Annotated in this window: 52 protein-coding genes and 2 pseudogenes (2 of these 54 only partly in view); 25 read left to right on the top strand and 29 right to left on the bottom strand. The window is 58.5% G+C overall.

Going from position 1 to position 57,364, the window contains the following annotated elements; translation table 11 throughout:
• From KGB24_RS26725 to KGB24_RS26705, 5 genes are all read left to right on the top strand, one after another.
• Positions 1-326 carry the 3' end of a copper resistance system multicopper oxidase gene (locus KGB24_RS26725; protein ID WP_223414615.1) on the top strand. It extends 1,366 nt beyond the left edge of the window, so the window shows 326 of its 1,692 coding nt (coding positions 1,367-1,692); its start codon lies off the left edge, out of view; it ends in the stop codon at positions 324-326.
• Positions 327-336: 10 nt separating this feature from the next.
• Entirely contained in the window at positions 337-1,224 is an 888-nt protein-coding gene (locus KGB24_RS26720; protein WP_223414616.1) for a copper resistance protein B, read from the top strand.
• A 54-nt stretch (positions 1,225-1,278) separates the two neighbouring features.
• A complete protein-coding gene (gene copC, locus KGB24_RS26715; RefSeq protein ID WP_223414617.1) occupies positions 1,279-1,650 on the top strand; it encodes a copper homeostasis periplasmic binding protein CopC in 372 nt (123 codons plus the stop codon).
• A gap of 3 nt (positions 1,651-1,653) precedes the next feature.
• Complete coding sequence (gene copD / locus KGB24_RS26710; protein ID WP_223414618.1) at positions 1,654-2,589, top strand: copper homeostasis membrane protein CopD; 936 nt, start codon at positions 1,654-1,656, stop codon at positions 2,587-2,589.
• Positions 2,590-2,681: 92 nt separating this feature from the next.
• Positions 2,682-3,467, top strand: a complete 786-nt coding sequence (locus tag KGB24_RS26705) for a transporter substrate-binding domain-containing protein (RefSeq protein WP_008028358.1) — start codon at positions 2,682-2,684, stop codon at positions 3,465-3,467.
• Between the two features lie 68 nt (positions 3,468-3,535).
• On the opposite strand, the gene KGB24_RS26700 is transcribed toward KGB24_RS26705, so the two are convergent.
• Entirely contained in the window at positions 3,536-3,754 is a 219-nt protein-coding gene (locus tag KGB24_RS26700) for a hypothetical protein (RefSeq protein WP_008028360.1), read from the bottom strand.
• Positions 3,755-4,051: 297 nt separating this feature from the next.
• Between KGB24_RS26700 and KGB24_RS26695 the strand changes: the two genes are divergently transcribed.
• From KGB24_RS26695 to KGB24_RS26685, 3 genes are all read left to right on the top strand, one after another.
• On the top strand, positions 4,052-4,591 hold the full coding sequence (locus tag KGB24_RS26695) for a hypothetical protein (RefSeq protein WP_223414620.1): 540 nt from the start codon (positions 4,052-4,054) through the stop codon (positions 4,589-4,591).
• Positions 4,592-4,860: 269 nt separating this feature from the next.
• On the top strand, positions 4,861-6,732 hold the full coding sequence (locus KGB24_RS26690; protein ID WP_223414621.1) for an acyltransferase family protein: 1,872 nt from the start codon (positions 4,861-4,863) through the stop codon (positions 6,730-6,732).
• A 9-nt stretch (positions 6,733-6,741) separates the two neighbouring features.
• Positions 6,742-7,548, top strand: coding sequence for a metallophosphoesterase (locus KGB24_RS26685; protein ID WP_223414622.1), 807 nt, complete (start codon positions 6,742-6,744; stop codon positions 7,546-7,548).
• A 33-nt stretch (positions 7,549-7,581) separates the two neighbouring features.
• Here the strand turns inward: KGB24_RS26685 and KGB24_RS26680 are convergent.
• The 5 genes and pseudogenes from KGB24_RS26680 to KGB24_RS26660 all read right to left on the bottom strand — a co-directional run.
• Positions 7,582-7,722, bottom strand: a pseudogene (locus KGB24_RS26680) (IS3 family transposase); the annotation flags it as partial.
• Positions 7,715-8,266, bottom strand: coding sequence for an adenylyl-sulfate kinase (gene cysC / locus KGB24_RS26675; protein WP_411736633.1), 552 nt, complete (start codon positions 8,264-8,266; stop codon positions 7,715-7,717). The pseudogene KGB24_RS26680 and the gene cysC, both read right to left, overlap by 8 nt.
• 170 nt (positions 8,267-8,436) lie before the next feature.
• On the bottom strand, positions 8,437-9,414 hold the full coding sequence (locus KGB24_RS26670) for a hypothetical protein (RefSeq protein WP_008028371.1): 978 nt from the start codon (positions 9,412-9,414) through the stop codon (positions 8,437-8,439).
• A gap of 255 nt (positions 9,415-9,669) precedes the next feature.
• Complete coding sequence (locus KGB24_RS26665) at positions 9,670-10,752, bottom strand: acyltransferase family protein (protein WP_223414623.1); 1,083 nt, start codon at positions 10,750-10,752, stop codon at positions 9,670-9,672.
• Between the two features lie 353 nt (positions 10,753-11,105).
• Positions 11,106-11,270: pseudogene (locus tag KGB24_RS26660) on the bottom strand (site-specific integrase); the annotation flags it as partial.
• 66 nt (positions 11,271-11,336) lie between these two features.
• Here KGB24_RS26660 and dusA point away from each other — a divergent pair.
• Positions 11,337-12,356, top strand: coding sequence for a tRNA dihydrouridine(20/20a) synthase DusA (dusA, locus tag KGB24_RS26655; RefSeq protein WP_223414624.1), 1,020 nt, complete (start codon positions 11,337-11,339; stop codon positions 12,354-12,356).
• Between the two features lie 178 nt (positions 12,357-12,534).
• A complete protein-coding gene (gene tal, locus KGB24_RS26650) occupies positions 12,535-13,461 on the top strand; it encodes a transaldolase (RefSeq protein WP_008028427.1) in 927 nt (308 codons plus the stop codon).
• Positions 13,462-13,667: 206 nt separating this feature from the next.
• On the opposite strand, the gene rssC is transcribed toward tal, so the two are convergent.
• A complete protein-coding gene (gene rssC, locus KGB24_RS26645; protein ID WP_007935262.1) occupies positions 13,668-14,150 on the bottom strand; it encodes an anti-sigma factor antagonist RssC in 483 nt (160 codons plus the stop codon).
• A complete protein-coding gene (gene rssB / locus KGB24_RS26640; protein ID WP_032828718.1) occupies positions 14,150-15,331 on the bottom strand; it encodes a two-component system response regulator RssB in 1,182 nt (393 codons plus the stop codon). Before rssB ends, rssC begins: the two co-directional genes overlap by 1 nt.
• A 276-nt stretch (positions 15,332-15,607) precedes the next feature.
• Between rssB and KGB24_RS26635 the strand changes: the two genes are divergently transcribed.
• Positions 15,608-15,907: a PilZ domain-containing protein gene (locus tag KGB24_RS26635; protein WP_008037695.1), complete on the top strand. Its 300-nt coding sequence runs from the start codon at positions 15,608-15,610 to the stop codon at positions 15,905-15,907.
• Between the two features lie 62 nt (positions 15,908-15,969).
• Here KGB24_RS26635 and KGB24_RS26630 read toward each other — a convergent pair whose 3' ends face one another.
• Positions 15,970-16,659, bottom strand: coding sequence for a VacJ family lipoprotein (locus KGB24_RS26630; protein ID WP_008028433.1), 690 nt, complete (start codon positions 16,657-16,659; stop codon positions 15,970-15,972).
• 201 nt (positions 16,660-16,860) lie between these two features.
• Between KGB24_RS26630 and KGB24_RS26625 the strand changes: the two genes are divergently transcribed.
• Together KGB24_RS26625 and KGB24_RS26620 are read left to right on the top strand one after the other, a co-directional pair.
• On the top strand, positions 16,861-17,481 hold the full coding sequence (locus KGB24_RS26625; RefSeq protein WP_008028434.1) for a hypothetical protein: 621 nt from the start codon (positions 16,861-16,863) through the stop codon (positions 17,479-17,481).
• Positions 17,482-17,590: 109 nt separating this feature from the next.
• Positions 17,591-17,854 (top strand): DUF4404 family protein, encoded by a 264-nt coding sequence (locus KGB24_RS26620; protein ID WP_223414625.1) that lies wholly within the window; start codon positions 17,591-17,593, stop codon positions 17,852-17,854.
• Positions 17,855-17,997: 143 nt separating this feature from the next.
• Here KGB24_RS26620 and queF read toward each other — a convergent pair whose 3' ends face one another.
• The gene (gene queF / locus KGB24_RS26615) at positions 17,998-18,828 is read right to left on the bottom strand and encodes an NADPH-dependent 7-cyano-7-deazaguanine reductase QueF (protein WP_223413930.1); all 831 of its coding nucleotides are present in this window, start codon (positions 18,826-18,828) and stop codon (positions 17,998-18,000) included.
• Between the two features lie 61 nt (positions 18,829-18,889).
• Entirely contained in the window at positions 18,890-19,411 is a 522-nt protein-coding gene (locus tag KGB24_RS26610; RefSeq protein WP_223413928.1) for a plastocyanin/azurin family copper-binding protein, read from the bottom strand.
• 155 nt (positions 19,412-19,566) lie between these two features.
• On the opposite strand from KGB24_RS26610, the gene KGB24_RS26605 reads away from it, so the two are divergent.
• Entirely contained in the window at positions 19,567-20,247 is a 681-nt protein-coding gene (locus tag KGB24_RS26605) for a heavy metal response regulator transcription factor (RefSeq protein ID WP_223413927.1), read from the top strand.
• Positions 20,247-21,596 carry a heavy metal sensor histidine kinase gene (locus KGB24_RS26600; protein ID WP_223413926.1) on the top strand — a complete coding sequence of 450 codons (1,350 nt, stop codon included), beginning with the start codon at positions 20,247-20,249 and terminating at the stop codon, positions 21,594-21,596. The genes KGB24_RS26605 and KGB24_RS26600 overlap by 1 nt, the downstream gene beginning before the upstream one ends.
• 123 nt (positions 21,597-21,719) lie before the next feature.
• Here the strand turns inward: KGB24_RS26600 and KGB24_RS26595 are convergent, their stop codons facing one another.
• The 3 genes from KGB24_RS26595 to KGB24_RS26585 all read right to left on the bottom strand — a co-directional run bounded on the left by KGB24_RS26595 (position 21,720) and on the right by KGB24_RS26585 (position 24,970).
• On the bottom strand, positions 21,720-22,964 hold the full coding sequence (locus KGB24_RS26595; protein ID WP_008037700.1) for a lipoprotein-releasing ABC transporter permease subunit: 1,245 nt from the start codon (positions 22,962-22,964) through the stop codon (positions 21,720-21,722).
• A 64-nt stretch (positions 22,965-23,028) separates the two neighbouring features.
• Entirely contained in the window at positions 23,029-23,712 is a 684-nt protein-coding gene (gene lolD / locus KGB24_RS26590; protein ID WP_167362922.1) for a lipoprotein-releasing ABC transporter ATP-binding protein LolD, read from the bottom strand.
• 7 nt (positions 23,713-23,719) lie between these two features.
• On the bottom strand, positions 23,720-24,970 hold the full coding sequence (locus KGB24_RS26585; protein WP_223413925.1) for a lipoprotein-releasing ABC transporter permease subunit: 1,251 nt from the start codon (positions 24,968-24,970) through the stop codon (positions 23,720-23,722).
• A gap of 94 nt (positions 24,971-25,064) precedes the next feature.
• Between KGB24_RS26585 and KGB24_RS26580 the strand changes: the two genes are divergently transcribed.
• Positions 25,065-25,643 carry a PilZ domain-containing protein gene (locus tag KGB24_RS26580; protein ID WP_008028451.1) on the top strand — a complete coding sequence of 193 codons (579 nt, stop codon included), beginning with the start codon at positions 25,065-25,067 and terminating at the stop codon, positions 25,641-25,643.
• A 14-nt stretch (positions 25,644-25,657) separates the two neighbouring features.
• Positions 25,658-26,380, top strand: a complete 723-nt coding sequence (locus KGB24_RS26575) for a glycerophosphodiester phosphodiesterase (protein ID WP_008028453.1) — start codon at positions 25,658-25,660, stop codon at positions 26,378-26,380.
• A 42-nt stretch (positions 26,381-26,422) separates the two neighbouring features.
• Here the strand turns inward: KGB24_RS26575 and sthA are convergent, their stop codons facing one another.
• Together sthA and KGB24_RS26565 are read right to left on the bottom strand one after the other, a co-directional pair.
• A complete protein-coding gene (gene sthA, locus KGB24_RS26570) occupies positions 26,423-27,817 on the bottom strand; it encodes a Si-specific NAD(P)(+) transhydrogenase (RefSeq protein WP_008028455.1) in 1,395 nt (464 codons plus the stop codon).
• Between the two features lie 207 nt (positions 27,818-28,024).
• Positions 28,025-29,011: an FAD:protein FMN transferase gene (locus KGB24_RS26565; protein WP_223413931.1), complete on the bottom strand. Its 987-nt coding sequence runs from the start codon at positions 29,009-29,011 to the stop codon at positions 28,025-28,027.
• Positions 29,012-29,129: 118 nt separating this feature from the next.
• Here KGB24_RS26565 and KGB24_RS26560 point away from each other — a divergent pair, with 118 nt between their 5' ends.
• Positions 29,130-30,428, top strand: a complete 1,299-nt coding sequence (locus KGB24_RS26560; RefSeq protein ID WP_008028459.1) for an MFS transporter — start codon at positions 29,130-29,132, stop codon at positions 30,426-30,428.
• 172 nt (positions 30,429-30,600) lie between these two features.
• On the opposite strand, the gene KGB24_RS26555 is transcribed toward KGB24_RS26560, so the two are convergent.
• A complete protein-coding gene (locus KGB24_RS26555) occupies positions 30,601-32,064 on the bottom strand; it encodes a glyceraldehyde-3-phosphate dehydrogenase (protein ID WP_008028461.1) in 1,464 nt (487 codons plus the stop codon).
• A gap of 363 nt (positions 32,065-32,427) precedes the next feature.
• Here KGB24_RS26555 and mfd point away from each other — a divergent pair, with 363 nt between their 5' ends.
• From mfd to KGB24_RS26540, 3 genes are read left to right on the top strand one after another with little or no spacing between them, the layout of a single operon-like run.
• Positions 32,428-35,877 carry a transcription-repair coupling factor gene (gene mfd / locus KGB24_RS26550; RefSeq protein ID WP_223413924.1) on the top strand — a complete coding sequence of 1,150 codons (3,450 nt, stop codon included), beginning with the start codon at positions 32,428-32,430 and terminating at the stop codon, positions 35,875-35,877.
• 10 nt (positions 35,878-35,887) lie between these two features.
• Complete coding sequence (locus tag KGB24_RS26545) at positions 35,888-36,454, top strand: CsiV family protein (RefSeq protein WP_008028464.1); 567 nt, start codon at positions 35,888-35,890, stop codon at positions 36,452-36,454.
• An 11-nt stretch (positions 36,455-36,465) separates the two neighbouring features.
• Positions 36,466-39,156, top strand: a complete 2,691-nt coding sequence (locus tag KGB24_RS26540; protein WP_192226293.1) for a DEAD/DEAH box helicase — start codon at positions 36,466-36,468, stop codon at positions 39,154-39,156.
• Positions 39,157-39,267: 111 nt separating this feature from the next.
• Here the strand turns inward: KGB24_RS26540 and KGB24_RS26535 are convergent, their stop codons facing one another.
• The 3 genes from KGB24_RS26535 to KGB24_RS26525 all read right to left on the bottom strand — a co-directional run bounded on the left by KGB24_RS26535 (position 39,268) and on the right by KGB24_RS26525 (position 41,894).
• Complete coding sequence (locus tag KGB24_RS26535) at positions 39,268-40,005, bottom strand: S-methyl-5'-thioinosine phosphorylase (protein ID WP_223413923.1); 738 nt, start codon at positions 40,003-40,005, stop codon at positions 39,268-39,270.
• Between the two features lie 12 nt (positions 40,006-40,017).
• Positions 40,018-41,028 carry a beta-N-acetylhexosaminidase gene (gene nagZ / locus KGB24_RS26530; RefSeq protein WP_223413922.1) on the bottom strand — a complete coding sequence of 337 codons (1,011 nt, stop codon included), beginning with the start codon at positions 41,026-41,028 and terminating at the stop codon, positions 40,018-40,020.
• A 158-nt stretch (positions 41,029-41,186) separates the two neighbouring features.
• Entirely contained in the window at positions 41,187-41,894 is a 708-nt protein-coding gene (locus tag KGB24_RS26525; protein ID WP_008028474.1) for a TetR/AcrR family transcriptional regulator, read from the bottom strand.
• Positions 41,895-42,123: 229 nt separating this feature from the next.
• On the opposite strand from KGB24_RS26525, the gene lexA reads away from it, so the two are divergent.
• Both lexA and sulA read left to right on the top strand, forming a co-directional pair.
• Complete coding sequence (lexA, locus tag KGB24_RS26520; RefSeq protein WP_007944149.1) at positions 42,124-42,732, top strand: transcriptional repressor LexA; 609 nt, start codon at positions 42,124-42,126, stop codon at positions 42,730-42,732.
• 10 nt (positions 42,733-42,742) lie between these two features.
• On the top strand, positions 42,743-43,216 hold the full coding sequence (sulA, locus tag KGB24_RS26515; protein ID WP_192226287.1) for an SOS-induced cell division inhibitor SulA: 474 nt from the start codon (positions 42,743-42,745) through the stop codon (positions 43,214-43,216).
• A gap of 86 nt (positions 43,217-43,302) precedes the next feature.
• Here sulA and KGB24_RS26510 read toward each other — a convergent pair whose 3' ends face one another.
• The 7 genes from KGB24_RS26510 to KGB24_RS26480 form a co-directional block, all read right to left on the bottom strand.
• Positions 43,303-43,536 carry a hypothetical protein gene (locus tag KGB24_RS26510; protein WP_008028479.1) on the bottom strand — a complete coding sequence of 78 codons (234 nt, stop codon included), beginning with the start codon at positions 43,534-43,536 and terminating at the stop codon, positions 43,303-43,305.
• 154 nt (positions 43,537-43,690) lie between these two features.
• Positions 43,691-44,215 carry a DUF6586 family protein gene (locus tag KGB24_RS26505; RefSeq protein WP_223413921.1) on the bottom strand — a complete coding sequence of 175 codons (525 nt, stop codon included), beginning with the start codon at positions 44,213-44,215 and terminating at the stop codon, positions 43,691-43,693.
• A 140-nt stretch (positions 44,216-44,355) separates the two neighbouring features.
• Positions 44,356-46,983 carry a type I DNA topoisomerase gene (gene topA, locus KGB24_RS26500; RefSeq protein ID WP_008037710.1) on the bottom strand — a complete coding sequence of 876 codons (2,628 nt, stop codon included), beginning with the start codon at positions 46,981-46,983 and terminating at the stop codon, positions 44,356-44,358.
• A 114-nt stretch (positions 46,984-47,097) separates the two neighbouring features.
• On the bottom strand, positions 47,098-47,334 hold the full coding sequence (locus tag KGB24_RS26495) for a DUF1653 domain-containing protein (RefSeq protein ID WP_008028485.1): 237 nt from the start codon (positions 47,332-47,334) through the stop codon (positions 47,098-47,100).
• A 98-nt stretch (positions 47,335-47,432) separates the two neighbouring features.
• The gene (gene fadA, locus KGB24_RS26490; RefSeq protein ID WP_008028488.1) at positions 47,433-48,608 is read right to left on the bottom strand and encodes an acetyl-CoA C-acyltransferase FadA; all 1,176 of its coding nucleotides are present in this window, start codon (positions 48,606-48,608) and stop codon (positions 47,433-47,435) included.
• A gap of 32 nt (positions 48,609-48,640) precedes the next feature.
• On the bottom strand, positions 48,641-50,788 hold the full coding sequence (fadB, locus tag KGB24_RS26485; protein WP_207285084.1) for a fatty acid oxidation complex subunit alpha FadB: 2,148 nt from the start codon (positions 50,786-50,788) through the stop codon (positions 48,641-48,643).
• A 624-nt stretch (positions 50,789-51,412) separates the two neighbouring features.
• The gene (locus KGB24_RS26480; RefSeq protein ID WP_008028493.1) at positions 51,413-51,850 is read right to left on the bottom strand and encodes a hypothetical protein; all 438 of its coding nucleotides are present in this window, start codon (positions 51,848-51,850) and stop codon (positions 51,413-51,415) included.
• Between the two features lie 104 nt (positions 51,851-51,954).
• Between KGB24_RS26480 and KGB24_RS26475 the strand changes: the two genes are divergently transcribed.
• Positions 51,955-52,395 (top strand): universal stress protein, encoded by a 441-nt coding sequence (locus tag KGB24_RS26475; protein ID WP_008028495.1) that lies wholly within the window; start codon positions 51,955-51,957, stop codon positions 52,393-52,395.
• A gap of 166 nt (positions 52,396-52,561) precedes the next feature.
• Here KGB24_RS26475 and KGB24_RS26470 read toward each other — a convergent pair whose 3' ends face one another.
• Positions 52,562-54,481, bottom strand: a complete 1,920-nt coding sequence (locus KGB24_RS26470) for an ATP-binding cassette domain-containing protein (protein ID WP_008028498.1) — start codon at positions 54,479-54,481, stop codon at positions 52,562-52,564.
• A 213-nt stretch (positions 54,482-54,694) separates the two neighbouring features.
• Here KGB24_RS26470 and KGB24_RS26465 point away from each other — a divergent pair, with 213 nt between their 5' ends.
• Positions 54,695-56,623 carry a transglycosylase SLT domain-containing protein gene (locus tag KGB24_RS26465; protein WP_223413920.1) on the top strand — a complete coding sequence of 643 codons (1,929 nt, stop codon included), beginning with the start codon at positions 54,695-54,697 and terminating at the stop codon, positions 56,621-56,623.
• Between the two features lie 169 nt (positions 56,624-56,792).
• Here the strand turns inward: KGB24_RS26465 and KGB24_RS26460 are convergent, their stop codons facing one another.
• On the bottom strand, positions 56,793-57,364 hold the end of the coding sequence (locus KGB24_RS26460; RefSeq protein WP_223413919.1) for an ABC transporter transmembrane domain-containing protein. Its footprint extends 1,225 nt past the window's final position; 572 of the gene's 1,797 nt are visible here — the last part of the coding sequence; the start codon falls outside the window, past its right edge; its stop codon occupies positions 56,793-56,795.

Genomic DNA, 57,364 nt, shown 5'->3' with positions numbered 1-57,364 from the left:
GCCACATGGAGAAATTCGCGTGGTCGTTCAACGGCGTGAAATTCTCCGATGCCGAACCGCTGCGCCTCAAGTACGGCGAGCGCGTGCGCATCGTGCTGGTCAACGACACGATGATGACCCACCCCATCCACCTGCACGGCATGTGGAGCGACCTCGAAGACGAGAACGGCGAGTTCATGGTGCGCAAACACACCATCGACATGCCCCCCGGCTCCCGACGCAGCTATCGGGTGACCGCCGACGCACTCGGCCGCTGGGCCTATCACTGCCACCTCCTGTATCACATGGAAATGGGCATGTTCCGTGAAGTTCGCGTGGAAGAATGAGGCGCTACCCATGACCAGACTTACATCGATTTTTCTCGCCGTTTGCACAACGGGCCTGACGCTTTCTTCGGCGAGCGCCGCCACCGGCGACATGCAGAATATGGATCACAGCCAGATGCCGGGCATGGACCATGGCCAGATGCAAAGCATGGACGACGGCCAGATGCAGCCCGCCGCGCCCACTGAAAGCCGCACGCCGATCCCGCCGCTGACCGATGCCGACCGCGCCGCCGTGTTCGTCAGCCCCGGCGGCCATAACGTGCATGATTCCGCGCTCAATCACTACTTCCTCGCCGACAAACTCGAATGGCAGGACGCCGACGATGGCAGCGCACTGGCCTGGGATTTATCGGGCTGGATCGGCGGTGACATCGATCGCCTGTGGCTGCGATCCGAAGGCGAGCGCAGCAACGGCAAGACCGAAGACGCTGAAATCCAGGCGCTATGGGGCCACGCAATCTCGCCATGGTGGGATGTGGTGAGCGGCGTGCGTCAGGACTTCAAACCCGGCGCCCCACAAACCTGGGCCGCGTTCGGCGTGCAAGGCATGGCGCTGTACAACTTCGAAGCCGAAGCCACGGCGTTCATCGGCGAAGGCGGCCAGAGCGCGGTGCGGCTGGAAGGTGACTACGACATCCTGCTGACCAACCGGCTGATTGTGCAGCCGACCGCCGAGCTGAATGTCTACGGCAAAAACGATCCGCAGCGGGGCATTGGTTCCGGGCTCGCCAACACCGAAGCCGGGCTGCGGTTGCGCTATGAAATTCGTCGGGAAATCGCCCCGTACATCGGCGTGACCTGGAACCGCACCTACGGCAAAACCGCCGATTTCGCCAAAGACGATGGCGAGGATCGCAGTGAAGCACGCGTCGTTCTCGGCGTTCGGCTGTGGTTCTGATCGCACTCACATCACCATCAAAAAAAACCGCTTCGAGCGGTAAAGAGGCCTTGCATGCGCACAATGAAAACCACCGCTGTTGTCATCGGCTTGCTCATGAGCACACTGGCTCAGGCGCACCCGAAACTACTCTCATCCACCCCGACCGAAGGTGCGGATGGCGCGGCACCGAGCATGATCGAACTGCACTTTTCCGAAAGCCTCATGACTCAGTTTTCCGGCGCGAAACTGGTCATGACCGAAATGCCAGGCATGGCCCACTCCCCCATGCCGATGAAAGCCAAAGTCACCGGCGGCAGCGACCCGAAAACCATGCTCATCACCCCGCTCTCGCCGTTGCCCGCCGGCAGCTACAAAGTCGAATGGCGCGCGGTGTCTTCGGACACTCACCCGATCACCGGCAACGTTACGTTCAAAGTGAAGTGATTGATGAGCGACTGGGTCAGCATTGCACTGCGGTTTGGGTTGTATGTGGATTTGATGGTGCTGTTTGGTCTGGGTTTGTTCGGGCTCTACAGCCTTGCGGGCCGGGAACGGGTGTCCGGGGCGGTGCTGCCGTTTCGGTCGATCCTGCTGGTGAAGGCCGCGCTCGGAGTGCTGTTGTCCGTGGCGAGCATGCTGACGATGGTGAGTGCGATGAGCGGAGAATCGGACTTCACCGAGCTGCGACCGCATGTCCAGATGATGGTGTTCGAGACGGATTTCGGGTTGGCCTGGTCGGTGCGCATCACCGCGCTGGTTATCGCCGGTTTGGCGGTTACGCTCAATGACCGTGCGCCCGGATTCAGCCTGCTGATTGCGTCTTTTGCCGGCGCTATTGCCTTGGCCAGCCTGGCCTGGAGCGGTCATGGGGCGATGGATGAAGGCAGCCGTCGTTATTGGCATTTTGCGATGGATATTCTGCATCTGCTGGCGGCAGGCGCGTGGCTGGGTGCGCTGGTAGCGTTTGCGCTGATGGCGAAAATCAACGCACTGCAAACTGCGGAACGCATCAGGTTACTGGCTCGGGCTGTCGCTCGATTTGAATCGGTGGGCGCGGTGATCGTGGTCGTCATCACGGTCACGGGCGTGGTGAATTACCTGTTCATCGTCGGGCCGAAGCTTGATGACTTGTTGCTAAGTACCTATGGGATTTTGCTGTTTATCAAAGTGGGGTTGTTTGCCGGGATGCTGGTGCTCGCCGCGTTGAACCGGTTTCACCTTGGGCCGTTTCTGGAACGGTCGTTACGGGAGGGGAAATACGAAGTTGCCGCCAACGCGTTGCGACGCAGCATGGTTGTTGAGTTGGCGCTCGCGGTGTTGATTGTGGGGCTGGTGGCCTGGTTGGGAACGCTGAGTCCGGAAATGGAGGCCGCTGCGCAATAGCCAATCGGGCAGCAGAATCCGAAGTACTTATAACCATCGGCAGGAAAAATTAAGTACTCTCAGCCCCAATCCATCACGGAAGTCGGGTACACATGAAAACCAATAAATGCACAGTAATGCTCGGTAGCCTGCTCGCACTATCGTTTGGCGCCCAGGCCGAACAATCGCACCTGGACAGCGTCATCCAGCAAGGCCAACTGCGCGTGTGCACCACAGGCGATTACAAGCCCTACACGTTTAAAGCCGAGAACGGCGAATACTCGGGCATCGACATCGCCATGGCCCGCTCGCTGGCCGACAGCCTTGGCGTCAAGGTCGAGTGGGTACCGACCACCTGGAAAACCCTGATGCCCGACATGCTGGCGGGCAAATGCGACATCGGCATGGGCGGGATCTCGGTCACCCTGGAACGTCAGAAAAAAGCCTTCTTCAGCACCACGCTGGACGTCGACGGCAAAATCCCGTTGGTGCGCTGCGAAGATCAGGCGAAGTATCAGACCGTCGAGCAAATCAACCAGCCTTCGGTTCGCTTGGTCGAACCGGCCGGCGGCACCAACGAAGCTTTTGTTCACGCCTTCCTGCCCAAGGCGCAATTGAGCCTTCACGACAACGTGACCATCTTCCAGGAGCTGCTGGACAAGAAAGCTGACGTGATGATTACCGACACGTCGGAAGCCCTGTATCAGCAGAAACTCAAACCCGGATTGTGCGCAGTGAATCCGAGCCAGTTCATGCAATATGGGGAGAAGGCGTATCTGCTGCCGCGTGATGACATGACGTGGAAGTTGTATGTCGATCAGTGGTTGCACCTGGCCAAGGTGACTGGGAAGTATCAGAAGGTTTTGGGTGAGTGGATAGCGACGCCTGAGGCCAAATAGCCGTATTTCATGCAGCCGCCCTTCGGAGAATGCGCAACGGCAGAAATACCGCGCCGTTGCGTCACACCTTAATCGTCGTGCAACAAGCCGGAACTGTACTCGCCGAAGCTGCTACCGAGCGCGCTGCCATGGAAACTCAACTGACTGTGGTTATTGGTCGGGCCAGGGCCGAAACCGGCGGATGGCTGGAGGTCTTCTGAATAATTGCTATGAGTGCTCACACCTGAACAAGCGCTCAACAGCAAGACACCGCCGATCATCACGACTTTGAAGAGGTTCGAGATCATTTTTCAGTTCCCTATGGGCTGGAAGTGCCGGACATGGATTTATCCTAAGCCGCTGGGTCATCAAGCAGGGTGAAACCTCGCCAGGCGACAGCATTGGTTCAGGTTCCAGGGTTTCTTGATGTAAACAGGCGCTCTCAAATAACGGAGTGGGCAGCCTCCAGCATCGTTGTGCCGAAAGACGCACCTGGTTTGCAAACCGGTTATAGAAAGGACAGATCGATGACTTGCCCGACAATGATATCATTGTGCCTTCAGTGCAAAAACTTAAAACCGGCGCGCTGACTCACAGGGAATTCCATGAAAAAAATCTTGATTGGCGCGTGTCTGCTATCACTGGCTGGCTGCGCCAACTCGCCTGACGCCTACTTCGCGAATGCCGTTCCGGGCTGCAAGACGGCAACTGCCACGGTAAACAACCAGCCGATCACCACCCGCTTCTGCATAAGGGCAATTGCTTTCCAGCCATCGCAGTACAGGGTCAGCGTTAACGACCAAGCGGTCTTCACCGGTACAGACTACCAACGCGTAGCCTTTGAAAAAACCGTCAAGGAAGGTTCAGTCAGCGGTGGTTGCAACGAGCTGGTCATCGTTCAGGAAAGCCGCACCCAAAAACCTTTGCCGTTAAAAGAACTGCCTGCTGATTTGGTCGCGGGCTGCCGCATTACCGCCGATGCGTCGGGTAACTCTCAGGCCTTCAGCAAGGATGCGGCCTGCGACAAGGTGTTCTACACAGGACTGTTACCACTGCTGGGCCAGGTCGTGCCCGTCGAAGTGGCACGCCAGTGCACTGTCAAGTTGGGGCAGCAGACCGCCTTTGAGGAACGCTTTAATTTTTAACCATTAACCATGAGTGATTCCCCGCGCCGCGCCCCGATCAATGTGTCACCGGCCAGGCCGCGCATTGAAGCCGCGTATCTGTCGACAGGGGCCGCGCGGCGACACACATGGAACAATCCCTGTAGAATCGGCCAGTTCACCACCTTTGAAAGCTTTCCTGTGGCAAGGCCTTGAATGTCTGATCTATCCGCACACATACCGATGCTCCAGCAGTACTTCAAGCCGAGAAACCGGCACTCGAGCCACCGCGAGCATCACGAGCGAAATACATGAGTACTCAAGAACTCAGGAACGATATCCAGGGCTTGCGCTCGATTGCCGTTCTCAGCGTGATCATCTTCCACCTGAACAAATACTGGTTGCCCGGCGGCTTCATCGGCGTAGACATGTTCTTCGTGATCTCGGGCTTCCTGATCACCGGGATCATCCTGACCCGCAAGCGCCAGAATGAATTCTCACTGATCAGCTTCTACACCAGCCGGATCAAACGGATCGTGCCGGCCTACCTGGTGCTGATCATCATCGTGGCGCTGTGCGCGGCAATACTCTTCATTCCGAACGACTTCGACGCGTTCAGGGCCAGCGTGAAGTCGGCGCTCTACTTCAACAGCAACACCTTCTTCGCCAAGCAGCACGATTACTTCGGCCCGGCCGTCCATGAGCTGCCATTGCTGCACACTTGGTCGTTGGCGATCGAAATGCAGTTCTACCTGCTGCTGCCGGCCCTCCTGCTGTTGACCCCTCGGCGCTGGCTGGTGCCTTCGCTGCTGGTGCTGACGGCGGCATTGCTGGCCTGGTCAGAATTCCGCCTGCACGGCGAACATCAGCAACGGGTGTATTTCTCCCTGCTGGCGCGGATCCCGGAATTCCTGTTCGGCAGCCTTGCGGCGCTGGTCCCGCGCAAGGACGTCTCCACCGGCAAGGCCCATCTCATGGCTGCATTGGGCTTACTGCTGATCGCCGGCAGTTTCGCCTTCATCGCCGAAGGACGCACCTTCCCTGGCCTGATGGCCATACCGGCATGCCTGGGTACCGCCTTGCTGCTGCTGAGCCGGAACAGCCTGGTCAACCGCCTCCTCTCGCTCAAGCCGCTGGTGTTCATCGGCGCCCTGTCCTACTCGCTTTACCTCTGGCACTGGCCGATCCTGGCGGGCATTCGCTACCTGTCCGGAACTTATGAGCTGCCCCCCCTGGCTGCCGTGGCCTTCATCGTGCTGACGGGCGTGTCGGGCTATCTTTCCTATCGCTGGGTCGAGTCGCCCTTCCGGCGGCGCATGTCCACCCCCGCAGCTTACGGGCGCCTGGCCGGCATGCTGGGAGTGACGCTGCTGGCGGTGCTGGCGGCCACCACACTCAGCCGCAAGCTGGTGGAGCCGCTTCCCGACGCACTGACCCGCTACGGGATCGATGCCGAACTCTGCCACAGCCATATGATCGGCGACTGCATCCGAGGTGAACGCACCTCTCAACACACGCTGCTGATGCTTGGCGACAGCCATGCCGCGCAACTGAACTACTTCGCCGACGTGGTGGGCAATGCCACCCACGCGCAGATCAGGGTCATCTCCTCGAGCAACTGCGTGACCATTCCGGGTTTCGATGTGGAGCGCATTGCCGAATGGGGGCGCGCCGATTGTCGGGCGCAGATCGCGCAAGCCAGGAAGTACACGCCAACGGCCGACGCGATCATCCTTGCCGGCATGTGGCAATTCCATACGCCGAGCAGCGCATTCCTCACCCAGCTGGAGCAGTTCCTGAGCGAAACGTCGGCCCGCAACCAGCGGGTGCTGGTGCTGGCCCAAGTGCCAATGCTCGCGGCGAACCCCTTGCGCATCCAGCGTGCCAATCATTTCGGTCTAGACATGACAGTGTCGATGCACGCGGAGTGGGCGGGTGCCAACGAGAAGATCAAGGCGATCGTCGCGCGTCATGACAACGCCACCTTCCTCGACCTGTCGCGCACCCCGCTGTTCGCCCACGTGCCGATGCTGAACGGCACCCTGATCTATTCGGACGCGAATCACCTCAATGAGGTGGGCTCGAAGGCCTATGGCGAGGTGGCCGCACCGTACGTCCAGGCGTTTATCGATCGCCAACCGACCGCCACCGGCGCCACCGCAACCCTCGAACCCGCACATTGAAACCACGGCATGGCGCTGCCAGAGCAGCGCCTGGCCTCCGCCGGGCAATCATTGCGATCATCTGAATATCAACTCATTAAATTACTGACAATGCACAAAACCCAGTCGTTTACACCCAACAAAATTGGTCGAGATTTTGTAGTCGGCGACATCCACGGACACTTCAAGCTCTTAGCGTTTCTTTTAAAAAAATCCGGATTTAATAAAAACCTTGATCGAATTTTTTCCGTGGGCGACCTCATTGATAGAGGACCCGACTCCATCGACGTGATGGACTGGCTGCAGGAGCCATGGTTTCATGCTGTGAGAGGCAACCACGAACAGATGCTCATCGACTGTATTTCTGGCCATGGAGACATTGCCAGACATTCTCGCAATGGTGGTGCATGGCTTTATGAACTACCGCCTGTAGTCCAAAAAAAGCTCTCTAACGTATTGCAAAATCTCCCTCTAATAATTGAAGTTGAATTGTTGGATGGCCGAAAAATTGGGATTGTGCATGCTGAAACTCCACTCACACACAATAATCACACATGGCAGAACGCCAAAGACGCTATTACTGGTCGGCTTGGCGAGGCCTATCAGCGTCTAGCTTTAGAAAAAGCGCTGTATGCCAGAAATAAAATCGAAACCCGGGATGAAGTTTTAATCAAAGGCATAGACCAAATTTATGTCGGCCACTCAACAGTTGCCTCAGTTACCCGTTTGGGAAATGCGGTATACATCGACACCGGCTGCTCCTTTGATGACGGGGCATTAACCCTCATTGAACTAAACACCCAGACCAACATAAACGTTTCCATGCGCACGATGTAGCAAAACCAAAAAACACTACATATCCCCCCAAAACTCTCGCTCAAGTCGAGTGATACGAGCTTCCAGCTCCTGGATTTTCTGTTGCTCCAGAGTCAGCGCATCGCTCTGCGGAGTAACGCCTTTGCGTTCTTGTTGAACCTCGTCGCCCCACCGGTGTAGCGCCGACTCACCGACGCCGGTCAGTTCTTGGCAGGATGTGCTCAACAACGTATTCAATCAGTCTGCTCAGGCTTTGTTCGAACGTCTGGTTAGCCGTATCAATGACCAGATCAGGGGTCAGAGGCGGCTCGTATGGCGCGTCTATACCAGTGAAATCGCGAAGCTCTCTGGCCCTGGCCTTGCGATACAGGCCCTTGGGATCACGCATCTCGCAGGTTGCCAGGTCTGCCGCTATGTAGATCTCGTGGAAAGACGTGTTGCAGGCTGCAGCACGAGCACGAGCACGCCCCTCGCGATAAGGTGAAATAAACGCAGTGATGCAAACCATGCCCGCATCGGCAAAAAGCGCTGCCACCTCACTAACCCGGCGGATGTTCTCTGTTCTATCGTCTTCTGAAAAGCCGAGGTTGGCATTAAGTCCTTTGCGAACATTATCTCCGTCAAGTGTGTAGCACGCGTAACCAGCCCTCAGTAGATGCGCCTCCAAGGCCATTGCCAAACTCGACTTCCCGGAAGCCGAGAGGCCCGTCAACCAAAGTACGGCGCCTTGATGCCCCATGTAATGGGCGCGTTCAGTCTGGGTCACATGGTGGCTGACAGAAGTCAAATTAGGGTTATTGACTGGCGAATTCATAAAATAGTCTAGCGTCTCCCTGCGCATTGGTTAGTCCGTGCCGAGCAATTTACTCGGCATCGTTCCATTGTGATCAGTAGTCCTGGGCATTACTGTTATGACCCGTTCATTAGGCGATCACCCCCAACTTCCGCCAGGTATTTAGATAGATATTTACTCGGAAAGGAATGGTGCCCCAGGCCGCTCAAGCCGCCAATGATTTGCGTACGGCATTTTTCAAGAAGTACCGTTGATACCAAACGCTTGTCGACGCTAACCCCGACCGCCCGAAGCGACCGCTGGCTGCGCCGCATGGAGTTCGGATCATTTTCAAGGTAATACGATAAAAAACTGCGCTTTATCGAGTTTAAATGAGGCAGCAGGAATTGCTCTGGCTTGCCCTGTTGATCTGCTGAAAGTATTTTTACAATTCGATTCAGCACTCTCATAGCCTGAAGTTCATGGCTGGTTAGTGAGCGGTTGTGCTGAATACTCTCAGGAGAGCGAGGCCTCAGGGTAAAGCCTGCGTGCCCTTCAATCATGTCGTAAAAATGAGCGGGGTCGTCACGTAATAACTCTACGGGAACAACCAATACGTTCGATGCACCAAAATATGAAGAGTAAAGTTCGCACAGCCTGGTGTAATTCAGAAGCTCAAGCAACAGGGCACGCCACCGCTCGGCAAACACAAATGGGTTTTCAGAGGCGCCTTCCTTTACAGCCTGATTGTAATAGCTGTCCACAAATGACAATGGACTTCTTGTTACAATCAGTACTTTAGCTCCGGCTAATTCACGTTTCAGCGCCGCCGCCACCAGGTTTTGGTACGTTTGAATTTCGAGTTGCGTTACAGGTCTCGGAGCCCACCCGCAGAGCTCTTCACTGCTAACGAAAGCAGGGGCGCCAGCCAGAGGCTGGTGTGGGGCTATGCTCGATTCACCTGGCCCTCTCAGATAAGCTTTCAGAGAAGCGGCATGAACAATATTCTGCGCGTAATTGTGCCATTGCAGTACTTGCACGTCGCCCCGCTGCTGTGCCGCGGCTTGAATGTAAGTTGACGCGGCCTTGGGGAGCCCGATGTGAATAAGCTTCATTAAATATCCTGTCGAGGGGACGCTCGAAACCTATCGACGCCCCCATGAATAAATTTAGCTATCGGCAGAATTCTGCATGTTTGGGTTTCATCGCCGTAATCTTATCAAACGATCAAAGTTCGAGGTTCCAGCCAGGAAGACTATGGGTAACGTAAAGAATCAAGGCTCTGGGCTAATACAACCCAATCACTCTCACGCCCCCCGACCAGCCCTCCCTCCGAAAAGCCCGCACATGGCAGGCTATGGCAATTAGATCTAGGTCAGCTTCGAGGCCTGAACTTTGAGCAGTTCTCGCCTGGGAGCGATTAACTTTCTTTTCAGCCAAGCACGCAAATTCAAATGTTTATCCTCTAGAAGCCACGCGCAAAAAGCAGCAAACAGCGTACACAAGAAAACTGAAAGCCAAACATTAGAAACATTAGTTACGCTTATATAATTAGCAATCAACACACGAATCGGCTCATGCGTCAAATACATTGCATAAGATACAAAAGCCCCTTTTGCAGCCACCCACCTTACCGCCGAGGGGATACGAAGGTTCGTGCTGGCCAATAAAACAAGCATCAACCCTACACCTACTAAAATCATAAGCTGCAAGTCATACATATTCATATGACTAGCAAGCGAGAGCCTCTGAAACCTCCACAATACCCCAGCCACAACAGCAAAAAGCGGGATAACAACTTGCTTCCAGCTAATCTGTGGCGCGTAAAAATATATCGCAGCACAGGCTGCACCAAGAAACCACTCCCAAGCGACAGACTCCCAAACCGTAAAGTACCCAACAACGAGGATCGCCGGACCAGCTAGCAGTAACGCAAGCGCTCTTTCAAGTGTTGACATCGACTGCCAAAAAAAGGCAATGCCGAAGAAGACATATAGCCACCACTCAATAGCTATCGTCCAAAGAACACTGTTACCCCCATAAACTTTTATAGGCGGTATCCCTTCGATCATTCTGGAAAACGGCGTGTGCTGAAGCTGCAATACATGCCCAACAAAATCCCAAACCGTTGGAGGTACACGCCCCAACAAAACAATAAAAACCAGATATGAAATGATCATCGCAGGAACATATAAAACATATATTCTGCTAAACCGATCTATCATGTATTCGCCAAAACTATAATTAGCCTTACTCAAACACTGATAGGCAATAAGAAACCCTGAAAGCCAGAAAAAAACAACAACGGCCAAGCTTTGAAATGGCATTATCTGCCCAAACCAGCTTTTTGGGACAACATCTACAAATGTATGCCCCACCAGAACCGAAAATGCAGCCAACGCTCGTATTGCATTGAGGGTAACTGACTGACCACTGGTCAAATTTTTAATCACGAACGAGTCCCTTCTTTGCTGCACACCAACAAATATTGTATTTATTTTCGACTCTTTTCAAACGAAGAGACAAACGTTTCTCTGACACATTGTAAACATCAAAACCCATATTCTCTACTTGGTTTTCATTGAAAAATCGCCGACATTTTTTCCAATGGTGCCCCACCGCACGGCCACGCTATACACACTAGTTGCTCCAGACCCGAGATACCTAATCCTTGCTCAGCAGAACAACCCGTCCAAGACCGCCGACCTCCCTGCATTGCATTCCTCCGAGGCGCTCCAGCCGGACTGGATGAACACCTGCTCCACCGAGTCGACCGGGAACTCACAAACCCGTAGGCGCGTCATCGTTGGGCGACCTGCTTGCGGTCGAAGGCCTGGCTTTCCTGATAAACTGCTTTCCCGTCCCGATTGATCCGTATCTGCGCCATTTAGGCCGTCGAGTTGTACTTGCGCTTGCGTGATGTGATCGTGCCCATTTCCAGTTGGTACATTGCCGAATTCGGTTGATACATTGTAGCAACCGAGTTTGGAAAACAAGGAAAAATGGGTAAAAACCGCTGTATAAAAGATCAGTATCAATGAATTTCGAAAAACCTGAAGCGCCTGTAAACACTAGCCCTGCCCGTCCTGAGCCGTCTCGTCGCTTCAGTGTGGCGCCCATGATGGATTGGACTGACAGGCATTGCAGGTTCTTCCTGCGCCTGCTCTCCAGGCACGCCCTCCTCTACACCGAAATGGTCACCACCGGCGCGCTGCTCAACGGTGATCACGATCGTTTCCTGCGTCACAACGAAGCCGAACACCCCCTCGCCCTGCAACTCGGCGGCAGTGTTCCGCTGGACCTGGCTGCTTGCGCCCGCATGGCGCAGGAGCACGGTTATGACGAGGTGAACCTGAATGTCGGCTGCCCGAGTGATCGGGTGCAGAACAATATGATCGGCGCGGTGCTGATGGGGCATCCGCAGTTGGTGGCTGATTGTGTGAAGGCGATGCGCGATGCGGTGTCGATTCCGGTGACGGTGAAGCACCGGATCGGGATTAATGGGCGGGACAGTTACGAAGAGCTGTGTGATTTCGTCGGCACGGTTCGCGACGCCGGGTGCACGAGTTTTACGGTGCATGCGCGGATTGCGATTCTGGAGGGGTTGTCGCCGAAGGAGAACCGCGACATTCCGCCCCTGCGCTATGACGTGGCGGCGCGGTTGAAGGCGGATTTTCCGGAGCTGGAGATTATTCTCAACGGCGGGATCAAGACGCTGGAGGCTTGTCACGAGCATTTGCAGACCTTTGACGGTGTGATGCTCGGTCGTGAGGCATATCACAATCCTTATGTGATGGCTGAGGTGGATCAGCAACTGTTCGGCAGCACGGCACCGGTGATCACTCGGGCGCAAGCGCTGGCGCAGTTACGGCCTTATATAGCGGCGCATATTGATGCAGGCGGTTCGATGCACCACATCACCCGGCATGTGCTGGGGCTGGGCACCGGGTTTCCGGGGGCGCGCAAGTTTCGGCAATTGTTGTCGGTGGATATCCATAAGGCCAAGGAGCCTCTGGCGTTGCTGGATCAGGCGGCGGAGTTGCTTGAAGGGCGTTAACGGTCAACCGCGTTGAACCTGCGCCCGGATTTGGCATCGTATTTACGGACACCGCGCCCCGCCTTTCAAACATCCGTTTTCCAGATGTTGCCGCCGGGGCCTTCGATACGTACATGTGCCCTTGAGTGGCTGTCAGCGCTCGGGTAATGTCATTAGACCCATAGGACAGAGCACGCCCATGACTTCCAAGCTGGAACAACTCAAACAGATGACCACCGTGGTTGCCGACACCGGCGACTTCGAAGCGATCGCTCGCGTTAAACCGGTGGACGCTACCACCAACCCTTCCCTGTTGCTCAAAGCCGCGGCCATTCCCGGCTATGCCGAGTTGTTGAACGCTTGTGTCAGCGACTGCAAGGGCGATGTAGGCCTGGCCAGCGACCGTTTTGGCGTCGCGGTAGGGCAAGAGATCCTGAAAGTGATTCCGGGCCGTATTTCCACTGAAGTGGACGCGCGCCTGTCGTTCGACACTGACGCCGTATTGAAGCGTGCGCACCGTCTGATCGAGCTGTACGAAAAGGCCGGCATCGGCCGTGACCGCGTGTTGATCAAGATCGCCTCCACCTGGGAAGGTATCCGCGCTGCTGAAATCCTTGAAAAAGAAGGTATCCAGACCAACCTGACATTGCTGTTCTCGTTCGCCCAGGCGGCGGCGTGTGCCGATGCGGGTGTGTTCCTGATTTCGCCGTTCGTAGGCCGCATCTACGACTGGTACAAGAAGGCCAACGGCAACGACTACACCGGCGCGGATGATCCGGGCGTGCAGTCGGTGACGCGTATCTACAACTACTACAAGGCCAATGACTACAAGACCGTGGTCATGGGCGCGAGCTTCCGTAACCTGAATCAGATCGAGCAACTGGCCGGTTGCGACCGCCTGACCATCAGCCCGGACTTGATCGATAAACTGGCGGCGGACACTGGCAAGCTGGAGCGTAAATTGGCGCCAGGTCATACCGGTGAAGCGCGCTTGAGCCTGAATGAAGCGCAGTTCCGTTGGTTGTCCAACGAAGATGCGATGGCGACCGAGAAACTGGCAGAAGGGATTCGTCAGTTTGCCCGGGACCAGGAGAAGCTTGAGGCGCTGTTGCAGGCCAAGCTGTGATCTAGTTCAGCGCAATGCAAAAAGGGCGAACCTTGATGGGTTCGCCCTTTTTTGTGTGCGTTTGTTTGGTGCGGGTTTTGTGCTTGGGAATTTGGGGGATTTCAGGCCGCCATCGCCAGCAAGCTGGCTCCTACACGTGATCATTCAACTGTAGGAGCCGGCTTGCCGGCGATGGGGCCAAGTCCAGCCCCTACCCTTTCAAAGGATCAATGACGCTCCAGCGCATTCACCAGATCATGAAACGCTTCACGATTCGAATCATTCAGCCCCATGAGGATCTTGTGCGCTTCCAGCACTTTGATCCGCACCACTTCTTCCGACTGGTCCTGGTCAGGCAAGTCGGTCAGGCACTCAGGGCACGGGATCGGGCGGTCAACGATGTTGAACACCTGCTCGAAGCCCATGGACTGCAGCAGACGGGTGATGTCTTCGTGGGTGGTGACGACGGTCGGCAGCAGGCCGACTTTCTGCCGCGACAGGATCGACAGTTTGGCCAACAGGCCAAGGGTGGTGCTGTCGATGCTGCGGGTCTCGGTCAGGTCGATCACGATCGCGTTGAAGTTCAACGCCGTGAAGATCCGCTCAATAGTCGCATCCAACGCCGAACACAGGGTCAGGCGAACTTCACCGACGAACTTCAGGACGAAGGTGCCGTCCTGCTCGGCGAACTGGATTCTACCGGTACTCATTAAAGATTCCTGCTCAACACCAACAGGGCGATATCATCCGGCATCTCCCCTAGCGTGGCCAATCCAAAAACCTGCCGCAGCCCATCCAGGGTGCCGCCCGCTGCCTTGACCCGCTGGGGCAAAGCCGCTTCTTTTTCTTTGAGTGTAGGTTCTGGCAAAAGGTCCAGAATGCCATCGGACATCAGCGTCAGGCTGAACGTCGGCGGCAGCTCCAGCACGTGATCTTCGTAGGTGGCTTCATTGAAGAGGCCCACCGGCAGACCACGCCCTTCCAGATATCGAACACTGTCTGGCGTGTACAACACAGGCAACGGCAAATGACCACCGATGCTATAGGTCAACAAACCTGTCTCCTCGTCGATGACTCCACCGACCATTGTGACGTGTTTACCCAGCTTACAACTGATCAGGCCCCGGTTGATATGACCAAGGACCTCTGAAGGCTTGAATTCCGGCAATGTGCCGTTGCGCTTGGATTCGAACAGCAAGCGCGTAGTCATGAATTTCAGCAGCACAGTGACGAAGGCTGAAGAAGCGCCATGACCGGAAACGTCCGCCAGGTAGAACGCTACCCGACGCTCGTCGACCCGAAAGTAGTCGACGAAATCACCCGACAGATACAAAGACGGGATGATCTGGTGTGCAAACTGGAACTCGTCGATGGTCCAGGGGCTGACCGGCAGCATGTTCATCTGCACCTGGCGACCGGCATTCTGGTCTTCCTGGAGCAGGTTCAGGCTGGCTTCGAGCTCGCGGTTGGCCTTTTCCAGCTTCTCACGGTAGCGCTGGTTTTCCAGCAGCAGACGCGCGCGATCCAGGGCCCGACGCACAGAGTGCTCGAGCACGGCCAGATCTTCGAGAGGCTTGATCAGGTAATCCGCCGCGCCCAGGCGCAAGGCCTCGACCGCGTCGTTCATCACGCCGGCACCCGAAACCACAATCACTGGGGTTTGCGGTGACCGCTCGGTGACCTGGCGAATGAGTTCGAGTCCGCCCATCTGCGGCATGCGCAGATCGCAGATGACCAAGCCGGGCTTGTCTTGCTCGAATACCTGAAGACCCTGCTGGCCATTGCTGGCCTGCAAGACGCTGAAACCACTGTCTTCCAAATAGGCGGCGAGGCTCGCGCGCACTACTTCGTCATCATCGATTATCAGCAGCGTGGCACTGGTTTTTGGCATGTGGGCAAACGGCGCCAGAATTAGGTTGGCGTAGCAGGCTGGGCAATTGACCCCGCACACACTACTGGATTCGCTTTCTAGCCTCTCTGCTGCACCGCTTTCGGGCATCGACCCTACTGACAGGCACACCAGAGGTGCCCTTCTAAGGCGCAGACGGTACTCCCATCCGCGGGGCGTTTCAAGCTCACGCCGATGGTCGCTTGACGTCTTTACTTGTCAAATCACCGAGAGTTATAAGAACTGATAAAACCGTAACCCAATGGAAGGATGAAGCCCATGAGCCAAACCGAACGGGACTACAGCGAAAAGCGTGATTTCATCCGCATGCGAGTCGATGCCGATGTCGCGCTGATTCATGAAGGGGACGAAGTTGCAGCCGTCTGCATCGACCTTTCCAGCAGTGGCATGCAGGTTGAGGCACCGCGTCGGTTTAAGGTCGGCGACCGGCTCAGCGTGCGGATCGACTCCGATCATGCGGCACTCAAAGGGCTCGAAGCCGACACTGAAGTGGTCCGGGTTAAAGAACAGGACGGCGCCAGTCAGAAACTCGGCCTTACAATCTTGAAAATGAAATAACCCGGATCCAAAACCAAAAAAGGCGGCCATCAGGCCGCCTTCTTCGTTTTTACCGGTCTCAATCAAAAATCGTCTTCGACCTGACCGTCTTTGACTTTGAACTCGCGGTTCTGCAAGTACGCATTGCGGATGAAGGTGTACTTGTCGCCGCTGATCAGCTTCTCGGCCGACAGCAGGCTGGCGCGGGTGTCGACGATGTTCAGGGCGAAGATCGAGTTACGCACAGGTACGTCGTGGATGTACGGGTATGGGCCGGTGTAACCGTCGACAAACTTGGCAGGCGCATCACGCAGAGTGCTTGGGCCCAGCAACGGCAGCATCACGTACGGGCCGCTTCCTACACCCCAATAGCCCAACGTCTGACCGAAATCTTCGTCGCTGCGGTTCAGGCCCATCTTGGTGCCCACATCGAAGAAACCCAGCAGGCCGAAGGTGGTGTTGAAGATCAGGCGTGCGGTGTCGACGCCGGCAGCGGCCGGTTTGGCCTGCAAGATGTTGTTGGCAAGGTTGGTGACATCACCGACGTTGCGGAACATGTTGTGGATGCCGTCTTCGAGAAATTGCGGGGTCACGAACTGGTAGCCCTGCGCCAGAGGCTTCAGCGCATAGGTGTCGAGCACGTCGTTGAACTTGTAGATCGGACGGTTGATGCTTTCCCAAGGGTCCTCTTCCGTGGCTGCCTGGGCAGCGAACGGGGCCAGCAACACACTGGCGCATACACAAAACTGAGCTAGATGATTGCTCCAGCGCATAGAAAAACTCCTTGGTTTGTACTGGCACGGGCATCTTGGCCCGGGCATTAAGCTGGCTAGTATAAGACGGAAAAGCCGCTTTAGGCAGCATCGTGCGTGATGGCCTACGGATGATTCGCCATGACTGTGAGCGATTCACATCCATGTCACTCAACTGTCACTGGCGGCGCATAGCCTTGACGCTATTTCAGGGATGTTGACATGCCGCACGCCGAAACCTTGCCCCTCGCCGCCCCCAGCCTGACCGCCGTCCTGTTTGGCCTCAGCGGTTGCCTAGTGGACTTCGGCGCCCGCACGCGCCAGCACGGCGACCATTGCGCCGAGCATGCCGAAGTCACACCTGGCGCTCTGGACAGCCTGCACAGTTTGCAGCGCCAACAGATTCCCTGTGCCTGGCTCGACGAACTTCCCCCCGCATTGAGCCTCTCGCTGGCCGCCGCCCTGCCCGACTGGGTCAAGCCGTCGCAACACCCCGCAACAATCAATCCGTGGCCAGCACCGAACGCATGCTGGCAAGCCTTGATGGCGCTGAATGTCGGGCAACTGGATGGTTGCGTATTGGTCAGCGGCGAACCGCGATTGCTGCAATCGGGCCTGAATGCCGGGTTGTGGACAATCGGCCTGGCCTCCTGCGGCTCGCTCTGCGGGCTGGCGCCCAGCGAATGGCAAGCCTTGAGCCAAAAGGAACGCGAGCACCTGCGCGGCAAGGCCACCGTGCAATTGTTCAGCCTGGGCGTGCATTCGGTGATCGATCACCTCGGCGAACTCGACACCTGCCTGGCCGACATCAGCCTGCGTCGGCTCAAGGGTGAAAAGCCCTGATCGAGATCATGCAGGTTGCGCGCGAGTGGATTAATCTAAAGGTCAGCCATAGACCTTTGGCGCGCTGCCACGGTCTATGCCAGTGCCTATCGATAAAAGGAAGAACGCCATGCCTGCCCGCGAACTGCAACAACAGCTCAATGACCTGCGCGAGCAATTGGAACAGAATCCTCCGCTGACCGAAGCAGAGCGCGCCGACCTGCATGCGCTGATGCAACAGATCGAACTTGAGCTTGAGCTCGAAACCAAAACCCAGGACTCCAGCCTCGCCGATGGCGTAAACCTGGCCGTCGAACGCTTTGAACTTGAACACCCCGCCATTGCCGGCACCTTGCGCAACATTGTGCAATCTCTGGTCAGCATGGGGATCTGAACCCGCCAGATACAAAAAAGCCCCGCTAGTGATAGCGGGGCTTTTTATTACGTAGTCACACGCTGTGCTTTTGTAGGAGCCCGGCTTGCCGGCGATAGCGGTCTCAAAAACGCCATCGCCGGCAAGCCGGGCTCCTACAGATGTTACTGGCGGACCAGGCGATGGTTCGGCAGTTGCACGTCTTCAGTGCTGCGATACGGGTTGATGTCCAACCCGCCGCGACGCACATACCGCGCGTACACCGTCAATTTCTCCGGTTTCAGCAAGCGTTGCAGGTCGAGGAAAATCCGCTCCACACACTGCTCATGGAAGTCCGAGTGCTGACGGAAGCTCACGATGTACTCCAGCAGACTCGCGTGATCCAGCGCCGCGCCACGGTATTCCACCACCACGCTGCCCCAGTCCGGCTGACTGGTCACCGGGCAGTTGGATTTGAGCAAATGACTGTGCACGCTCTCCTCGACGATGCGCGAATCATCACAACGCAGCAGCTCCGGACGCGGATGCTCATAGTTGCTGACACTGATGTCCAGGTCATCGATGCACACACCCGGCAACGCCACGACGCCTTCGGCTTCAACGTCATTCAGGCGGCGAACCCGCACGCCGACCGGCTTGCCTGCCGCAGCGGACAGGTCGTTCACCAGCGTCGCTTCAAGGCTTGCGATATCGGCAAACGGTGTCTGATTCAGCGAGTTCAGATACAACTTGAACGACTTGGATTCGATGATGTTCGGCGAATCCGCCGGGATGCAGAATTCGCCGATCGCCACCACGGGTTTACCGGACGGCAACAGCCACGACAGCTCGAAGCAGTTCCAGAAATCCACGCCTTTATACGGCAGGGTTTCAGCCGTCAGCCCCAGCTCCGCCCATTTCGCGGTGCGCGGGATCGGGAACAGCAAGGACGGCGTGTAAGTGGCGATGTATTCGCTGGATTTACCCAGCGGCGAGTGTTCGGCTGCGGGATGCATGGCGGAAACCTGACTGAAGAATCAGCGGATTCTACCAGCCTTTGCTCGCGCCTTAGAGTGCTTACTGACTGACTGTCAGTTTACCGACCATGCCAGCCTGATAGTGACCTGGAATATTGCAGGCAAATTCCAGGTTGGTGGCCTTGGTGAAGGTCCAGGTCAGTTCGGCGGTTTTGCCCGGCTCGACCAGCACGCTATTGGGGTCATTGTGCTTCATACCATGATCCATTCCCGCCATCGCGCCGTGGTCCATTTCCTTCATCCCTGTAGGCGTAAGCATGCCGCTCTGCTGCATCTTCATCATTTCCTGCTGATGTTTTGCATGCATCGCCGCGTCACCGAGGTTGAATTCGTGCAGCAACTGGCCTTTATTCACCAGCACAAAGCGAACTGTCTCACCGGCCTTGATATCGATGGTCTTTGGGGTGAACGACATGTCGCCCATCACCACTTCAACGCTGCGGGTAGCCTTGGCAGCCGGGGCCGGTTGCCCGAAGTCGTAGGTGTGCGCCGGCGATGCCCACACCGGCGAACTCAGCACCAGCAGGCACGCAGCCAGCACCAGGGGTTTGCGCAAAAACATAGTCGTACTCCAACAAGATAAAGTTCAGCCTGTGGAAAACACTAAACTGCTGCCACTGCCCGTAACCTGACAGCCAGATTACAACTTTGTCAGGTTGGCCTGCACAACCGCTGCCCACGGTATAAAGCGTTCGTTCCATTTGCCTCGAGTCGCCCATGAAACTGCTGATCGTCGAAGACCAACCGAAAACCGGCCATTACCTGCGTCAGGGCCTGACCGAAGCCGGGTTCAACACCGAACTGGTGGCCGACGGCGACACTGGCCAGCAATTGGCATTGAGCGGTGACTACGCGCTGTTGATCCTCGATGTGATGTTGCCCGGTCGCGACGGCTGGCAAATCCTCCAGGCAGTGCGCAGCGCAGGCCTCGACACGCCAGTCCTGTTTCTGACCGCGCGAGACGCGGTGGAAGACAGGGTTCACGGCCTCGAACTGGGCGCCGACGATTATCTGGTCAAGCCGTTCGCCTTCTCCGAACTGCTGGCCCGGGTTCGCAGCCTGTTGCGTCGCGGCAGCACCACGCCGCAGGAAACCAGCCTGCAACTGGCCGATTTGCGCCTGGACCTGATCCGCCGTCGCGTCGAACGCAGTGGCCAACGCATCGACCTGACCGCCAAGGAGTTCGCCCTGCTGGAAATGCTCCTGCGCCGTCAGGGCGAAGTGCTGCCCAAATCGCTGATCGCTTCCCAGGTCTGGGACATGAATTTCGACAGCGACACCAATGTCATCGAAGTCGCCATCCGCCGTTTGCGCCTGAAAATCGACGACGAGTTCCCGAACAAGTTGATCCATACCGTGCGCGGCATGGGTTACGTCCTCGAAGAGCGCTCGGCCTGATGCGCCGACTTTCATTGAGCAGCCGTCTGGCGCTGCTGTTTGCAGCTTGCACCGCCGTGGTTTCGTTGTTCGCGGGCGTGTTGTTCAGTCGAGCCAGCGAGGCGCACTTCGTTGAACTGGACCAGCAATTGCTGGACGGCAAGCTCATTGGTTTGCGCCGGGCGCTTCACGATCTTCAGTCCAGTGAAAGCGAAGTCAGACTGGCAGATGAATTGAACCGTCAGGCTGATTTGTCCCTGCGCATTTCCGGCAGCGACGGCAAGCGCTGGTACGACAGCGCCGCGAGCCTGCCCGATAAACTTCCGCAGAGGCCGGGTTTGTCGACCATGAACGACAACGGCACCGACTACCGCGTCCTCAATGCGCCGTTGTTTGTCGACAAGCCTGACTCCCCGCAATTGACCCTGCTGTTGGACATCACCCACCACCAGCACTTTCTGCAGCGCATGCAGCACTTGATCTGGCTGACCGTCGGCTTGTCGGCCCTGGCCACTGCACTGCTGGGAGCCTGGGCGGCCCGCAGCGGGTTGCGTCCGTTACGGCGCATGAGTGCAATCGCCAGTGGCGTTTCCGCGCAGTCGCTGAATGCCCGACTGCCCGAAGAAAACATGCCCCCCGAACTTGCGGAAATGGCCCACAACTTCAACGCCATGCTCGGACGCCTCGACGACTCTTTTCAGCGGCTCTCGGCGTTTTCTGCCGACATCGCCCATGAACTGCGCACCCCCCTGTCAAATTTGCTGACCCACACCCAGGTCACTCTCACCCGCCCTCGCCCCCTTGAGGATTACCGCGAAGCACTGCACAGCAACCTCGAAGAGCTGCAATGGATGGCGCAACTGGTCAACGACATGTTGTACCTGGCCAAGGCTGATCACGGGTTGCTGATGCCTAAACGTGAACCCCTGGAATTGGCGGAAGAAGCGGATGTGTTGCTGGAGTTTTTTGCGCCATTGGCCGAAGACGCCCAGGTGACGTTGAGCCGCGAAGGCAACGCGCGCCTGGAGGGAGACCGGAGCATGTTGCGTCGGGCACTTTCGAATTTGCTGGATAACGCGCTGCGATTCACGCCGGCCGAGGGTGAGGTTCGGGTGCGGATTATCGAGCGGCCAGAAGGTTTGCGCCTGACCGTTGAGAACAGTGGCGAAGGCATTGACGGGGCATTACTGCCGCGTTTGTTTGATCGCTTCTACCGCGCAGATCCGGCGCGTCTGGAAGGCAGCAGTGAACATGCGGGATTGGGTTTGGCGATTACCCAGTCGATCATTCGGGCCCATGGCGGGCAGATTCGTTGCGAATCGGAGAATGGGTGGACGCGGTTTGTGATTGAGTTGCCGAAGGGGGATTGAGGCTAGCAGGTCCGGCGCCTTCGCGGGCAAGCCTCGCTCCTACAGGTTTTGTATCGACGCAATAAAACCTGTAGGAGCGAGCGGTGCGGCGACCCGACTTGCCCGCGAAAGCGGTGTAACGGCTTACGAATACCGCAACGCGTGAGCCGGCTCGATCTTCGCCGCCCGCCACGCCGGGTAAACCGTGGCGAGGAAGCTCAACACAAACCCGGCCGAGCAAATCAACAGCACATCCCCGCCCTGCAATTCCGAAGGCAGGTTGCTGACGAAATACACGTCAGAACTGAAGATGTGCTGCCCACTGACCCGCTCCACCCAGCCCACCAGCTCACTGACGTTCAGCGCGGCAATCACGCCGAGCACGCCACCGATCAAGGTGCCGACCACGCCAATCACCGTGCCCTGGACCATGAAGATCGCCATGATCTGCCGTGGCGTGGCACCGATTGTACGCAGGATCGCGATGTCCGCGCCCTTGTCGTTCACCACCATGATCAAGGTCGCGATGATGTTGAACGCTGCCACCGCAACGATCATCAGCAACAGCAGGCCGATCATGGTTTTTTCCATCTTCATCGCGCTGAACAGGCTGCCCTGGGTGTGAGTCCAGTCGTCAGCCTTGTACGCCGTGCCCAAGCCGCCAGCGATATCGCTGGAGACCTTCGGCGCAGCGTACAAATCCTTCACCGCCAGACGCACGCTCTGCACCTGATTCGGTTCCCAATGCTGCATCTGCGCGGCATCTGCAACGTGGATCAGCGCCATCGAGCCGTCCAGCTCTGCGCCGACCTTGAACACGCCCACCACGTTAAGACGCTGCATGCGCGGGGTGATTCCGCCCGGTGCGGTGCTGACTTCCGGCACGATCAGGGTGATCTTGTCGCCGACATTCAAGCGGAAACGTCGCGCCGTGATCTCACCGATCACCACACCGAACTCGCCCGGCTTCAAGGCATCGAGACGCCCCTGGACGATGTGCTGGGCAACGATCGAGACCTTGCCTTCCAGCGCCGGGTCGACACCACTGACCTGGATCGGCTGCATCGTGCCTTTATAGGAAAGCATGCCTTCCATCTCGGTGAACGGCACAGCGGCGGTCACTTCCGGGTTTTTCATCGCGGCGTCGGCCACCGGCTGCCAATCGTCGATCGGGTTCACGCCGACGATGGTCGCGTGAGGCACCATGCCGAGGATGCGCGAGCTCATTTCGCGCTGGAAGCCGTTCATGACCGACAACACCACGATCATCGCCAGCACACCGAGGGCGAGGCCGATCATCGAGGTCATCGAGATGAACGAAACAAAGCGATTGCGGCGCTTGGCGCGGGTATAGCGCGTGCCGATAAAGATCGATAACGGTCTGAACATTCGCTGGGGCACCGTATAAAAACAAAAAGACCCGACGTCTTTTCAGACATCGGGTTTCGGCCAATCAGATAGGCGTCAGGCAACCTTCCTGCAAATGCAGGACGCGATCCATCTGGCGAGCCAGGTTCATGTCGTGAGTCACCACCAGGAACGCCGTGCGCATCGAGGTGCTGAGTTCCAGCATCAAATCCTGAATGCCTTGGGCGGTGTGGGAGTCGAGGTTACCGGTCGGCTCGTCGAGCATCACCAGCCCTGGCTTGTTCACCAGCGCGCGGGCGATGGCCACGCGTTGACGTTCGCCACCGGACAATTCCGCCGGTTTGTGCTCCAGGCGATGGCCCAGCCCTACCCGCTCCAGCAACGCCGTCGCACGCTGACGCGCTTCCGGGATCGCGGTCTTGCCGATCAGCAGCGGCATGCAGACGTTTTCCAGCGCGGTGAATTCCGGCAGCAAATGGTGGAACTGGTAAACGAAACCCAGCGACCGATTGCGCAACAGGCCGCGATTCTTCTCGCTGAGTGCCGACAGCTCTTCGCCGTCGAGCCAGACACTGCCCTTGGTCGGCGTATCGAGACCGCCCAGCAGGTTGAGCAAAGTACTTTTGCCCGAACCCGAGGTGCCGACAATCGCCACGCGCTCACCCGGATGCAGCTCCAGTTGCAGACCGGCCAACACTTCTACCGATTCCGGGCCTTCCTCGTAGGATTTGCCCAGGTTGCGGCAGCTCAAGATTGCTTTATCACTCATGCCCGACTCACTCATAACGTAGCGCCTCCGCAGGCTGGGTGCGCGCGGCACGCCAGGCTGGATACAGGGTGGCGAGGAAACTCAGGACCAACGCGGCGGCGCAGACCATCAACACATCCTGGCTCTGCACTTGCGACGGCAGGTAATCGATGAAGTACACGTCGGCGTTGAGGAACTTGTGTCCGATCAGGCCTTCGAGCACCGAGATCGCGGCGCTGACGTTCAGCGCGGCGAAGATCCCGACCACGGCGCCGATCAGCGTACCGACCACACCGATGACCGTGCCCTGCACCATGAAGATCGCCATGATCGAACCCGGCGTGGCGCCGAGGGTACGCAAAATCGCAATGTCGCCCTTCTTGTCGTTCACCACCATCACCAGCGTGGAAATGATGTTGAACGCGGCCACGGCAACGATCAGCAGCAACAGCAGACCGATCATGGCTTTTTCCATGCGGATCGCCTGATACAGATTGCCGTGGGTGCGGGTCCAGTCACGGGCGTAGAAATGGTCTTCTCCGAGCTGCTGGGCGATGTTCCACGCGGTGCGTGGCGCCTGGAACAGGTCGTCGAACTTCAGGCGGATGCCCTGCACCTGATCCGACTTCCAGCGGTGCAGCTTCGCCAGATCCTGCAGGTTGGTGACGCCCAGGTAACCGTCGATTTCACCGGCGCCGACATGGAAGATGCCGACCACGGTAAAGCGTTTCATGCGCGGGAACATGCCGGCCGGGGTCACGGTGACTTCCGGCGCAACGAAGGTCAGCTTGTCGCCGATGGCCGCGCCGAGCTTGGCGGCCGCCTTGTCGCCGATGACGATGCCGAAACTGCCGGGCGCGAGGTCGTCGAGTTTGCCCTGCAGCATGAACTTGTCAATGATCGACACCTGGCGTTCCAGCGCCGGGTCGATGGCATTGAGCAGCACCTTGGAGACCTTGCCGTTGTTGGTCAGCAAACCCTGCATCTGGGTAAACGGCGCCACGGCCGTCACTTGCGGGTTCTGCTTGACCTTGGCGGCGAGGCCCTGCCAGTCGCTGATCGGCTCACCGGACTCGATGGTCGCGTGGGGCACCATGCCCAACACGCGCGTGCGCATCTCATGATCGAAGCCGTTCATGACCGACAGCACGACAATCATCACGATCACGCCGAGGGCAAGACCGATGATCGAAGTCAGGGAAATGAACGACACAAAATGATTGCGACGCTTTGCACGGGTATAACGCGTGCCAATAAATACGAAGAGAGGTCTGAACATGTCGGGGCTTGTTCGGAGGGAAAAGGAACGTCCTTGTGGCGGGGGTCGATAACCAGCTTTACACTCAGACCACCGCCGCTACCATGGGTTCGCCATGTCGACATTAGATGAAGAAGATCGCCGCGAATACTACCGTATCGAGGACACGATCGCACTGGAAATTCGGCCCCTGTCCGCTCCCGAAGCCGCAGGCCAGGAAGTGTTGCAGGATGCTTCCCCACTCTTCAACCTGCTCAGCGAATTGCACCTGAGCGAATTCGAGTCGCAACACCTGCTGCGCCAGATCAGTGAACGCGACCGCAACCTCGCGGCGTTCCTGAAATCCCAGAACAAACGCATCGATCTGCTCAGCCAGGTGATCGCCATAACCGTGCTCGGACAGATTGGCGAGCCGCAGCCAGTGATCATCTCGGAAGGCGGCATCGACTTCCAGTATCCGACCGCTATCGCTGAAGGCACTCACTTGTCGGTGAAACTGGTGCTGATGCCACAAGCCCTCGGCCTGCTGCTTCGGGCGCGCGTCACCCATTGCGACCGCAAGGGCGGTGGCTTCGACATCGGTACCGAGTTCGAACGCCCGACCGATGCCCAACGCCAACTGCTGGCCCGTTACATTCTGCAAAAGCAGGCCCAGGAACGACGCCTGGCCCGCGAAAACGAATCAGGCAATTAATTTAAGGAAGAACCGTGACCCTCATCTACGGCCATCGCGGCGCCAAGGGCGAAGCACCGGAAAACACGCTGAACAGCTTTCAGCAATGCCTCAAGCACGGCGTGCGCCGCTGCGAACTGGACCTGCACCTGTCCATGGACGGCGAGCTGATGGTCATCCACGACCCGACGCTCAAGCGCACTACCGACCGACGCGGCAAGGTGGTCGAGCACACGGCCGCCGAGCTGGTGACCTACGACGCGCGCAAGGGCGGACCGGGCTGGATCAAGCCGTGCCCGATTCCCACGCTGGAAGAGCTGTTCGAGAAATGCGATTTCGAACACTGGCAGCTGGAAGTCAAAAGCGCTTCACGCACTCGCGCCGCGACCACCGTCCTGGCGATTCGTGAAATGGCTGTACGTCATGGCCTGCTCGACAAGGTGACCATCACTTCAAGCTCGCGCGAAGTACTGAAAGCCGCGCTGGACCTGGTGCCGGACGTGTCCCGCGGATTAGTGGCCGAGTACGCCTGGCTCGACCCGTTGAAGGTCGCAGCAAGCTATGGCTGTGAGATTCTGGCGCTGAACTGGACCCTGTGTACGCCGGAGCGCCTGGAGAAGGCACAGCGACAGGGGTTGCATGTGTCGGTGTGGACAGTCAACGAGCCCGCGCTGATGCGCAGACTCGCCGACTTCGGCGTTGACAGCCTGATTACAGACTTTCCCGGTTTGGCCACCGCCACGCTCGAGAATTGCTGAAATCGGTCTCCCCGGCCGGCTCAGGCCACCGGCCGGAGCCGCTCAAAAAAGCCGGTTGAGGCCATCGTACGCCGCTACCCGATAGGCTTCGGCCATGGTCGGGTAGTTGAACGTGGTGTTGACGAAGTACTTCAGCGTATTCAGTTCGCCCGGCTGGTTCATGATCGCCTGACCGATGTGCACGATCTCCGACGCCTGATAACCGAAGCAGTGCACGCCCAGCACTTCCAGCGTTTCGCGGTGGAACAGGATCTTCAGCATGCCCTGAGGCTCGCCGGCGATCTGCGCACGCGCCATGCCCTTGAAGAACGCCTTGCCCACTTCGTACGGCACTTTGGCCTGAGTCAGCTCCTGCTCGTTCTTGCCGATCGAGCTGATCTCCGGAATGGTGTAGATGCCGGTCGGTACGTCGTTGACGAAGCGCCAGCTGCCGTTGTCGACGATGCTGCCAGCGGCCGAACGGCCCTGGTCGTGTGCGGCACTGGCCAGGCTCGGCCAGCCGATCACGTCACCGGCGCCGTAAATGTTCGGCACGCAGGTGCGGTAGGCTTCGTCGACTTCGATCTGGCCACGGCTGTTGACCTTGACGCCGATGTTTTCCAGCCCCAACTGATCGGTGTTGCCGGTACGACCGTTGCACCAGAGCAAGGCGTCGGCCTTGATCTTCTTGCCGGACTTGAGGTGCAGGATCACGCCGTTGTCCACGCCTTCGACGCGGTCGTAGTCTTCGTTGTGGCGAACCGTGATGTTGTTGTTGCTGAAGTGGTAGCTCAGCGCCTGGGAGATTTCCGAGTCGAGGAAGCTCAACAACTGACCGCGGTTGTCCACCAGCTCAACCAGTACGCCCAGACCACTGAAGATCGACGCGTATTCGCAACCGATCACGCCGGCACCGTAAACGATGAGCTTGCGCGGGGTGTGGCCGAGGCTGAGGATGGTGTCGCTATCGTAGATACGCGGGTGATGGAAATCGATGTCCGCCGGGCGATAAGGACGCGAGCCGGTGGCGATGATGATGTGCTTGGCCACCAGTTTTTCAACTACACCGTTGGCGCAGACCACTTCGATGGTTTGCTCGTCGGCGAAGCTGCCGGTGCCGAAGAACACGTCGACGCGGTTACGGGCGTAGTAGCCGGTGCGCGAAGCGACTTGTTTGGAAATGACTTTCTCGGCGCTTTTCAGCACGTCCGGGAACGAGAACCAGCGCGGCTCACCAATGGCCCGGAACATCGGGTTGGTGTTGAACTGCATGATCTGCCGGACGGAGTGACGCAGTGCCTTGGACGGGATGGTGCCCAGGTGGGTGCAGTTGCCGCCAACCTGGCGACGACTATCGACCATCGCCACCTTGCGCCCTGCTTTGGCGGCGTTCATTGCCGCGCCTTCTCCCGCCGGGCCGGAACCCAGCACCACCACGTCGTAGTTGTAGACAGCCATGCATACTCCTCAGAACAGGCCGCGGCGCTCTCGGCACCTGCGGCTAAATCACGCCGATCTGCGGCGTGAAGGAACAATTTGGGGCCAGTGCAGAACCCGGACACAGTCTATAGAAGCGTCAACGCCGCGCACATTAACCCTTGGTCGCGTCGTAGGCTACTTTTGCCTGCACTACAACGCCAGTTTTCAATGCGCGAATCACCGTAATCATTCAGTTTTGCCGCCACTGAGACGCTCAAAAGCCTGATTGGTACGTATGACGAAACCTGTATCGGCACGAATCACAAAGAATGCACCTATGTTGTGGGTTTCGGCATAGTCCCAACCCCGTTCAGGACCGAGAATCAGCAACAGCGTCGATAGGCCATCGGCCATCAACGCTGAAGGATGAATGACCGTGACTGACGCCAGCGTGTGTGAGACCGGCGTACCGGTGTGAGCATCGAAGGTGTGGGAATAACGCCGACCGTCCTGCAGAAAATAGTTGCGATAGTCGCCGGAAGTGGACACGCCATAGCCGTCGACCGCGATGATGCGCTCTGCAACCTGCTGATCGTCTCGGGGTTGTTCAAGCGCGATGCGCCACGGCGAGCCATCAAGTTTCTTGCCGGCAGCCTTGAGTTCGCCGGTGGCTTCGGCGAGGTAGTTGTGGATGCCCATCGCGTCGAGCTTTGCGGCAATCGTATCGACGGCGTAGCCGGCGGCGATGCTGTTGAAGTCGACTTCGACGGCAGCGTCCTTGCACAACTGATCGCCTTCTATGCGCAGATGCTGATAACCGACTCGCTGCCGCACCTCGGCAAGCGCTTGGGCATTGGGCACTTTTTCTTCACGCGCCCGGGGGCCGAATCCCCAGAGATTGAGCAGTGGCTCCACGGTCAGGTCGTAGGATCCTTCGCTTTGCTCTGACAGTTGTTCACCAACGCGGATCAATTTGAGGATGGGCGCGGGCATTTTCTGACAGCGATTGGCGGGCAGATCGTTGAAGCGTTCGATGTCCGAATCGCTGCGATAGGTAGACATTTGCTTGTCGACCTCGGCGAGGATCTTCTCCACCTCGCTGCGCACCTGTGCGGGCGCGGGCAGATTGGCGTGGCGCACGTATTTGATTGAATAAGTGCTGCCCATAGTCGGGCCGCCGACGCTCTCCATGGAGTCGCCATTGCCGCAGCCAGCCAAAACACCAGCCAGCATCACAACCACCTTCCAACGTCCAGTTAACAAATCTTCATCTCCCGGCAAAAGCGCGCCAGCCATTATGGGACACACGCGAAACGCTTTCTTACAAGATTTAAAAAGTGAGTATCCAGACATGTCCTCCACGACCGGCAAAGGCAAAGCGATTTTTCGCGTTGTCAGCGGCAACTTTCTCGAAATGTTCGACTTCATGGTCTACGGCTTTTACGCCACAGCCATCGCCAAAACCTTCTTCCCCGCTGACAGCGCTTTCGCTTCCCTGATGCTGTCGCTGGCCACTTTCGGTGCCGGCTTCCTGATGCGCCCGCTGGGGGCGATTTTCCTCGGTGCCTACATCGACCGTCATGGCCGCCGCAAAGGCTTGATCATCACCCTCGCGATGATGGCGGCCGGTACGGTGTTGATTGCCTGCGTGCCGGGTTACGCCACGCTGGGCGTGGCCGCGCCGCTGATCGTGCTGTTCGGCCGACTGCTGCAAGGCTTCTCTGCCGGCGTGGAACTGGGCGGTGTGTCGGTGTATCTCGCGGAGATTTCCACACCGGGGCGCAAAGGGTTCTTCGTCAGTTGGCAGTCTGCCAGTCAGCAAGCGGCGGTGGTGTTTGCCGGCCTGCTGGGGGTGGGTTTGAACCACTGGCTCAGCCCGGAAGAAATGGGTGAATGGGGGTGGCGTGTGCCGTTCCTGATCGGCTGCATGATCGTGCCGGTGATCTTCGTGATTCGCCGTTCGCTGGAAGAAACGCCTGAGTTCCAGGCACGAAAACACCGCCCTACCCTGCGGGAAATCGTCCACTCGATCGGTCAGAACTTTGGCATTGTCATCGCCGGCATGGCGTTGGTGGTGATGACCACGGTGTCGTTCTACCTGATCACCGCCTACACCCCGACCTTCGGCAAGGCCGAACTGCACCTGTCGGATCTGGATGCGCTGCTGGTGACGGTCTGTATCGGCCTGTCGAACTTTTTCTGGCTGCCGGTGATGGGTGCTGTGTCCGACAGGATCGGGCGAAAACCCCTGCTTCTCGCAGCGACCATTCTGGCGATTCTCACCGCTTACCCAGCCCTGTCGTGGCTGGTGGCGAACCCGAGCTTCAGCCATTTGCTGATCGTCGAGTTGTGGTTGTCGTTCCTGTATGGCTCGTACAACGGCGCCATGGTCGTGGCGCTGACCGAGATCATGCCGGTGGAAGTTCGTACGACCGGTTTCTCTCTGGCCTACAGCCTGGCGACGGCAACCTTCGGCGGGTTTACGCCGGCCGCCTGTACGTACCTGATTCATGTGCTGGATAACAAGGCTGCGCCGGGGATCTGGCTCAGCGGCGCGGCAGTGCTGGGGTTGATTGCGACACTGGTGTTGTTCCGTGGTAACCGGCATGAGTTGCGGACGGCGCAGGCGGCGGTGGTTGGCGGCGCCTGACAGACCGCCATCGCTAGCAGGCTAGCTCCCACATTGGATCTGTGTCGCTCACAAGCCCCCTGTGGGAGCTAGCCTGCTAGCGATGAGGCCCGACCTGGCGACACGGCTCAAAAGCCTGCACAAACAAAAACGCCCCGACCAAAGTCGGGGCGTTTTCATGTGCAGCTAAGGCTTAGCGCGGGAATGCTGGCGGGTTTACACCGGCCATGTCTTCCATCACGCGAACCACCTGGCAGCTGTAACCGAATTCGTTGTCGTACCAAACGTACAGAACAACGCGGTTGTCTTGGGTGATGGTTGCTTCAGCGTCCACAACGCCTGCGTGGCGCGAGCCAACGAAGTCGGTGGAAACCACTTCCTGCGAATTGACGAAGTCGATTTGCTTGTGCAGATCGGAGTGCAGCGCCATGTAGCGCAGGTACTCGTTCATCTCTTCGCGGGTAGCGGCTTTCTCAAGGTTCAGGTTGAGAATGGCCATCGACACGTTTGGCGTCGGAACACGGATCGCGTTACCGGTCAGCTTGCCGGCCAGCTCAGGCAATGCCTTGGCAGCAGCGGTGGCAGCACCGGTCTCGGTGATCACCATGTTCAACGCGGCGCTACGGCCACGGCGATCGCCCTTGTGGAAGTTGTCGATCAGGTTCTGGTCGTTGGTGTACGAGTGAACCGTTTCAACGTGACCGTTGACGATGCCGAACTTGTCGTTGACAGCCTTCAGCACCGGCACGATGGCATTGGTGGTGCAGGAAGCAGCCGAAACGATCTTGTCGTCAGCGGTGATTTCGCCATGGTTGATGCCGTGAACGATGTTCTTCAGCTTGCCTTTGCCAGGCGCGGTCAGAACAACACGGTCGATACCCGGGCAGGCCAAGTGCTGGCCCAGGCCATCGGCGTCACGCCATACACCGGTGTTGTCCACCAGCAGCGCGTCTTTGATGCCGTACTGGGTGTAATCCACTTCAGTCGGGTTCTTCGCGTAGATAACCTGGATCAGGTTGCCGTTGGCGGTGATGGTGTTGTTTTCTTCATCGATGGTGATGGTGCCGTTGAACGAACCATGTACCGAATCGCGGCGCAGCAGGCTGGCGCGCTTGGTCAGGTCGTTCTCGGCGCCCTTGCGCACCACGATGGCACGCAGACGCAGGCCGTCGCCGCCACCGGTTTTTTCGATCAGGATGCGCGCCAGCAGACGGCCGATACGACCGAAGCCGTACAGGACAACGTCGGTGCCTTTGCGAGCGGAGGCGTTTTGCTGGCCAACCACTTCAGCCATTTCTTCACGGACGAACTGCTCGGCAGTACGGCCATTGCCTTCGACGCGGAATTTGTACGCCAACTTGCCCAAATCTACCGAAGCAGCGCCGAGCTTGAGCTCGCTCATGGCTTTCAGCAGAGGGAATGTTTCGTGGACGGAGAGTTCGCTATCGTCGGAAGAACGATGGCGAGCAAAGCGGTGAGCTTTGAGAATCGCGATGACAGACTGGTTGATCAGGCTGCGGCCATAGATCGAGCTCACCACGTTGTTATTGCGGTAGAGCTGACCGATAAGCGGAATCATCGCTTCTGCGAGTGCTTCACGGTCGATCCATTCACCAAGACACTGGTCGGGCTTCTGAGTCACGGGAACCTTCCACATGTAGGGGCAGAAAAAAGGGGCTACATTATGCCGCCGAGTGCCTCTCGTAGCAATGCGCGCCTGTCGTGCGATCCGTAACAATTTCTTCTTCAAAAAAATTACGCACCGCCGAAGCCCAGTAAAACCGCGGCTTTCAGCGAAGTCAATTTTTTGGAGACATCGCTATCTTATCCGTAACCCTCCGTAACACTCGGTCATTTAGCCACTACATAATCAGTAATTTTCAGCAAAAAACCGGCGTTTTTTGTCTTTACCACTACATTTCGCCAAACCTGCGTAATAGACACAGTCAGCAACTGACAGGCGGCACCCGGGGCCGCTACAATTACCGACTTTGTCGCAACGCTTGGAGCTCAACCTTCCGTGCCCGTTCTGCGTCTACCGCTTCTCCCTGCCGCGGCAGGTAAACAGCACTGGGGCAACCTGCCCGGTGCCGCCCTGAGCCTGGCCATTGCCGAGGCTGCCAGCGCTGCCAAACGCTTTACCCTGCTACTGACCGCCGACAGCCAGAGTGCCGAGCGGCTGGAGCAGGAGCTGGGTTTCTTCGCCCCGGATTTGCCGGTGCTGCATTTCCCGGACTGGGAAACCCTGCCCTACGATCTGTTTTCGCCACACCAGGACATCATTTCCCAGCGTATCTCTGCTCTATATAGATTGCCGGAGTTGAGTCATGGCGTGCTGGTGGTGCCGATCACCACGGCCCTGCACCGCCTGGCGCCGACCAGATTCCTGCTCGGCAGCAGTCTGGTGCTGGACGTTGGCCAGAAGCTCGACGTCGAGCAAATGCGCACCCGGCTTGAGGCCAGCGGTTATCGCTACGTCGACACGGTGTACGAGCACGGCGAATTCACCGTCCGCGGCTCGCTGATCGATCTGTTCCCGATGGGCAGCAAACTGCCCTTCCGGATTGACCTGTTCGATGACGAAATCGAAACGCTGCGTACCTTCGATCCGGAAAACCAGCGCTCCATCGATAAAGTCGACACCGTCCGCTTGCTGCCCGCACGGGAATTCCCGCTGCAGAAAGATGCGGTCACCCGTTTCAAGGCACGCTTCCGTGAGCGCTTCGATGTCGATTTCCGTCGCTGCCCGATCTTTCAGGACCTGAGCAGCGGGATTACACCGGCGGGTATCGAGTACTACTTGCCGCTGTTCTTCGACGAAACGTCCACGCTGTTCGATTACCTGCCCCAGGACACCCAGGTGTTTTCCCTGCCGGGCATCGAGCAGGCGGCGGAGAATTTCTGGAACGACGTGCGCAATCGTTATGAAGAGCGCCGTGTCGATCCGTCCCGTCCTTTATTACCGCCAGCCGAATTGTTCCTGCCGGTGGAGGACTGCTTCGCACGCCTGAAGAACTGGCCGCGCGTCGTCGCCAGTCAACAGGATGTTGAAACCGGTGTCGGCCGCGAGCGCTTCCCGGCGCGAGAACTGCCGAACCTGGCCATCGAAGCCAAAGCCACTCAACCGCTGGCCGCGCTGGCCGGTTTCCTCGACGAATTCCCTGGTCGCGTGCTGTTCACCGCCGAATCTGCGGGCCGTCGTGAAGTGCTGCTGGAACTGCTCGAACGCCTGAAGCTGCGACCGAAAACCGTCGACAGCTGGCCCGACTTTGTCGCGAGCAAGGAGCGCTTGGCGATCACCATCGCACCGCTCGACGAAGGCTTGGTGCTCGACGATCCGGCCCTGGCGCTGGTCGCCGAAAGTCCGTTGTTCGGTCAGCGCGTGATGCAGCGTCGTCGCCGTGAAAAACGCGCCGACGCCAACAACGACGCCGTGATCAAAAACCTCACTGAACTGCGCGAAGGCGCGCCGGTGGTGCACATCGATCACGGCGTTGGCCGCTACCTGGGCCTGGCGACGCTGGAAATCGACGATCAAGCCGCCGAGTTCCTGACCCTGCAATACGCAGAAGGCGCCAAACTGTACGTGCCGGTGGCCAACCTGCACCTGATCGCCCGCTACACCGGCAGCGACGATGCCTTGGCCCCATTGCATCGTCTCGGCTCGGAAACCTGGCAGAAAGCCAAACGCAAAGCCGCCGAACAGGTGCGCGATGTGGCGGCGGAATTGCTCGATATCTATGCCCGCCGCGCCGCTCGCGAAGGTTATGCCTTCGAAGATCCGAAAGCCGATTACGCAACTTTCAGCGCAGGGTTCCCGTTCGAAGAAACTCCGGACCAGCAAACCACCATCGAAGCCGTGCGCGCCGACATGCTCGCACCGAAGCCGATGGACCGGCTGGTCTGCGGCGATGTCGGTTTCGGCAAGACCGAAGTGGCAATGCGCGCAGCGTTCATTGCGGTGCACGGCGGCCGTCAGGTGGCAATCCTGGTACCGACCACCCTGCTCGCCCAACAGCACTACAACAGTTTCCGCGACCGCTTTGCCGACTGGCCGGTGACCGTGGAAGTGATGAGCCGCTTCAAGTCGGCCAAGGAAGTGAATGCCGCCGTCGCCGACCTTGCCGAAGGCAAGATCGACATCGTCATCGGCACGCACAAGCTGCTGCAAGACGACGTGAAAATCAAAAACCTCGGGCTGGTGATCATCGACGAAGAACACCGTTTCGGTGTCCGTCAGAAAGAACAGCTCAAGGCCCTGCGCAGTGAAGTCGACATCCTCACGCTGACCGCCACGCCGATTCCGCGCACGCTGAACATGGCAGTGTCCGGCATGCGTGACCTGTCGATCATCGCGACACCGCCGGCCCGTCGCCTGTCGGTGCGGACGTTCGTCATGGAGCAGAACAAGAGCACGGTCAAAGAGGCGCTGCTGCGGGAGCTGCTGCGTGGCGGCCAGGTCTACTACCTGCACAACGACGTGAAGACCATCGAGAAATGCGCCGCCGACCTCGCCGAACTGGTGCCGGAAGCGCGGATCGGCATCGGCCACGGGCAGATGCGCGAGCGCGAACTCGAACAGGTGATGAGCGACTTCTACCACAAGCGCTTCAACGTGCTGATCGCCTCGACCATCATCGAGACCGGTATCGACGTACCGAGCGCCAACACCATCATCATCGAGCGCGCCGACAAATTCGGCCTGGCGCAGTTGCACCAGTTGCGTGGCCGCGTCGGTCGCAGTCACCACCAGGCCTATGCTTATCTGCTGACACCGCCGCGCCAGCAAATCACCCCGGATGCAGAAAAGCGTCTGGAGGCGATCGCCAATACCCAGGACCTCGGCGCGGGCTTCGTGCTCGCCACCAACGACCTGGAAATCCGTGGCGCCGGCGAACTGCTGGGCGACGGCCAGAGCGGACAGATTCAGGCGGTCGGCTTCACCCTGTACATGGAGATGCTCGAGCGTGCGGTGAAGTCGATCCGCAAGGGCGAACAACCGAATCTCGATCAGCCGTTGGGCGGTGGCCCGGAAGTCAATTTGCGTGTTCCGGCGCTGATTCCCGAAGACTATCTGCCGGATGTCCATGCGCGGCTGATTCTCTACAAACGCATTGCCTCGGCCACCGATGAGGATGGTCTCAAGGACCTGCAAGTCGAGATGATCGACCGTTTCGGCCTGCTGCCGGAGCCAACCAAGAACCTGATGCGCATCACAGGGCTGAAGTTGCAAGCCGAAGTGCTGGGCATCAAGAAAGTCGACGGTGGCCCGCAAGGCGGCCGGATCGAGTTCGCGGCGCAGACACCGGTCGATCCGCTGACCCTGATCAAACTGATTCAGGGCCAGCCTAAACGCTACAAATTCGAAGGGGCCACGATGTTTAAATTCATGGTCCCGATGGAGCGCCCGGAAGAGCGCTTTAATACTGTAGAGGCATTGCTTGAATGCCTCATTCCGAAAACTGCTTGAAGGACGCCGCATGCGCCTGTTTCGTTTACTGACTTTGCTGACCACCCTGGTCGCCCCAACGGCGTTTGCCGATGACCTGTATCAGATCGAAATGATTCTGGTCCGGCAAAACGCCGTGCCCGCCATCGTCAGCCGCGCCGCGCCGGAAGACTGGGCCGCCGGCGCCCAGCAAATCCGCCCCGAGAGCCTGCGTACGCCGAGCCTGAATGGCGAAGTGGAAAAACTCACCGCCAGCAATGAATACACCGTATTGCTGCACAAGGCCTGGCAGCAAAATCTCGGCGAAGAAGCCAGCAAAGTTGCGGTCAGCGACGGCAAGGAACAGTTCGGCCAGTTCCCGATCGAGGGCACGCTGAACCTGAAACTGGGGCGTTTCACCGACGTTGACGCCGACTTCTGGGTCAACCAGATCGACGCCAACGGCATGGTGACCGCCAGCGAACGCCTCAAACAAGAAAGCCACACCAAGAACGGCCAGTTGAACTTCCTCGACAACGGTCACCTCGGCCTGCTGATCAAGATCACCTCGCTCACCGCCCCTGCGCCTCGGCCAGTCCCCGAACAAATTCCGGACTGATTGAAGTCCCTATGCCCGCGACCCTGAGCAAACCCCTGGCACCTTCATGGGTCAGTCGATTCAAGGAACAAAGCCTGGAGCGCGGCCGCCGCTATGCGCTGGAGAACCGCGTCAGGATCGTGGAAGTCGGCGACGCAACCATTACTGCCGCGTGCGAAGGTTCTGGCGGTAACGTATACCGTCAGACCATTCGCCTGCGCGAGTCAGCCAAAAGCACCCTGCTGATGGTCGATGCCACGTGTACATGCCCGGTCCGCAGCAACTGCAAACATTGCGCAGCCGTGCTGTTGAAGGTGCAGGAAACCCTCGCCTACCCCGCCGCCGCTCAAGACGCCGAATTGCTGGAAAAACTCCAGGCCGTACTGGAAAACCGCAGCCCGAAAGCACCGCCGCAAGTGCTGGTGGACAACGTTCAACCGGTGCCGCGCCTGTGGCTGGCGAGCATTGAGTTCAGCGCCTTCGAGCCGCGCAACGGCAAGATGCAGCGTTACATCCAGCATCGCGCTGCGTTGTCCTTCAGCTATCTGGATGAATACGTTTGCGGGCAGAAAAACGCCGACATCCTGATACGTCAGGAGGCACAGACATTACGGATAAAACGCCACCCGGAAGTCGAACAGGCCTACAGGGAACAGTTACGAATCCTCGGCTTCAAGATCGCCACCCGGCAAAGTAAAGCCTTGCCGGAAAGTGCCGGCGAACTCTATGAAATGGTCAATGACAGTGCCTGGCTGACCTTCACGCTCAATGAGCTGCCGAAGCTGCGCACTCAAGGCTGGGAGTTGCAGATCGACGAGGATTTCGGTTTCGACCTGACCGCCGTGGACGACTGGTACGCCACCGTCGAACAGGCGCCGGAGCGCGACTGGTTTGATCTGGAACTGGGGATCATCGTCAATGGTGAGCGGTTGAGTCTGCTGCCCATCCTGTTGAACCTGATGCGCTCCCACACCGAGATCCTCAACCCGGAACGCCTCGCACGGCGTCGCGACGATGAATTGATTTTGGTGAACATCCCCCATCGACCGAACTCCGAGCATGGGCCGTTGCAAGTCGCCCTGCCCTTTGGCCGATTGAAACCGGTGCTGGCGACCCTCGGCGAGTTCTATCTGCAAGAGCCCGGTGAAACCACGCTGCGCCTGAGCAAGGCCGACGCGACGCGCCTGAATCCGCTGGAAGACCTGCCGCTACTCTGGGAAGGTGGCGAACAAATGCGCAGCTTTGCCCAGCGTCTGCGGGACATCAAGGACTACACCGCGACAGCACCGGAAGGCTTGAACGCGACCTTGCGCCCCTATCAACTGGAAGGCTTGAGCTGGATGCAGTCGCTGCGGCAACTGGAGGTTGGCGGGATTCTCGCGGATGACATGGGCCTGGGCAAAACCCTACAAACCCTGGCGCATGTTCTCAGCGAGAAAAACGCCGGGCGCCTCGATCGTCCGTGCATGGTGGTGATGCCCACCAGCCTGATTCCCAACTGGCTCGACGAAGCGGCGCATTTCACGCCGCAACTGAAAGTACTGGCACTGTACGGCGCCAGTCGTAAAAAGCATTTTGACAGTCTTGCCGATTACGACCTGATCCTCACCACCTATGCGCTGCTGCCCAAGGACGTCGAACGCCTGGCCGCACAGCCACTGCACGTGTTGGTACTGGACGAAGCGCAATACATCAAGAACCCCAACAGCAAAGCCGCCCACGCCGCGCGCGAGCTGAATGCACGCCAGCGTTTGTGCCTGAGCGGTACGCCACTGGAAAACCACCTGGGTGAGCTGTGGTCGCTGTTTCACTTCCTGCTGCCCGGCTGGCTCGGCGATGTGAAGAGTTTCAACCGTGATTACCGCGTGCCGATTGAAAAGCGCGCCAGCGAAGTACGACTTCAACACCTCAACGGCAGGATCAAACCGTTCCTGCTGCGCAGGACAAAAGAGCAGGTAGCGACGGAGTTGCCGCCGAAAACTGAAATCATCCATTGGGTCGAGCTCAACGAAGCCCAGCGCGATGTGTACGAAACCATGCGTTTGGCGATGGACAAGAAAGTCCGCGACGAAATCACCCGCAAAGGTGTGGCACGCAGCCAGATCATCATCCTTGAGGCGTTGCTGAAGCTGCGTCAGGTCTGCTGCGATTTGCGTCTGGTCAACGACGCGGCCCTGCCGACGCGCGGAAGCACCTCGGGCAAGCTCGACAGCCTGATGGAAATGCTTGAGGAGTTGTTCGAGGAAGGCCGACGGATTCTGCTGTTTTCGCAGTTCACTTCGATGCTGGCGTTAATCGAGGTCGAACTGAAGAAGCGCGGCGTGGAGTATGCGTTGCTGACCGGACAGACTCGCGACCGACGCTCCCCGGTGAAAGATTTCCAGAGCGGCAAGCGTCAGATCTTTCTGATCAGCTTGAAGGCAGGCGGTGTAGGCTTGAACCTGACGGAAGCGGACACGGTGATTCACTACGACCCGTGGTGGAACCCGGCGACGGAAAACCAGGCGACTGACCGCGCGTATCGCATCGGCCAGGAGAAACCGGTGTTCGTTTACAAGATGATTGCCCGGGGCACGGTGGAAGAGAAAATTCAGCACCTGCAGAAGGAAAAATCCGACTTGGCAGCAGGCGTGCTGGATGGGCGCAAGGCTGGGGACTGGAAGTTGCAGAGTGATGATATCGAGGCGTTGTTTGCGCCGTTGCCGGAGAAAATCGATAAGTAGTGGTGGCAGTTAAATCGCTATCGCTGGCAAGCCAGCTCCTACAAGGGATAACTCGACACCTGTAGGAGCGAGGCTTGCCCGCGAAGGGAGCGACTCGGCCTAAAGGCTATCTCAGCCCTTCAACACCCGCGCCAATGTCGACTTAACCTTGCCCATTCCGTCATGCAACGCCTGCTCGATCTCGGCCATGGTGATCACAGCTGTCGACTTGCCCGCCGCCGGATTCACCACCAGCGCCAGGCACGCGTAATCCAGCTCCAGCTCACGCGCCAATGCCGCTTCCGGCATGCCGGTCATGCCGACGATGTCGCAACCGTCACGCTCCAGACGCGCAATTTCCGCCACCGTTTCCAGGCGCGGTCCCTGCGTGCAGGCATACACGCCATGACTGCTGTAACCAACGCCTTCAGCCGCCAATGCCGCGATCAATTGCTTGCGCAGCGGTTCGCTGTAGGGATAGCTGAAGTCGATGTGGGTGACCTGTTCCAGGTCATCGGCAAAATAGGTGTGTTCGCGACCGCTGGTGTAATCGATCAGTTGATGCGGCACACAGAAATGCCCGGTGCCCATCGCAGCATGAATCCCACCGACTGCGTTGACCGCAAGAATCGCTTCGGCGCCGGCCTGCTTAAGTGCCCAGAGGTTGGCGCGGTAGTTCACCTGATGCGGCGGGAAACGGTGCGGGTGACCATGACGCGCGAGGAACAGCACTTCCTTGCCGGCGTACTCACCGATCTGCACCTCGGCCGAAGGCGTGCCGTAAGGGGTGTCCACCGCCAGTGACTGACGAATGCTCAGGCCTTCCAGTTGAGTCAGGCCGGTGCCACCGATAATCGCGTAAACCGTCATAACGTAAAGTCCTTATTCAATCAGTTGAGCGTCTTTGAGCGCACCAATGGCCGTCAGCCAGCGCGGGTCTTGACGGTATTCAGTGCTGGCATACGACTGGCCGCGCATCCGCGCAATGCGCTCGGACGGCTTGACCTTCAGACGCTGGGCGGCACTCAGCGCGAGCTCCGCAGCGGCGCGGTCGTTGCACACCAGGCCCATGTCGCAACCAGCGCTCAGCGCGGCTTCGATACGGCTGGCAGCATCGCCGACCACATGAGCGCCGGCCATCGACAGGTCATCGCTGAAGATCACGCCGTCGAACTGCAACTCGCCGCGCAGGATGTCCTGCAACCAGCGGCGGGAGAAGCCGGCCGGCTGGGAATCGACTTGTGGATAAATGACATGAGCCGGCATCACGGCGGCCAGTTGCTTGCTCAATTTGGCAAACGGCACCAGATCGTTGGCGCGGATTTCATCGAGGCTGCGCTCGTCATTCGGGATCGCGACGTGGGAATCGGCCTCCGCCCAGCCGTGGCCAGGGAAGTGCTTACCGGTGGCCGCCATGCCGGCGCTGTTCATGCCGCGGATAAATGCACCCGCCAGCAGCGCAGCGCGTTCCGGATCACCTTCGAACGAACGGGTACCGACCACGGCGCTGCGCTGGTAATCCAGATCCAGCACCGGGGCAAAGCTCAGGTCGAGGCCGACGGCCAACACTTCGGTCGCCATGATCCAGCCGCACTGCTCGGCCAGGTATTCGGCGTTCAGGTTGTCGGCAATGGCGCGCATGGCCGGCAGTCGCACGAAGCCCTGGCGCAGGCGCTGCACCCGCCCGCCCTCCTGATCCACTGCCAGCAGCAGATCGGGTCGAACGGCGCGGATTGCGGCGCTCAGCTCGCGCACCTGGCGCGGGTGTTCAATGTTGCGGGCAAAAATGATCAGGCCGCCCACTTCTGGTTGGCGTAACAATTGGCGATCTTCAGCCGTCAGCCAGGTACCGGCGACGTCCACCATCAACGAGCCTTGCAGGCCAGCAGTCATAGAGATTCCTTGATAACGATAAACCCGGCTCGCACGCGTTCGCCGCTGCGGACTTTGCCCGGCAGGTCGGCGATATCTATGGGGAGCGGGTTCAGAACGAGAGTCGGCATGGGCGGCTAGCTTAGCGGATGTCAGCTGCCGCGCCCACCCGTGCGCGGTTAAACCTTGGCGGCAACCTGTGTCGATTTGCTGCGCGGACGCAATTGCGCAGTGGCCATGGCCGTGTCGGTCACGCCGGTTTCGGCACGCATGCCAGCAGCCAGGAACGGCACCATCAGGCGCATCACTTGCTCAATGGAGGTGTTGACGCCGAAATCGGTCTCGGCAATCGCGCGCAAGGCCTTGATACCGGACATGCTGAACGCCGCAGCACCCAGCATGAAGTGCACGCGCCAGAACAGCTCGATCGGTGGAATGCGTGGCGCGGCTTCGTTGACCAACATCATGTAGCGACGGAATACCTTGCCGTACATGTCTTCGAGATAACGACGCAGGTGACCCTGGCTCTGACTGAACGCCAGTCCCAGCAAACGCATGAAAATCGAGAGATCGTTGCCGCTGCGTGGCTGTACCACCAGGGCCTGCTCGACGAGGATTTCGAGCAGTTCTTCAAGTGTCGGCTTGTTCTCGGGCTTGGCCTGACGCCGCTCCAGCTCTTTATCAAGGCTTAAACAGAACGGCCCGAGAAAACGCGAGAAGACGGCTTGAATCAGCGCCTTCTTCGACCCGAAGTGATAGTTCACCGCCGCCAGATTGACACCGGCCTTGCTGGTGATCAGACGCAACGAGGTTTCTGCGAAACCTTTTTCCGCGAACAACTGCTCGGCAGCATCAAGAATGCGTTCAACGGTTTCCGACTGGGCCATGGCTACTCCGCCTGACAAACACTTGTTTGAAACATACGTTTCAGTCCAGGCCTTGTCAAGTCTGGCGGTTCGTTTTGGGAATGGCCGGTCAGCTATTTAACCATACAACGACGACGCTTTAATCAGCCGGCTGATCGACCGTCTGGCGGCCGGTAAAAAAAGGGGCATTGCCAAGTCGCTTTCACTGTATATAATCCCAGTCACTGTATAAAAAGACAGAGCGATCAATATGCTAAAGCTGACGCCACGCCAAGCCGAGATTCTGGCCTTCATCAAACGCTGCCTGGAAGACAACGGCTACCCGCCGACCCGCGCGGAAATCGCTCAAGAACTGGGTTTCAAGTCGCCCAACGCAGCGGAAGAACACCTCAAGGCGCTGGCTCGCAAGGGTGCGATCGAGATGACGCCGGGCGCATCCCGCGGCATCCGCATCCCTGGTTTCGAAGCCAAGGCCGACGAATCCACCCTGCCCATCATTGGCCGAGTGGCTGCCGGTGCACCGATCCTTGCCCAGCAGCACATCGAAGAATCCTGCAACATCAACCCTGCCTTTTTCCATCCTCGCGCTGACTATTTACTGCGCGTTCATGGCATGAGCATGAAGGACGTGGGCATTTTCGACGGCGACCTGCTGGCTGTCCATACCACCCGTGAGGCCCGCAACGGCCAGATCGTGGTGGCGCGGATCGGCGACGAAGTAACGGTCAAACGCTTCAAGCGTGACGGCAGCAAAGTCTGGTTGATTGCAGAAAACCCTGAATTCGCCCCTATCGAAGTGAACCTGAAAGATCAGGAACTGGTGATCGAAGGCTTGAGTGTCGGCGTCATTCGCCGCTAAAGGAGGCTTTATGCAGTTCCCACACACATCACAGCAAGCCCAACTGCCGTTGTTCGAGGCGTTCATGGTGCAGCCGATGGCACCGATTCTGAAGGATGTGGTCGAGTCGCCCTGGAGCGCCGAACCTGAAGTTTTCAGTGAGCTGTCATTGCGTGGTGCGGCCGGGAACTGCCTGAATCTACTGGCACCGATCCTCAGGGAACTGAGCGAGGATCAGGACGCGCGCTGGCTGACATTGATCGCCCCGCCGGCCAGCCTGACACAAACCTGGCTCCGAGACGCTGGCCTGAATCGTGAACGCATTCTGTTGCTGCAACCGCGCGGCACCCAGAGTGCACAACAGCTGACCTGCGAAGCCTTGCGTCTGGGTCGCAGCCACACGGTCGTCAGCTGGCTCAATCCACTGAGCACCACTTCACGGCAACAGTTGATCAGCGCCGCCCGGACCGGGGACGCACAAAGCCTGAACATTCGACTGGGTTAAACGAAGCACGCACTGAACTGCGCGGGGCTTCTCCAAGGATAGAGAAGCCGGTCTGTAGCGGTATCAGGAAAAAGCGACGAACGGGATCAATGAAGGACCCGTGAGCTCTCATCCGTATTGAAATCACCCTCAACCAAGCGGCCAGCCATCTGAACGCCGACGCTCAACATCGCCTTGGCGACTTCTACGTGTTGGCCCTGCAGGAACGCTTTGGCATCCTCAGAGAAATCCAAAGTAACCAGAGAACCCTCGTCCTCGGCCCTGCGCAGCTCGATTCGGCCGTCTGGTAACTCGACAATTTCTAGAAAGGACGTTGGCATAAAGGTCTGTTCTCCACGAAAGGCGGCGATTATATAGGCATCGGACAGGCTTCGCTCAGGATCTTGACCAGATGCCATTACGAAGAGACATTTCTCACAGCACTCATCCCTGAAACGGACAGCCCGTCGGCCCCTCCGTTAAACACTCAATCCTTCAGCACTCGTTCAACCCTTCGCGAAAACGAATCGCCAGGCCTTTCAGGTTCTGACGCCAGCTCTCCAACTCCTCCCGACTCAGTTCTTCCGGCGTATCTTCTTCATCCAGATTAACGGCCAGGATCAGCGGTTGTGTCACGTCGCCCTTGGGTTTGTGCGGTGCACGCGGCGGCTGGAACAACGCAGCATGAGCCGACAGCAGCTTGGCCAGCCAGGTTTCCGGGTTTTGCGCCAACTCGACCATCTCGGCCATTTCGGGAATGGCGATGGCTTCCAGCACTTCCCGAGTCAGCAACATCTCCGCCCGCGGCGCATTGGCCTGAGGCAAGCGATAGAAACCGGCAATTTCATGGCACAGCCCCAGCAACGCACCGTACAAGTGAAACAACGCGGATTCGCGCCCGGCCTGAATCAGCGCCAGGGAGTTCATCGCCCGCCCCTCTTCTGCCTTGCCAAGCGCTTCCAGCGACAGGCCGGCGAAATAAATCTTCTGATTGGTACGGGTATAGAGTTCGTGGGCCATGACGGCAGCCTCCACAACGAAATAATTGCTTCACACAGGTCAGACAGTGTCGTGGATCACCCAAGCACACCGCAAGCCCAAAACAAAAAGGCCGCATGAAAACCCGAGGGTTTCATGCGGCCTTTTAATTACGGCGCTGTTTAAGCTTTGGCTGCTGGACGCTTGTCTTCAACCGTCCACTTGCCGCCGTCGTAATACGCTTTCCAGCCAGTCGGCTTACCGTCGACTTCCGTCTGCACGTACTGCTCTTTGGTCTTGCGGCTGTAACGGATCACGGCAGGGAGACCGTCCGGGTCCTTTTTCGGCGCTTCACAGAGGAAGTGGTACTTCGGATCGATCTCATCCTTGTGCGGGATGATCTCCATGACCAGCGGCGCACGGGTCTCGCGGTTTTTCGGGAACTGGCTGGCGGCCAGGAACAGGCCGGAAGCCCCGTCGCGCAGGATGTAGGTGTCGTTGACCTTTTCGCATTTCAGCTCAGGCATCTTCACCGGATCCATCTTCGGCGGTGCCGCATCACCACTTTTCAGCAGTTTGCGGGTGTTCTTGCACGTTGCGTTGGTGCAACCGAAGAACTTGCCGAAACGGCCCGTCTTGAGCTGCATCTCGCTGCCACACTTGTCGCATTCCAGGCTCGGACCTTCGTAGCCCTTGATGCGATAGGTGCCCTCTTCGATTTCGTAGCCGTCGCAATCCGGGTTGTTGCCACAGATGTGCAGCTTGCGCTTCTCGTCGAGCAGGTAAGCGTCCATCGCCGTGCTGCAGATCGGGCAACGATGCTTGCCACGCAGCACCAGCGATTCCGACTCACCCTCGTCGTCCGCGGCGATTTCATCACCTGGCACCAGGTTGACGGTGGCCTTGCAGCGCTCTTTCGGCGGCAGGCTGTAACCCGAGCAACCGAGGAACACGCCGGTCGATGCGGTACGGATCTGCATCGGACGACCACAGGTCAGGCACGGAATGTCGGTCATTACCGGCTGGTTGGCACGCATGCCGCTTTCCGGGCTTTCGGCCACTTCGAGCTTCTTCTTGAAGTCGCCGTAGAACTCGTCCAGCACGTTTTTCCAGTCGCGCTCGCCCTGGGCCACGTCATCGAGATTCTCTTCCATGCCGGCGGTGAAGCCGTAGTCCATGAGATTGGAGAAGCTCTCGGACAGGCGTTCGGTGACGATGTCACCCATCTTTTCCGAGTAGAAACGACGGTTGTGCAGCGCCACGTAGCCGCGGTCCTGGATGGTCGAAATGATCGCCGCGTAGGTCGAAGGACGACCGATACCGCGTTTTTCCATTTCTTTCACCAGGCTCGCTTCCGAGTAACGCGCCGGCGGCTTGGTGAAGTGCTGGGTCGGATCAAGCTTGATCAGCTTCATCGCGTCGCCCTGGGCCATGTCCGGCAGCACGTCGTCATCGCCAGGCTTGGCGATTTGCGGCATGACGCGAGTGTAACCGTCGAACTTGAGGATGCGGCCCTTGGCGCGCAGCTCAAAATCGCCAGCACCGACGGTGACCGTGGTCGAAAGGTATTGCGCCGGCAGCATCTGGCAGGCGAGGAACTGGCGCCAGATCAGCTCGTAAAGCCGCTCTGCATCACGCTCCATGCCTGACAGCTTGCTTGGCTCGGTGTTGGCGTCAGACGGACGAATCGCTTCGTGAGCCTCTTGTGCGCCTTCCTTGCTGCTGTAGACGTTCGGGGTTTCCGGCAGGTACTTCTTGCCGAATTCGCCTTCAATATACGTACGAGCCATCGTCACGGCATCGGCCGAGAGGTTGGTGGAGTCGGTACGCATATAAGTGATGTAGCCGGCTTCGTACAAGCGCTGGGCCATCATCATGGTTTTCTTCACGCCGAAGCCCAGGCGGTTGCTCGCGGCCTGCTGCAGGGTGGACGTGATGAACGGTGCCGACGGCTTGCTGCTGGTCGGTTTGTCTTCGCGCTTGACGATGCTGTAGCTGGAAGCCTTGAGCTTCTCCAGCGCAGCCATGGCCTGGGCTTCGTTCAGCGGCTTGAACGCTTCGCCCTTCTCGCGAGCGACGTCGAAACGCACGGTAGCGCCCTTGGCGGTGCCGAGGTCAGCGTGGACTTCCCAGTACTCTTCCGGGATGAACGCGCGGATTTCACGCTCACGCTCCACCACCAGCTTCACGGCAACCGATTGCACGCGACCGGCGGACAGGCCACGGGCGATCTTGGCCCACAGCAGCGGCGAAACCATGTAACCCACCACGCGGTCGAGGAAACGACGCGCCTGCTGGGCGTTGACACGGTCGATGTCCAGCTCGCCTGGTTTGGAGAAGGCTTCCTGAATCGCCTTCTTGGTGATTTCGTTGAACACCACGCGCTTGTAGCGGCTGTCGTCACCACCGATGGCTTCGCGCAGGTGCCAGGCAATGGCTTCCCCCTCGCGATCCAAGTCGGTTGCGAGATAGATGGTGTCAGCATCCTTGGCGAGCCGGCGCAGCTCTTCGATAACCTTTTCCTTGCCCGGGAGGATCTCGTACTTGGCTTTCCAGCCATGATCCGGATCGACACCCATGCGCGAGACCAGCTGCTTGCGCGCTTTCTCTTTAGGCGAGAGCACCGGACCTTCACCCGCAGCGGCTTTGCCGCGCTTGGCGGCTGGCTCTTTGCTGGCGCTAGCCGAACCGCTGGTGGGCAGGTCTCGGATATGGCCGATACTCGACTTCACCACGTATTGGTTACCCAGATACTTGTTGATGGTCTTGGCCTTAGCCGGGGATTCCACAATGACCAGCGATTTGCCCATGGATCAGAAAATTCCTGAATTCTAGAAGTGAAAGGCGGTTGGCGCCTGACGCGGCACCGCTATATATAGTGGCTACAAGGTGAGGTCAAGCGCAGGGTTCTGCGCGCTCTCAGCTTATGGCTTGGTAAAAAGGCTCGGTTCGGCTTGCACCAAAGCAAAGCGTGGCACCTGTTCACCGTCAACCTCGACCGACTCCAGGAACATGCTCAAGGGGCGCACCCAAAAGCCGTAATCGCCATACAGGGCTTGGTAAAAGACCACTTCTTCTTCCGTTTCCGAATGCCGCGCAATACTGAATACGCGGTACTGCGGACCTTTGTAATGTTGGTAGAGCCCAGGTTGTATCGGCATGGTTTGGCCCTCACTCAAATTTTTTCAAAATAAAAACAAAATAAATCCGGAAAAACAAAAACCGGGGCACTTGGCCCCGGCTTCCGTCAACGGAACGCTTAAACGCGTTCGAAGACGGTGGAGATGCCTTGGCCGAGACCAATGCACATGGTGGCTACCCCGAAAGTACCGCCATTTTGCTTCATCACGTTCAGCAAAGTGCCGGAGATACGCGCACCGGAGCAACCGAACGGGTGACCCAGGGCGATCGCGCCGCCGTGCAGGTTAACCTTCTCGTTCATCTTGTCGAGCACTTTCAGATCTTTCAGCACTGGCAGGGCCTGTGCGGCGAAAGCTTCGTTGAGCTCGAAGAAGTCGATATCGTTGATGCCAAGGCCCGCGCGTTTCAGTGCTTTTTGTGTTGCCGGTACTGGACCATAGCCCATGATTGCCGGATCCACACCTGCCACTGCCATCGAACGAATCACCGCCAGAGGCTGGATACCCAGGTCCTGTGCACGCTGCGCCGACATCACGATCATGCACGAAGCACCATCGGTGATTTGCGACGAAGTACCGGCTGTCACGGTGCCACCCTTCGGGTTAAACGCTGGCTTCAATGCCGCCAGGCTTTCCAGGGTAGTTTCCGGACGAATGGTTTCGTCGTAGTCGAACAGTTTCAGGAAACCGTTCTCGTCGTAGCCCTGCATCGGGATGATTTCGTCTTTGAACTTGCCTTCCACAGTCGCCTTGTGGGCGAGCTGGTGGGAGCGCACGCCGAAAGCGTCCTGCTGTTCGCGAGTGATGCCGTGCATTTTACCCAGCATTTCAGCGGTCAGGCCCATCATGCCCGAGGCTTTCGCCGCGTACAGCGACATGTGCGGGTTCGGATCGACACCGTGCATCATGCTCACGTGGCCCATATGCTCGACGCCGCCGACGACGAATACGTCACCGTTGCCGGTCATGATCGCTTGCGCAGCAGTGTGCAGGGCGCTCATCGACGATCCGCACAGGCGGCTGACGGTCTGGCCGGCAGCGGTGTGCGGGATCTGAGTCATCAGCGACGCCATGCGAGCGATGTTCCAGCCCTGCTCCAGGGTCTGGTTCACACAGCCCCAGATCACGTCTTCGACTTCGTTCGGGTCGACCTTGACGTTGCGTTCCAGCAATTTGCTGATCAGGTGTGCCGACATATCTTCAGCACGGGTGTTGCGGTGCATGCCGCCCTTGGAGCGGCCCATCGGAGTACGACCGAAGTCGACAATCACGACGTCTCTTGGATTCAAGCTCATAAAATTTCACTCTCGCTCAAAAGTTGGGACGCTTAACCGAAGAACCGTTGGCCGGTTTTGGCCATTTCACGCAGTTTTGCGGTCGGGTGGTACAGCGCGCCCAAATCAGCGTACTGGTCAGCCAGGGCAACGAACTCGGCAACACCGATCGAATCGATGTAGCGCAGCGCACCGCCACGGAATGGAGGGAAACCAATACCGTAGACCAGACCCATGTCGGCTTCGGCAGCGGTTTCGACGATGCCGTCTTCCAGGCAACGCACGGTTTCCAGGCACAGCGGGATCATCATCCAGTTGATGATGTCTTCGTCAGTCACTTCGCGCTGTTCAAAGACGATTGGCTTGAGCACTTCCAGTACCGACGGGTCGGCGACTTTCTTCTGCTTGCCCTTCTTGTCGGTCTCGTAGGCGTAGAAGCCCTTGCCATTCTTCTGGCCCAAGCGCTTGGCTTCGTAGAGCACGTCGACAGCCGAACGGCGGTCGTCTTTCATGCGGTCCGGGAAGCCTTCAGCCATAACGTCGCGACCGTGGTGGCCGGTGTCGATGCCGACCACGTCCATCAGGTACGCCGGGCCCATCGGCCAGCCGAATTTTTCCATGACTTTGTCGATACGGACGAAGTCCACACCGGCGCTGACCAGCTTGGCGAAGCCGCCGAAGTACGGGAACAGGACGCGGTTGACCAGGAAGCCCGGGCAGTCGTTGACGACGATCGGGTTCTTGCCCATTTTCTTGGCGTAGGCAACGGTAGTGGCAACGGCCAGCTCGCTGGACTTCTCGCCACGAATCACTTCAACCAGCGGCATCATGTGCACCGGGTTGAAGAAGTGCATGCCGACGAAGTTTTCCGGACGCTTGAGGGCTTTCGCCAGCAAGGTGATGGAAATGGTCGAGGTGTTGGACGCGAGGATGGTGTCCTCTTTGACCTTGTCTTCCACTTCAGCCAGCACAGCCTGCTTGACCTTAGGGTTCTCGACGACCGCTTCAACCACCAGGTCCACGTGACCGAAGTCGCCGTAGGACAGGGTCGGACGAATGCCGTTGAGCACTTCGGCCATTTTCGCCGCGGTCATGCGACCTTTATCAACGCGACCGACCAGCAGCTTGGCGGCTTCAGCCAGGCCTTGCTCGATGCCGTGCTCGTTGATGTCTTTCATCAGGATCGGCGTGCCTTTGGAGGCCGACTGATAAGCGATACCACCACCCATGATGCCAGCGCCCAATACGGCAGCCTGCTTCACGTCTTTGGCGATTTCGTCGTAGGCCTTGGCCTTTTTCTTCAGTTCCTGATCGTTCAGGAACAGACCGATCAAGCTCTGCGCGGCAGAGGTCTTGGCCAGTTTGACGAAACCGGCGGCTTCGACTTCCAGCGCTTTGTCGCGACCGAAGTTCGCAGCTTTCTGGATGGTCTTGATCGCTTCGACCGGTGCCGGGTAGTTCGGGCCAGCCTGACCGGCCACGAAACCTTTGGCGGTTTCGAAAGCCATCATTTGTTCGATGGCGTTCAGCTTCAGCTTTTCCAGCTTCGGTTGACGCTTGGCCTTGTAGTCGAACTCGCCGGAGATGGCGCGCTTGATCAGTTCCAGAGCGGCTTCCTGCAGTTTCTCCGGTGCAACCACTGCATCGACGGCGCCGACTTTCAGCGCGTCTTCAGCACGGTTTTCCTTACCGGCGGCAATCCATTCGATGGCGTTGTCGGCACCGATCAGGCGCGGCAGGCGCACAGTGCCGCCAAAGCCCGGGTAGATGCCCAGCTTGACTTCCGGCAGACCGATCTTGGCCGTGACGGACATGACGCGGTAGTCCGCCGCCAGGCACATTTCCAGACCGCCACCCAGGGCGATGCCGTTGATCGCGGCGACAGTCGGGACGTTGAGGTCTTCGAAATCGCTGAAAATCTTGTTGGCTTCGAGGTTGCCAGCGACAAGCTCTGCATCCGGCAGCTTGAAGTTCTCGACAAATTCGGTGATGTCGGCGCCGACGATGAACACGTCCTTGCCGCTGCTGACGATCACACCCTTGATCGAAGCATCTGCCTTGATGGTGTCTACGGCCTGACGCAGTTCGTTCAGGGTTAGACGGTTGAACTTGTTGACGGACTCACCCTTGAGGTCGAATTTCAATTCGACGATGCCACTTTCAAGAGCCTTAACCGTGATGGCTTTACCTTCGTAAATCATCAACTGATCTCCACGATATGGAAGCTGAACAGTACACGTCGGAAGCAGGCGAATGGCTTGGCAGTGACGTTTATCGTCGATGCTACGCCAATCCACCCGGCACACCCGCCAACGCGATAGTCGGGATTCTGTAGGAGCGATCTGAAATACAAACGCTCAATTCATACGCCCGTTTGATTTGGGTACGTCACCTTCACGGAATTTCCGACAATTGTCAATCGCCCAAAACACGGGTTGAAACGCGACTTTCCGGTCATTTCCGTAACACGAAGACCTGCAACACCCGGCTGCATGTGAGGCCATTCATAGAATCAATAGTTAGAAAAGTCGCCCTAATTCACGGCAGCCTTTGTTTAACGGGCTACGCTGGGCGGGAGGTTGAGGAAAAAATATGAACGCGTCGGCGAATGCCCGGCGTAAGATCAGCGCACAGCGAATTACCGGCCTGCCTGGCCAACTCCAGCCCGATGTTGAATGTCGGGCTTTTTATTGCCTGCAGAAAGGCGAATACCTCCGTAGGAGCGAGCCTGCTCGCGATGGTCGTCAACGATAACGCTGGGTGCCTGACACCCAGCGGGGTTCTCCGGTTCATCGCGAGCAGGCTCGCTCCTACAGGGGTCCGGGTCAGGCGAGGGCTTTGAGGGTTGCATCGATTTGTTGCAAAACTGTCGCTTCGCCCTTCTCGCCCCAGTACAACGTGATCATCTGCTTGTCCGCTTCGACCTTGTAGACGTTGGCCGGCAACTTTTCGAAATGAATCAGCAACGCCGGATCCTCGCAGACCTCCTGCCATTGATTCACCCAAACGCCCGGCGACTTTTGCCAGTAACTCCAGCACGCCGGTTGATTGCCGCGACGCGGTCGATGGTACTGCGCGCAAGGGCTTGGCGGTTCCTGGCTCAGCCAGTGCGGCCACTCCTGAGGCGCCAGTTGCATGGCCAGCCCGATACGCCGCGCCTCCATGCGCAGGGCCATGCGGCCGCTCTGCCCACGGGACGGACGCAACCACGCCAGCGGACTGAGAACCACCAACAGGATTGACACCACTATCCAGACCGTCATATCTGTACTCCCGATTCTTGATGAGCGCTTTGAGTCACTTTGAAAACACTGCGCTTGAAACCAGCCATACTTACCAATATTGCAATCCTCAGGAGGAGCACCTCATGCCCTACAACCACATTCTGGTCGCTGTAGACCTGACCGAAGAGTGCGACCCTGTCATCCACCGAGCTCGCGAACTGTCGGTGAGCAACGGCGCGAAACTGTCCCTGGTGCACATTGTCGAGCCGATGGCCATGGCCTTTGGCGGCGACGTGCCGATGGACCTTTCCCAGTTGCAGCAGCAACAGTTCGATCAGGCCAAGGAACGTCTTGACCGGCTGATCGTGAAGTACCCGGAACTGTCCAAAGAGTACAGCCACCTGACCTACGGCCAGCCACGCCAGGAGATTCATCACCTGGCCAAAGAGCAAACCTGCGACCTGATCGTGGTGGGCAGCCATGGCCGGCATGGCCTGGCATTGCTGCTGGGCTCCACCGCCAATGACGTACTGCACGGCGCACCTTGCGACGTACTTGCCGTGCGCCTGCAAAACAAAAGCTGATAACCGATCCTTGTAGGAGCCGGCTTGCTGGCGATCACGGTGCATCAGTCGACATCAATGCCAGCTGACAAACCGCGATCGCCAGCAAGCCGGCTCCTACAAGGGATCGCATACGAAAAGCCCGGCGTTCATCACTGAGCGCCGGGCTTTTTTATTGCAGGATCAATCAGGCATCCAGCTCGGCCCAACGCTCGACCATCACGTCGAGTTCTGCCTGCAACTGCTCCAACTGAGCGATCACCGCGGCCGTCTCGGCAGCAGGTCGCTGATAGAAGCCAGCATCGGCCATCTGGGCCTCAACGACGGCGATCTGCTGTTCCATGGCTTCGATCTGGCTCGGCAACATTTCCAGCTCGCGCTGCAACTTGTAGCTGAGTTTCTTCTTGGCCACCGGCGCTTCGACCGCCGCCGCAACCGGTGCAGGCTCAGCCGTCACGACCGCCGACGTCAGGTCAGCCTTGCCGGACTTGCTCTCGGTCACGCCCAGCAGGCGCGGCGAACCGCCCTGACGCAGCCAGTCCTGATAACCACCGACGTATTCGCGAACCTTGCCTTCACCTTCGAAGACCAGCGTGCTGGTGACCACGTTGTCGAGGAATGCCCGGTCGTGGCTGACCATCAGCACGGTGCCGTTGAAGGTCAGCAGGACCTCTTCCAGCAATTCGAGTGTTTCCACATCGAGGTCGTTGGTCGGTTCGTCGAGGACCAGCAGGTTGGCCGGTTTGCTGAACAGTTTCGCCAGCAACAGACGCGCACGCTCACCACCTGACAGCGCCTTGACCGGCGTGCGGGCACGCTGCGGGCTGAACAGGAAGTCGCCGAGGTAACTCAGCACGTGACGGCTCTGACCATCGATGTCGATGAAGTCGCGACCTTCGGCCACGTTGTCGATCACGGTCTTTTCCAGGTCCAGCTGATGGCGCAACTGGTCGAAGTACGCCACATCGATGCGCGTGCCCTCTTCCACTTTGCCGCTGGTCGGTTGCAGACCGCTGAGCATCAGCTTCAGCAGCGTAGTCTTGCCAGTACCGTTGGCGCCAAGCAGACCGATACGGTCGCCGCGCGTCAGGACCATCGAGAAATCCTTGATCAGGAACGGACCGCCCGGGTGAGCGAAACTCACGTTCTCGAGGACCATCACCTGCTTGCCGGACTTGTCAGCGGTATCCAGCTGAATGTTGGCCTTGCCGGTGCGCTCACGACGCTCGCTACGTTCGACGCGCAATGCTTTCAGTGCACGGACGCGGCCTTCGTTACGGGTGCGACGGGCCTTGATGCCCTGGCGGATCCAGACTTCTTCCTGGGCCAGTTTCTTGTCGAACAGCGCGTTGGCGGTGGCCTCGGCGGCCAGTTCGGCTTCTTTGTGCACCAGGAAACTGGCGTAGTCGCCATTCCAGTCGATCAGGCCACCGCGATCCAGTTCAAGAATGCGGGTCGCGAGGTTTTGCAGGAAGGAACGGTCGTGCGTGATGAACAGCACGGCGCCCTGGAAATCCTTCAGTGCTTCTTCGAGCCAGGCAATCGCACCGATGTCCAGGTGGTTGGTTGGTTCGTCGAGCAGCAGCAGATCGGGCTCGGACACCAGCGCCTGCGCCAGCAGGACGCGACGACGCCAGCCACCGGACAATTCGGCGAGGGTCTTGTCGGCCGGCAGTTGCAGGCGGCTGAGTGTGCTGTCGACCAGGGTTTGCAAACGCCAGCCGTCGCGGGCTTCGAGGTCATGCTGGACGTGCATCAGCTTGTCCAGGTCGGCGTCGGTGACGATGTTCTGGCTCAGGTGGTGATATTCGGCAAGCAGCGCACCGACACCGTCCAGGCCTTCAGCCACTACGTCGAACACGGTCCGCTCGTCGGCTACCGGCAATTCTTGCGGCAATTCGCCAATCTTGAGACCGGGTGCGCGCCACACGGAGCCGTCGTCAGGCTTCTGGTCGCCCTTGACGAGCTTCATCATGCTGGACTTGCCAGTGCCGTTGCGGCCGATGATGCACACCCGCTCACCACGGGCGATCTGCCAGGACACCTTGTCCAACAACGGCATAGCGCCGAAAGCAAGGGACACATCGCTGAATTTGAGCAGGGTCATGAGCTTCTCCAAAAACCGGGCGCGCATTCTACCTGACTTGAGGCTTCAGAAGGCCGGCAATTTCACCTTCGGGGCACTCTGCATGACAAATGTTGCGAACTGATGCTGACAGGCCCGCAAAGCTTTCGCCGGTTGCTGGCAAAAGGCTAAGCTACAGATTATTCAGTGCGGGCATGCCTCGCACTTGTCATGATTTCTCTGCCCGGACGTCTCATGCGCAGTCGCCTTTTCAGTCTTTTATCCTGCTTTCTTCTCTCTGCCGCTGCCGTTCAAACTGCCCAGGCGGTGGACCTGTCCACTCAACGCCAGTATTACGATGAAGCCAAGCGCGCCCTGGCCAAGGGTGATACCGGCCCGTACTTCCGTTATAGCAAGGCGCTCAGCGACTACCCGCTGGAGCCGTACCTGGCCTATGACGAACTGACCGCACGCCTGAAAACGGCGAGCAACGCCGAGATCGAAAAATTCCTCGCCGAACACGGTGACTTGCCGCAAGCCAACTGGATGAAACTGCGCTGGTTGCGCTGGCTAGCCGATCGCGGCGACTGGGCGACTTTCGTCAAGTACTACGATCCCAAGCTGAATTTCACCGAGCTGGACTGCCTGAACGCGCAGTACCAGATCGGGCACAACCTGAAATCCGAAGGCTACGCCAACGCCAACAAGCTGTGGCTGACTGGCAAATCCTTGCCTTCGGCGTGCGACGGCCTGTTCGGAGTCTGGGCTGCCGAAGGCCAACTGACCGAACAGAAACGCTGGGAACGCACCAAGCTTGCCGCCCAGGCGCGCAACTATCCGCTGGCCAACAGCCTGGTCAACGGCCTGACCACCCTCGCCCCTCGCGGCCGTTTGTTGGTGGACGTGGCGCAGAAACCCGAACTGCTCAACCAGCCGTCGCGTTTCACACCGGCCGACGAACCGATGTCCGACATTGTCAGCCTCGGCCTGCGCCGCCTGGCCAAGCAAGACCCGGACAAGGCCATGGCGTTGCTCGACGGTTACGCCAGCAGCATGCATTTCTCCCGTGACGAAAAGGTCGCGATTGCCCGGGAAATCGGCCTGACCCTCGCTCGCCGTTTCGACAGTCGCGCGCTGGACGTGATGACCAAGTACGACCCGGAATTGCGTGACAACACCGTGTCCGAGTGGCGCTTGCGCCTGCTGCTGCGCCTGGCCCGCTGGGACGATGCCTATCAGTTGACCCGCCGTTTGCCCCAGGACCTGGCGACCACCAACCGCTGGCGTTACTGGCAGGCCCGCAGCCTGGAACTGGCGCAACCGCAAAATCCGGAGGCGCAGACGCTTTATAAAGGCCTCGCTCGTGAACGTGACTTCTACGGCTTCCTCGCTGCCGACCGTTCGCAGCTGCCTTACTCGCTGAACAACAAGCCGCTGGTATTGAGCCAGGCGCTGATCAACAAGGTTCGCAACACGCCGGGCGTGCGTCGCGCCCTGGAATTCCATGCGCGCGGGCAGATCGTCGATGGGCGTCGCGAGTGGTATCACGTCAGCCGCCACTTCAACCGTGACGAAATGGTCGCCCAGGCCAAACTGGCCTACGACCTGAAATGGTATTTCCCGGCGATCCGCACCATCAGTCAGGCGCAGTACTGGGACGATCTGGACATCCGCTTCCCGATGGCCCACCGCGAAACCCTCGTGCGTGAAGCCAAGGTTCGCGGCCTGCATTCGAGCTGGGTATTCGCCATTACCCGCCAGGAAAGCGCGTTCATGGCCGACGCCCGCTCAGGCGTAGGCGCCAGCGGCCTGATGCAACTGATGCCGGGCACCGCCAAGGAAACCGCACGCAAGTTCAGCATCCCATTGGCCTCGCCACAGCAGGTGTTCGATCCGGACAAGAACATCCAGCTCGGCGCCGCGTACCTCAGCCAGGTGCACAGCCAGTTCAACGGCAACCGCGTCCTCGCCTCCGCCGCCTACAACGCCGGCCCGGGACGCGTGCGTCAGTGGCTGCGCGGTGCGGATCACCTGAGCTTCGACGTCTGGGTGGAAAGCATCCCGTTCGACGAAACCCGCCAGTACGTGCAAAACGTGCTGTCGTACTCGGTGATCTACGGCCAGAAGCTCAACTCGCCACAGCCGTTGGTGGATTGGCATGAGCGCTATTTTGATGATCAATAAGCCTGTCTGAGGCCTAAACGAAAATGCCCGCATTGAGAAATGCGGGCATTTTTTTTGGCCACTCCACGATCCACTGTAGGAGCCAGCTTGCTGGCGATGGACTCCAGTGCGCTGCGGTGAACCAGTCTGTACACGTAATCGTTAACGACCATCGCCAGCAAGCTGGCTCCTACAGGTTCGGTGTTACCTCACCGAATGGGGTCGAGACATCGTGCCCGTCGTTGAACTGCAACGCCGCCAACCGCGCATACAGCGCATTGCTCGCAATCAGCTCCTGGTGCGTGCCCACCGCGACCAGTTTCCCCTGATCCATCACCGCGATCCGGTCGGCGTTTTTAACCGTAGCCAGGCGATGGGCGATGACCAGGGTGGTGCGGTTTTTCATCAGGCTGGGCAGGGCTTGCTGGATCAGGTGTTCGCTCTGGGCGTCGAGGGCGCTGGTGGCTTCGTCGAGCAGCAGGATGGGCGCATCCACCAGCAGCGCTCGGGCGATGGCCAGGCGTTGGCGCTGACCGCCGGACAAACCGAGGCCTGCGTCGCCCAAATGAGTCTGATAACCGTGGGGCATGGCCTCGATAAAGTCATGGGCGTAGGCGATTTTCGCCGCTTCCTGAACCTGTTCCAGCGTCGCGGTCGGGTTACCGTAGCGGATGTTCTCTTCAATGCTGCCGAAGAATAGTGCCGGGGATTGGGAAACCAGCGCGAAGCAGCGGCGCAAGTCCAATGGATCGAGTTGGGTCA

Origin of the sequence: Pseudomonas sp. BF-RE-25 (assembly GCF_019956105.1) — a bacterium.
Taxonomy (GTDB): Bacteria; Pseudomonadota; Gammaproteobacteria; order Pseudomonadales; family Pseudomonadaceae; genus Aquipseudomonas; species Aquipseudomonas migulae.
The sequence above is the reverse complement of the archived record's forward strand: the minus strand, read 5'-3'. Positions and strand labels throughout refer to the sequence as shown.

Coding starts and splice junctions, on each gene's coding strand:
- sthA (WP_008028455.1), bottom strand. CDS start 27,817: ATGGCTGTCTACAACTACGACGTGGTGGTGCTGGGTTCCGGCCCGGCG.
- KGB24_RS26670 (WP_008028371.1), bottom strand. CDS start 9,414: ATGAAGCTTATTCACATCGGGCTCCCCAAGGCCGCGTCAACTTACATT.
- sulA (WP_192226287.1), top strand. CDS start 42,743: ATGCAGTTCCCACACACATCACAGCAAGCCCAACTGCCGTTGTTCGAG.
- KGB24_RS26605 (WP_223413927.1), top strand. CDS start 19,567: ATGAAACTGCTGATCGTCGAAGACCAACCGAAAACCGGCCATTACCTG.
- KGB24_RS26595 (WP_008037700.1), bottom strand. CDS start 22,964: ATGTTCAGACCGTTATCGATCTTTATCGGCACGCGCTATACCCGCGCC.
- copC (WP_223414617.1), top strand. CDS start 1,279: ATGCGCACAATGAAAACCACCGCTGTTGTCATCGGCTTGCTCATGAGC.
- KGB24_RS26465 (WP_223413920.1), top strand. CDS start 54,695: ATGCGCAGTCGCCTTTTCAGTCTTTTATCCTGCTTTCTTCTCTCTGCC.
- KGB24_RS26620 (WP_223414625.1), top strand. CDS start 17,591: ATGCCTGCCCGCGAACTGCAACAACAGCTCAATGACCTGCGCGAGCAA.
- KGB24_RS26540 (WP_192226293.1), top strand. CDS start 36,466: ATGCCCGCGACCCTGAGCAAACCCCTGGCACCTTCATGGGTCAGTCGA.
- KGB24_RS26625 (WP_008028434.1), top strand. CDS start 16,861: ATGCCGCACGCCGAAACCTTGCCCCTCGCCGCCCCCAGCCTGACCGCC.
- KGB24_RS26695 (WP_223414620.1), top strand. CDS start 4,052: ATGAAAAAAATCTTGATTGGCGCGTGTCTGCTATCACTGGCTGGCTGC.
- dusA (WP_223414624.1), top strand. CDS start 11,337: ATGAATTTCGAAAAACCTGAAGCGCCTGTAAACACTAGCCCTGCCCGT.
- KGB24_RS26565 (WP_223413931.1), bottom strand. CDS start 29,011: ATGCTGGCTGGTGTTTTGGCTGGCTGCGGCAATGGCGACTCCATGGAG.
- tal (WP_008028427.1), top strand. CDS start 12,535: ATGACTTCCAAGCTGGAACAACTCAAACAGATGACCACCGTGGTTGCC.
- KGB24_RS26480 (WP_008028493.1), bottom strand. CDS start 51,850: ATGACGGTCTGGATAGTGGTGTCAATCCTGTTGGTGGTTCTCAGTCCG.
- copD (WP_223414618.1), top strand. CDS start 1,654: ATGAGCGACTGGGTCAGCATTGCACTGCGGTTTGGGTTGTATGTGGAT.
- KGB24_RS26535 (WP_223413923.1), bottom strand. CDS start 40,005: ATGACGGTTTACGCGATTATCGGTGGCACCGGCCTGACTCAACTGGAA.
- fadA (WP_008028488.1), bottom strand. CDS start 48,608: ATGAGCTTGAATCCAAGAGACGTCGTGATTGTCGACTTCGGTCGTACT.
- KGB24_RS26495 (WP_008028485.1), bottom strand. CDS start 47,334: ATGCCGATACAACCTGGGCTCTACCAACATTACAAAGGTCCGCAGTAC.
- queF (WP_223413930.1), bottom strand. CDS start 18,828: ATGCATCCCGCAGCCGAACACTCGCCGCTGGGTAAATCCAGCGAATAC.
- KGB24_RS26470 (WP_008028498.1), bottom strand. CDS start 54,481: ATGACCCTGCTCAAATTCAGCGATGTGTCCCTTGCTTTCGGCGCTATG.
- KGB24_RS26610 (WP_223413928.1), bottom strand. CDS start 19,411: ATGTTTTTGCGCAAACCCCTGGTGCTGGCTGCGTGCCTGCTGGTGCTG.
- KGB24_RS26560 (WP_008028459.1), top strand. CDS start 29,130: ATGTCCTCCACGACCGGCAAAGGCAAAGCGATTTTTCGCGTTGTCAGC.
- KGB24_RS26555 (WP_008028461.1), bottom strand. CDS start 32,064: ATGTGGAAGGTTCCCGTGACTCAGAAGCCCGACCAGTGTCTTGGTGAA.
- KGB24_RS26525 (WP_008028474.1), bottom strand. CDS start 41,894: ATGGCCCAGTCGGAAACCGTTGAACGCATTCTTGATGCTGCCGAGCAG.
- KGB24_RS26600 (WP_223413926.1), top strand. CDS start 20,247: ATGCGCCGACTTTCATTGAGCAGCCGTCTGGCGCTGCTGTTTGCAGCT.
- fadB (WP_207285084.1), bottom strand. CDS start 50,788: ATGATTTACGAAGGTAAAGCCATCACGGTTAAGGCTCTTGAAAGTGGC.
- KGB24_RS26700 (WP_008028360.1), bottom strand. CDS start 3,754: ATGATCTCGAACCTCTTCAAAGTCGTGATGATCGGCGGTGTCTTGCTG.
- topA (WP_008037710.1), bottom strand. CDS start 46,983: ATGGGCAAATCGCTGGTCATTGTGGAATCCCCGGCTAAGGCCAAGACC.
- KGB24_RS26510 (WP_008028479.1), bottom strand. CDS start 43,536: ATGCCAACGTCCTTTCTAGAAATTGTCGAGTTACCAGACGGCCGAATC.
- KGB24_RS26705 (WP_008028358.1), top strand. CDS start 2,682: ATGAAAACCAATAAATGCACAGTAATGCTCGGTAGCCTGCTCGCACTA.
- lolD (WP_167362922.1), bottom strand. CDS start 23,712: ATGAGTGATAAAGCAATCTTGAGCTGCCGCAACCTGGGCAAATCCTAC.
- KGB24_RS26635 (WP_008037695.1), top strand. CDS start 15,608: ATGAGCCAAACCGAACGGGACTACAGCGAAAAGCGTGATTTCATCCGC.
- KGB24_RS26720 (WP_223414616.1), top strand. CDS start 337: ATGACCAGACTTACATCGATTTTTCTCGCCGTTTGCACAACGGGCCTG.
- lexA (WP_007944149.1), top strand. CDS start 42,124: ATGCTAAAGCTGACGCCACGCCAAGCCGAGATTCTGGCCTTCATCAAA.
- KGB24_RS26685 (WP_223414622.1), top strand. CDS start 6,742: ATGGCGCTGCCAGAGCAGCGCCTGGCCTCCGCCGGGCAATCATTGCGA.
- KGB24_RS26545 (WP_008028464.1), top strand. CDS start 35,888: ATGCGCCTGTTTCGTTTACTGACTTTGCTGACCACCCTGGTCGCCCCA.
- KGB24_RS26505 (WP_223413921.1), bottom strand. CDS start 44,215: ATGGCCCACGAACTCTATACCCGTACCAATCAGAAGATTTATTTCGCC.
- KGB24_RS26630 (WP_008028433.1), bottom strand. CDS start 16,659: ATGCGCTGGAGCAATCATCTAGCTCAGTTTTGTGTATGCGCCAGTGTG.
- rssC (WP_007935262.1), bottom strand. CDS start 14,150: ATGAGTACCGGTAGAATCCAGTTCGCCGAGCAGGACGGCACCTTCGTC.
- KGB24_RS26585 (WP_223413925.1), bottom strand. CDS start 24,970: ATGTTCAGACCTCTCTTCGTATTTATTGGCACGCGTTATACCCGTGCA.
- KGB24_RS26690 (WP_223414621.1), top strand. CDS start 4,861: ATGAGTACTCAAGAACTCAGGAACGATATCCAGGGCTTGCGCTCGATT.
- KGB24_RS26580 (WP_008028451.1), top strand. CDS start 25,065: ATGTCGACATTAGATGAAGAAGATCGCCGCGAATACTACCGTATCGAG.
- nagZ (WP_223413922.1), bottom strand. CDS start 41,028: ATGACTGCTGGCCTGCAAGGCTCGTTGATGGTGGACGTCGCCGGTACC.
- KGB24_RS26475 (WP_008028495.1), top strand. CDS start 51,955: ATGCCCTACAACCACATTCTGGTCGCTGTAGACCTGACCGAAGAGTGC.
- rssB (WP_032828718.1), bottom strand. CDS start 15,331: ATGCCAAAAACCAGTGCCACGCTGCTGATAATCGATGATGACGAAGTA.
- cysC (WP_411736633.1), bottom strand. CDS start 8,266: ATGGGGCATCAAGGCGCCGTACTTTGGTTGACGGGCCTCTCGGCTTCC.